The sequence below is a fragment of the Aromatoleum anaerobium genome (genome assembly GCF_012910705.2).
Taxonomy (GTDB): domain Bacteria; phylum Pseudomonadota; class Gammaproteobacteria; order Burkholderiales; family Rhodocyclaceae; genus Aromatoleum; species Aromatoleum anaerobium.
Genome location: NZ_WTVG02000039.1, coordinates 1 through 54954, shown reverse-complemented (window position 1 = coordinate 54954; position 54954 = coordinate 1). Strand labels below are relative to the sequence as shown.

Here is a 54954-nt window from a genome sequence, read left to right as displayed (position 1 = left end):
AGTGGCGCGCGTTGTTGCGGACAATCTCGAGCTGGCGGGTCTGTTCGGAATTGAGCTCGCCCGGCAGCTTCATCAGCAGCGTGCCGGTGAAGCCGATCACGGCATTGAGCGGCGTGCGCAGCTCATGGCTCATGCTGGCAAGGAAGCGGTCCTTTGCGCGGTTGGCGGCGAGCAGTTCGAGATTCTTTTCCTGCAGCGCCTGCTCGAAACCCCTGCGCTCGCTGACGTCGCGGATCGCACTCATCACCACCGGCGTTTCCTCGGTTTTCAGCGGGCTCAGGCTGATCTCGACGGGAAATTCCGTTCCGTTTTTGCGCAAGCCGTACAGTTCCAGCCCCGCGCCCATCGCCCGGGTGCGGGGCGCCGAAAAATAATGCGACCGGTGGCCCTTGTGCGCGTTGCGGAAACGCAGCGGCAGGAGGTCCTCGACCGGACGCGCGCGCAGTTCATCGCGGTCGTAGCCGAAAAGCCGCTCGGCCTGCCGGTTCGCGATCAGAATGTGACCGGTGGGATTGACGATGACGATGCCGTCGGGCATCGAATCGAGCAGTTCCCGGAACTTCGATTCGAGCGACTTGCTGTCGCGCTGCACTTTCAGCTGCGTGACGTCTTTCTCCGAAAACAGCAGGTACAGTTCGTCCGGCGCCCCCTGCCCGACCTTGCCTGAAATCACGACGTACATCAGCGTGCCGTCGTTGCGCCGGCGCAAGGCCTCGAAAGTGCCGCGCCCGCGTTCAGTCGTTTCGGCGATGAAATGGTCCTGCTCCGCTTCGCTGCCCGGCACCGTCACGAGCTCGTGGACCCTCGTGCCGACGGCCTCCGTGCGCGAATAGCCGAACATCCGCTCGGCGCCGTCGTTCCACTCCAGCACCGTGCCGGCATGATCGAGCATCATCAGCGCATCGGGGTCATCCGCGATCCATCTGTAATCGACCTGGTCGGGCATTGCTCCCTCCGGAAAGTGGCACGCCGGCCGCGCGTGGACCGTGCTGGAAAGCGAACCGCGGCCGCAGTGCACAGCTTATTCAATAACCGGTAGAAACGGGACGCCGGACCCGTAACAAATCACCGTCCCCGCCGACGAGGCGATGCGATGCGATGCGAGCGATAGTCAGCCTTCGAGCTCGCGGGCGCGGTCGATCGCCTCCTCGATGCGATCGACCGCGATCACCCGCATGTCGCCCAGCGGTTGCCGCGGAGCGTTCGCCTTGGGGATGATCGCGGTGGTGAAGCCGAGCTTCGCCGCTTCCCGGAGCCGCTCCTGGCCGCGCGGCGCCGGACGGATTTCGCCCGCCAGCCCGACCTCGCCGAATACCACCAGCTCGCGCGGCAGCGGGCGGTTGCGCAACGACGACACGATCGCCAGCAATACCGCGAGATCCGCGGCAGGCTCGGCGATTTTCACCCCCCCGACGGCATTGACGAACACGTCCTGGTCGAAGCACACGACCCCGGCGTGCCGGTGCAGCACGGCGAGGAGCATCGCCAGCCGGTTCTGTTCGAGCCCCACCGACAGCCGTCGCGGATTCGGGCTGTGCGCGCCGTCGACGAGCGCCTGGATCTCGACGAGCAGCGGACGCGTGCCTTCCTGCGTGACCAGCACGCAGCTGCCCGACACCTGCTGGCTGTGCTGCGACAGGAAAAGCGCCGAGGGATTGCTGACGCCGCGCAGCCCGCGCTCGGTCATCGCGAACACGCCCAGTTCATTGACCGCGCCGAAGCGGTTCTTGAACGCGCGCACCAGGCGGAAGCTCGAATGGGTATCGCCTTCGAAGTACAGCACGGTGTCGACCATGTGCTCGAGCACGCGCGGGCCGGCAAGGGTGCCGTCCTTCGTCACGTGGCCGACCATGATCATGCAGGTGCCGCTCTGCTTTGCGTGGCGGGTCAACTGCGCGGCGCATTCGCGCACCTGTGCGACCGAGCCGGGCGCCGACTGCAGCACTTCGGAATACACCGTCTGGATCGAGTCGATCACCACGATGCGCGGGCGTTCGTCGCGGAGCATCGCCAGGATCCGTTCCAGGTTGATCTCCGCCAGCAGTTGCAGCCCGGCGGGGTCGAGCTGCAGGCGCTGCGCGCGCAGCGCCACCTGTTCGCCCGACTCCTCGCCGCTGACGTAGATCGCCTTGTGCCGGGCAGCCAGCACCGACAGCGCCTGCAGCAGCAGCGTCGACTTGCCGATGCCGGGGTCGCCGCCGATCAGCACGACGCCGCCCGCCACCAGCCCGCCGCCCAGCACCCGGTCGAACTCGTCGATCCCAGTGGGGGTGCGCGGCTCTTCGCGCGGTTCGAGATCGGCCAGCGTCTGCAGTTGCGCAGTGCTGCCGGCCAGCGCCGCGAAACGGCTGCCCCCGCCAGCTTCGGCCACGGTTTCGACGAGCGTGTTCCACGCCTTGCACTGCGGGCACTGTCCCTGCCAGCGCGGCGCCTGCGCGCCGCATTCGGTGCAGCTGAAGACCGTCTTCGCTTTCGCCATCACTCGCGTCCGGGCAAGGCTCCGGCCATCGCGGAGAGCTCTGCGACGGCGTGTTCCGCAAACGTCGTGATGAGGCTCGAGCGGAACTTGTCCTTCGGGATGATCACTTCGAGCGGCGTGTACTGCTTCGGTTCAAGCGGCACGGAAATCAGCCGCCCTTCCCCGATGTCGCGCTGGATCGCGGCGAACGACGCGATTGCAAAGCCGACGCCTTCGGCAGCCAGATATTTGACGGTCGCAAGGCTGCCGAGCTCGGCGCAGATATTGACTTCGTCGAGGCCGATTCCGGCCGCGGCGAAGAACTGCTCGGCCAGTTCGCGGATCGCGTTGCCCGGATCCCGCGTAATGAAAGCATGGTCGAGCAGATCGTGCGCGGTGAGCCGCGTCTTCGACGCGAGCGGGTGTCCGGGGCGGCAGATCACGAACAATTCGTCGCGCGCGGCGGTAAAGCGCTCGATCGCCGGCTGTTCCGACACGATCTCGATCAGCCCGAGGTCGAGCTCCCGCGCCGCGACCCGGTCCTCCGTGAGCTGCGAATTGCCCACCACGACCCGTGGAATCACGCGCGGATATTTATGCTTGAAGCGCTCGAGCAGCTTCGGCAGCCAGTACGCGGCGATCGTCGTGCTGGTGCCGATGCTCAGCGTTCCCCCCAGTTCGTCGGTCAGCTCCGACACGCGCGACTCGAGTTCCTCGGACAGGTCGAGGATCCGGTCGGCATAGGCGAGCACGACTTCGCCGGCCGTCGTAAGGGTGACCTTGCCGTGCCCGCGCTCCAGCAGGCGGGTGTTGAAATGTTCCTCGAGCTGCTTGATCTGGAACGTGACCGCCGGCTGGGTCATGAAAAGATGCTCGGCTGCGCGGGTAAATGAACCGTGCTTGGCCACCGCGCTGAATACCTGCAGCCTGCGATCTGCCATCCCGCCTCTCCATAAATCGTGTTTATATGCTGTATTAAACCACATGCCGCGCCTACGGTGGGGGACCTACCCGGTTCCAGCCGAGCGCCGAACAGGGCGGGCCTTGTTTCGAATCAAAACAATTCAGCCCTGCCGTGATATAAACCGCCCTTTACTCACGTGACGGCGCCTCCCTCCGATGCCGCTCGGCTTCTACATCATCATGGCAGCGCAGTTTTTTTCCGCGCTGGCCGACAATGCCTTGCTGATCGTTGCAATCGCGCTTCTCCGTGAGATGGCAGCCCCGGAACAATTCGAGCCGCTGCTGAAACTGTTCTTCACGGTTTCCTATGTCGCCCTCGCCGCGTTTGTCGGCGCCTTCGCGGATTCGATGCCGAAGTGGCGCGTGATGCTGATCAGCAACACGATCAAGATCGGCGGGTGCCTGATGCTGTTCCTGGGTGCGCATCCGCTGCTCGCGTACGCGGTGATCGGTCTGGGCGCGGCGGCCTACTCGCCGGCGAAGTACGGCATCCTTACCGAATATCTCCCGCACCGGCTGCTAGTCGTGGCCAACGGCTGGATCGAAGGCCTGACCGTCGGCGCGATCATCCTCGGCACCGTGCTCGGCGGCCTCCTCATTCGCCCCGATGCATCGGCCTGGCTCGCGAGCCTGAACCTGCCGCTGGTCAACGGCACATTCAGCGCCACGATCGCGGTGATCGGCCTGTTCTACGTGGCGGGCGGAATCTTCAATTTCTATATTCCCGACACCGGCGTCGACCACAAGCCGCTCAAGAACAATCCGGTCTACCTGATCCATGATTTCAACCATTGCCTGAAGCTCCTGTGGCGCGACAAGCTCGGCCAGATCTCGCTCGCGGTCACGACGCTGTTCTGGGGCGCCGGGGCGACGCTCCAGTTCATCGTCATCAAGTGGGCCGAACATAACCTGGGGTTCAATCTCTCGCAGGCCTCGATGCTGCAGGGCGTGGTCGCGATCGGGGTGGCGCTGGGGGCGGTGATGGCGGCGAAGATGATCAGCCTGCGTCGTTCCGTCAGCGTGATTCCGCTGGGAATCGCGATGGGAATCGTGGTGATGGCGATGGTCACCGTCACCCACGCGACGCTCGCGATGCTGCTGATGGTGCTCGTCGGCGCCCTCGCCGGATTTTTCGTCGTGCCGATGAATGCGCTGCTGCAGCACCGCGGTCATATCCTGATGGGCGCCGGGCACTCGATTGCGGTGCAGAACTTCAACGAGAACCTGTCGATCCTGGTGATGACCGGCCTTTATGCGCTGCTGATCATGTCGGGCCTGTCGATCCACATCGTCATCGTGATGTTCGGGCTGTTCGTCGCGGGAATGATGCTGCTGGTCAAGTGCCATCATGAACGGAACCAGCGCGAATTCGATTCAGTCGCGCTGCTAGACGAACACAAGCACTGAGCAAGACCTCCGCGCCTGTCTTTCGTCACGCCGGCGTCGTTTTTTCCATCAGTTCGCGGGCAAAGCACAGGTCTTCCCAGACTTTCGCCTTGTCCCGTTGATTGCGCAGCAGGTAGGCCGGGTGGTAGGTCACGACCACCGGTGTCCCGCGATACCTGAAAACCTGTCCACGTGCCGCGCCGATTGCCACATCGACGCCGAGCAGCGCGCGCGCCGCCGGACGACCCAGCGCAACCAGCAGGCGCGGCTGCACCAGTGCGATCTGCCTGGCGAGATAGGGTGCGCAGGCCTCGATCTCGTCGTTTCCCGGGGTGCGGTTGTGCGGCGGCCGGCACTTGACCGCGTTCGCGATATATACCCCTTCGCCCCGCTTCAATCCGATCGCCGCCAGCATCGCGTCGAGGAGCTTGCCGGCAACGCCGACGAACGGTTCGCCGCGCAGGTCTTCTTCCGCCCCGGGCCCCTCGCCGACGAACATCCAGTCCGCCAGCCGATCGCCGACACCCGGCACCGCCTGGCGACGCCGCTCGCACAGGCGGCATGCCGTGCACGCACGGATGTCGGCCTCGAGCGCTTCCCAGTCCAGGGTTTCGATCCGCCCGGCGCGCTCGTCCATGGAATCGGCCGACTGCGCGACCGCAACAGGCGCCGGCTGCGGCACAGGGGCCGGCTGCGGCTGATGCGAGGCCTGTCGTTCCCGCATGGAGACCTCGCCGGCTTTCGTCGCGGATGGACGCGCCGCAGCCGGTTCTTCCGGCACGGCTTCCGGTTCGTCCGCCTGCCGCGCCTGCGACCTTCCGCGCAGTCGCCACAGCGGCGCCAGGCCCATCTCGCGCAGTACCGCATCGCGACGCTCGTTCATAGTTCGAGCCGCATCACGATCGCGTCCTCGCGACCGCCTTCGCGCAGCGCGTAGTAGCCCTTGCGCCGTCCGATCGGCTGAAAGCCGTGCGAGCGATACAGCGCGAGAGCCGCCGAATTCGAGGGGCGCACTTCGAGAAAGAACTGCGACGCACCACATCGCCGCGCTTCGGCAAAAAGATGCCGCAGGAGGGCTGTGCCGAGCCTCGCGCCCTGGAACTCGCGCGCCACGCTGATGTTGAGCAGGTGCGCTTCGTCCAGCACCATCAACATGACGGCATACGCAGCGGGGGACCCGCCAACGCGCATCACCCATGCGCTGTGGCCGGCCGCCAGCGAATCAACGAAGTTTCCGCGGGACCACGGGAAAGCATGAAGTGCGGCTTCGTGGTCGACGACCCAGTCGAGGTCGCGATCGGTCATCGGGGAAAAATCGGACGCCACGGCGTTCAAGCGCGTCCTCCGCGTGCGAGACGTTCGGCCGTCGTGAGCGCGACCTTGTCGCGCACGTACAGGGGGGCGGCGTATTCGGGCGCCAGCAGCCGGCCTTCGCGGATCTCGTGGACCGCGAGCCGGGCAATATCCGCAGCCTGGGGAACCGCCGCCGAATTGCAGCCCCGCAAGCGGGCGATGACCGACGCCGGAATGCCTGCTTCATGCACGCGCAGCGCCGAGCCGACGCCGAACCACCGTTCGTCAAGCGGCAAAGCCAGGTGCTGCGGCGGTGAACAGGCGGGAGCCTGCACTTCGATCGCCCGTTTGCCCTCCACCCGGTATGCCGCCGAATACACTTCGCCCATGCGCGCATCGGTCGCGACGAAAACCGTGCTCCCTTCGCCCTGCAACGCCAGCGCCGCGAGGCTGCATATCGGCACCACACCGATCCCGGCTCCCATCCCGAGACCCTGCGCGACCCCGCACGCCAGCCTCAGCCCGGTGAAGGCGCCGGGTCCCGCGCCGAATGCGATCGCATCGAGTGTGGCGATCGGGAATCCGGCCTCCCCGAGCAGGGCCCGAAGCGTCGGCAGCAGGTACTCCGAATGATTGGCATGCCCTTCGAGGCGGCGTTCGACGATGTCGTCGTCGACCAGCAGGGCGACGCTCGCGTGTTCACACGAGGTCTCGATGGCGAGGATTTTCATAGGCCGGCATTTTACCGGCAGCGGCGGCCGACAAGTGAAATGAGCGTCGACGGAAAGTGTCTATCGGGCGGCAGCCCTTCGGCTCTCATAGACGCCACGCATCGCCTCGCGTAATTCCCGGTTCAACGCCTCGCGTTCATTCTGGGACAAGGGCGGCCGCTCACGCTCTGCGCCGGGGAGGTCCGCGCCGCTGATCAATGCGCGTCTGAGTTCGGCCCGGCGCAGATCCTTCGGGCTTTGCAGGGTGGCCAGCGGCTCCTCCGCGAGCACCCCGGGCACGGCTTGTGCGAATACCGGATCCCACGCGCCGAACGCCACGGTCATGGCCAGGATCGACAGTGCTGGTCCACGCCCCCACGCGTGCAGGTGAACCGAAGCCCCAGCCCGACAACCGGATGTCGCGGGATCTGATGCCAATCTCGGATGTGTCATGATGATGATCTCCAGCCTCTTCACGGGGGGCGACTTTTGCGTACCCGAAAAATACTAGGAATTACCCGTGCCGTGGGAGATGTCCGTGCGCGTTTCGGACCATGCTGTAACGGGGTGTTGCCTATTCCACACCACCTTACGAAGCGTTACTCCGGTACCCGGCATGGGCTGCCGAAGCGCTAGCATGCCAAATGTTCAAAGGATAGGATGCGACTTATGAACGCTAAAATCCGATATAGAGTGTTACTCGTCGACGACGACGCGCGGCTGCGCGATTTGTTGTCGAGATACCTGCAGGAGCAGGGTTTTACGGTCAAGGCGGTGGTCGACGCGCCGTCGATGGACCGGGCGCTGCATCGCGAGCATTTCGACCTGATGGTGCTCGACCTGATGCTTCCGGGCGAGGACGGCCTGGCGATCTGCCGGCGCCTGCGTGCCGATGAAAACGCCATGCCGATCATCATGCTCACGGCAAAGGGAGACGATGTCGATCGGATCATCGGGCTCGAAATGGGTGCCGACGACTACCTTGCCAAGCCCTTCAACCCGCGTGAACTGGTGGCCCGCATCCACGCGGTCATGCGCCGCCAGCCGCCGAGCCTGCCCGGTGCGCCGACGAGCGAGGATGAAATCGTCAGCTTCGGGCGTGTGCGCGTCAATCTCGGCGTGCGCTCGCTGACGCGTGACGACGACGAGATCGCACTCACGACGGGCGAATTCTCGCTGTTGAAGGTACTCCTCCAGCATCCGCGGCAACCCCTGTCGCGCGACAAGCTGATGGAACTCGCGCGCGGGCGGGAGTACGGCGTTTTCGATCGGGCGATCGACGTGCAGGTGAGCCGGCTGCGCAAGCTCGTCGAGGACGATCCGGCGAAACCTCGTTACATCCAGACGGTCTGGGGTTTCGGCTATGTATTCGTTCCCGATGATACAAAAGCTGCAAGCGAGAGCTGAACATCATTCGCGTCCGGCCGGGTGGACCGGCATTCGTGAGGCCATCAGCCAGGCGGTGAACGATCTTCCGCCGCGCACGCTGCTGTGGCAGACCTTTCTGCTTATTGCCCTCCTGCTGACGCTCGCGCTGGTGGCTTGGTCGCAGATCTTTCGCCATTTCGAGGAGCCGGTGCGCGCACGCGATCTTGCGCAGATGGCGACGAGCGTCGTGAACCTGACCCGCACCGCGCTGATCAACGCGGACGTCGAGCGCCGCACCGAATTGCTCATCGACCTGGCGGCGCTCGAGGGGATCCGGATCTACCCGGCCGAACCTTCCGACGAACTCCTTCCGCTGCCCGACAACCGCGCCATGCATCTGCTGACCGAAGAGATTCGCCGCCAGCTCGGCGCTCACACGCGGTTTGCCTCGCGGTGGAAAACGCTCGACGGTTTCTGGATCAGCTTCAGGCTCCACCCCGAAGACAAGGAAGATTTCTGGGTCATGCTTCCGTCCGAGCGGCTGCAACAGACCGAGGCGATCGAGTGGCTGACGTGGGGAGGCGGTGCGCTCCTCGTCGCGCTGCTGGGCGCCTACCTGATCGTTTCCCGGATCAGCGTCCCACTGCGCAACCTCGCCCGCTCGGCGCGCGTCGTCGGCAGCGGTCGCACGCCGCCGCACTTGCCCGAAACAGGCCCGCAGGAAATTGCCGCGGTGGCGAAAGCCTTCAACCAGATGGCAGGGGATCTCGCCCGCACGGACGCAGATCGCGCGCTGATTCTCGCCGGCGTCTCCCACGATCTGCGTACGCCGCTGGCACGCCTGCGGCTCGGCGTCGAAATGTCGGGGGCGCCGGAAACCGAGATCGCCGCAATGGTGGCCGACGTCGAGGAGATGGACCGGATCATCGGCCAGTTCCTGGATTTCGGGCGCGGAGAACCGCAAGAGCCGATGGAGGCGCTCGACCTGCCGGGCCTCGTGCGGGACCTCGTGGAACCTTATCGGTTGCGCGGCATCGATATACGCGCGGACCTGCCCGAGAAGCTGGTCCTGCCCGCCCGAAGCCTGTCTCTGCGGCGGGCGATCGCCAACCTCATCGACAACGCCATCCGCTATGCGGGCGAGAACCATCCCATAGATATCAAAGTGAACAGCACCGAGGGAGAGGCGACGATCGAAGTCGCGGATCGCGGGCCGGGCATTCCGGAGAGCGAAATCGAGAGGATGCGCCACCCCTTCACGCGGCTCGAGAACGCGCGCTCGAACACCAAGGGCGCCGGCCTCGGCCTCGCGATCATCGAACGCATCATCCGCTCGCACAACGGGCGACTGGACCTGGGGCGCCGCCTCGGCGGCGGGTTGCTCGCGGTCCTGCATCTTCCGCTGGAAAAACGCCGTCTCGGCACGAGGATGCGCGGGCCCGAGCCGGATGACACTCCGGCATGAGCCCCCGCGTCCGGTCGTCGCTATCGGTACCAGCTGTCGCCGCGGCACTGCCGTCCTGCCCGGCGATCGGCGTTGATCGGCCAGGAGTCCATCAACCCAAAGCTCAGCCGGGTACAACGGACAAGTGGCTATAATCCTGCCGCATGAAAATTCTCTTCGATCTGCTCCCGGTCATCCTCTTCTTCGTCGCCTACAAGATCGCCGGCGCGAACCAGTCCTTCGCGCACGAGCTCGCGTCGCGCTGGCTCGGCGACGGCATTGTCGTCACGCAGGCCCCGATCCTGCTGGCAACCGCGGTCGCGATCCTGGCTACGGTCGCCCAGATCGCCTGGGTATGGATGCGGCACCGCAAGGTCGACACGATGTTGTGGATCAGCCTGGCCATCATCGTGGTGTTCGGGGGTGCGACGCTGTTTTTCCACAACCCCACCTTCATCAAGTGGAAGCCGACCGCGCTGTACTGGCTGTTCGGCGGGACCTTGACGGTATCGGCCGTGATGTTCCACCGCAACCTGATCCGGAAGATGCTCGAAGCCCAGGTTCGGCTGCCGGATCCCGTCTGGGGACGCCTCAACCTCGCATGGGCCGGGTTTTTCATCCTCATGGGCTTTCTCAATCTGTACGTTGCATACAACTTTTCCGAAGAAACCTGGGTCAATTTCAAACTTTTCGGCGGCATGGGCCTGATGCTGCTGTTCGTTTTTGGCCAGGGCTTCTATCTGTCCCGACATATCCAGGAGGAAACCACCTGATGCTTTACGTACTTCTCGGCGAAGACGCGCCGGGTTCGCTTGAGGCGCGCATGAGCGCCCGTCCGGCCCATCTGGCCCGGCTGGAGGGATTGCGCGACGAAGGACGCCTGCTGATGGCAGGCCCGATGCCGGCGATAGACTCCCCGGATCCCGGCCCGGCCGGTTTCTTCGGCAGCCTCGTCGTCGCCGAGTTCGCCTCGCAGGGCGAGGCCGAGCGCTGGCTGGCCGACGATCCCTACGTGAAACAGGGCGTGTTCGCGCGGATCACCGTGAAACCCTTCAAGAAGGTGCTGCCTTGACCACGATTGACCAAATCCGCGAACGCCTTGCGGTGCTCGATCCGGTGTCGATCGAGATCGACGATGACAGCGCGTTGCACGCCGGCCATGCGGGAGCGAGAAGTGGCGGCGGCCATTATCGTCTGACCATCGTCGCCGAGTGTTTCAAGGGCAAGAACACTGTTGCCCGTCACCGCCTTGTCTATGACGCGCTCGGCGATCTGATGCGCACGCGCGTGCACGCGCTCGCCGTCCGCGCCCTGACGGCCGATGAAGCATGAATTCAACCCACCCGGAAGGAACCTTGATGAAACGTTTTCCCAGCCGCCTCGCCCTCGGTCTCACGGCCGCCCTGTTGGTCCACGCAGCGGGCGCGGCTACCCCGGTTGCGACTGTAAACGGCGCCCCGATCCCTTCGTCCCGCATGGACGTCATGATCAATGAGCAGCGTGCGCAAGGCGCCCCCGACGGCGCGGAACTGCGCGAGGCCGCTCGCGAGCAGCTCGTCCGCCTCGAAGTGCTTGCACAGGAAGCGGCAAAGAAAGGCATCGACAAGAAGCCGGAAATCCAGGCTCAGATGGACCTCGCCCGCCAGGGTGTGCTGATCCGCGCGTACATGCAGGACTTCGTCAAGACCAATCCCGCCACCGATGCCGATCTCCGCAAGGAATACGAAAGCATCAAGGGCCAGATGGGTTCGAAGGAATACAAGCCGCGTCACATCCTCGTCGAAACCGAAGAGGAAGCGAAAGCGATCATCGGCAAGCTGCGCGCCGGCGAGAAGTTCGAGGCGCTCGCCAAGGCGTCGAAGGATCCCGGCTCGAAGGACAAGGGTGGCGAACTGGGCTGGAGCAACCCGGGGATGTTCGTCAAGCCGTTCTCGGAAGCGATGGTCAAACTCGAGAAGGGTCAATACAGTGCGACGCCGGTGAAGAGCGATTTCGGCTATCACGTGATCCAGCTCGACGACGTCCGCGACCTGAAAGCTCCTGCGTTCGAGGAGGTCAAGCCGCAACTCGAACAGCGTCTGCAGCAGAAGAAAATCGAGAAGCACGTCGCCGACCTGAGGGCCAAGGCGAAGGTCGAGTAACCGCGACCCGGCGTGACAAGGGCCGGTCTCTGCGCAGGCAGGTCGGCCCTTTCGTTTCAAGGCGGGCGCGGCACAGCCGGCGCCGCCATCAAGTCACGTTCAGAAGTGCGCTTCGTCGAGAGCCAGCGCGCCAGCGGCCCCGTTCACCACGGCGTACGCCAGCGCCGGAGCGAGCGATAGGACGTGGTCGGCGTAAAAACGCGCCGTCACGATCTTCGTCCGGTAGAACACATCGTCCGACCCGGCCGTGATTCGGGCCTGCGAGGCCAGCGCCGCGCGCGCCATTTGCCATCCGCCCCCGACGATGCCGAGCAGCTTCAGGAACGGCACCGAGCCGACCGAAGCCGCCTTGATGTCGTTGTTGTACGTCGCGAGGATGTAGTCCACCGCCGCCTCGACCGCCGCGATGCCGGCGTCGAGCGATTTGCGGATCGCCGCAAACGCTTCGCCCTGCTGGTCGGCAAGTTGCGTCTGGACGGCACGCATGTCGCTGATCAATGCTCTGATCGTCAAGCCGTTCTCACGCGCGATCTTCCGCCCGATCAGGTCGTTCGCCTGGATTGCCGTCGTGCCTTCGTAGATCGTCGTGATCCGTGCGTCGCGCAGATGCTGTGCCGCCCCGGCCTCTTCGATGAAGCCCATGCCGCCGTGCACCTGCACGCCCGTCGATGCGATGTCGATCGAATTCTCGGTGCACCATCCCTTGACGACCGGAATCATCAGGTCGACGAAAGCCTGCTTCTGTGCGCGCACCGCAGCGTCGGGGTGCCGATGCGCGAGGTCGGTCGCCGCACCGACGACATAGGCGAGCGCCCGCATCGCCTCGGTCTGCGATTTCATCGACATCAGCATGCGGCGCACGTCGGGGTGATGGATGATCGACACCTTCGGTCCGCCGCGCACCCCCGCTTCGGTGCCCTGCACACGATCCTTCGCGTAGGCCAGGGCATGCTGGTAGGCGCGCTCGGACAACGCCAGGCCTTCCATGCCGACTGCAAAGCGCGCCTCGTTCATCATGATGAACATGTATTCGAGGCCGCGGTTCGCCTCGCCGACCAAGGTGCCGATGGCACCGCCGTTGTCGCCGAACGCGAGCACGCAGGTCGGGCTCGCGTGGATGCCGAGCTTGTGCTCGATCGAGACGCACTGCACGTCGTTGCGCGCGCCGGGCGTGCCGTCGGCATTGAGCAGGAACTTCGGCACGACAAAGAGCGAAATCCCCTTCACGCCTTCGGGTGCGTCGGGAAGGCGCGCAAGCACCAGGTGAACGATGTTGTCGGTCAGGTCGTGCTCACCATAGGTGATGAAGATCTTCTGCCCGAAGAGGCGGTACGTGCCGTCGCCCTGGGGTTCGGCGCGCGTGCGCACCGCTGCCAGATCGGAACCCGCCTGCGGCTCGGTGAGGTTCATCGTGCCGGTCCACTCGCCGCTGATCATCTTCGGCAGGTAAGCGGTCTTCTGCTCGTCGCTGCCGCGCAGCGCGATCGCCTCGATCGCACCGTTGGTCAGCATCGGGCACAGCGAGAAGGCCATGTTCGCCGCCTTCCACATTTCCATGACGGCAGTCGAGAGCAGCTTCGGCAACCCCTGGCCGCCGTATTCCGGATCGCCTGCGACCGCAGTCCACCCGGCCTCCGAGAACTGGCGATAGGCCTCTCTCCAGCCGGGCGCCGTCGTGACCTTGCCATGATCCCACTTCGCACCCTCCTGGTCTCCAATCCGGTTCAGGGGCGCCAGAACGCCGCTGGCGAACTTGTTCGCTTCGTCCAGGATCGCATCGACCAGGTCGCTCGACACCTCTTCGCAGCCAGGAAGCTTTGCGACTTCTTGCAGTCCGGCCAGTTCGTGCATGACGAACTGCATGTCGCGAACAGGTGCAGTGTATTGGCTCATTTTTCTAACTCTCCAGTACTTTGTTGTAATTTGCGGCTCTTGCTGCCGCATCGGGTTACTTGTCGATCAGATAGCGGCGGTCATCGAACGCCACCACCCAGTCGGGCCGGTACACCACCATCAGCGTGATCGCCGCCCCGCTCATCCAGGCCTCCGCAAAACCGAGCAACAGGAGGTAAGGAAGATAATCGCTGGCCAGAAACGCAAATGAATAGGCACTGCCCGCTACCATCGCCGCGGCTGCAAGGACTCCCTGCAGCATCGCCGTGACCGCAGAGCCGATGAATGCCACGACGAAGATGAACACGAACAAATGCGCCGGCAGGCGACGTTCCACCGTGCGCAGCCACAGTTGCGCGGCGAGCACCGGCGCAACGCCCATCAGCAGGAAATTGAGCGGCCAGGCTTGCCACTCGAGGGCCCCGTTCAGGGTAATCCCGGCCAGCGCCAGCCCCAGCGCGACGATCGCGAGCCGGGGACCCAGCGCGAGGGTGGCAACCATTGCGCCGAGCAAATGGAGATTCAGGCCGGGCTTGACGCCGGCCCTCAGGCTCCACAACAGGATCAGGCTTACGACGAAGCCGAGCAGCAGGTTTAGCTGCGCCGGCGCTGCGAGGTGTTTCCATCGGATCGTCGTGGCGAGGTGATGGAACACGAACAGCGAAAGGGTGAGCGAAATCCAGTGCCAGGAGGCGGGGAACAGCGAGACAGGGAGGTCCAATCTCGCTGCTCCCCGTGCGGGTCCGGGCCCGGTTTCGCTCGCGCGGCGTCAGCCTACCGCGTTGGTCAGCTCGGGGACGATCTCGAACAGATCGCCGACAAGCCCGTAGTCGGCGACCTGGAAGATCGGCGCCTCGGGATCCTTGTTGATCGCGACGATGACCTTCGAGTCCTTCATGCCCGCCAGGTGCTGGATCGCGCCCGAGACGCCGACCGCGATGTAGAGCTGCGGCGCGACGATCTTGCCGGTCTGGCCGACCTGGTAGTCGTTCGGGGCGAAACCGGCGTCGACCGCGGCGCGCGAGGCGCCGAGCGCGGCGCCGAGCTTGTCGGCGAGCGGCTCGAGCAGCTTGTGGTAGTTCTCGCCGCTGCCCAGACCCCGGCCGCCGGAGACGATGATCTTCGCCGCACCCAGTTCGGGGCGCGCGCTCTTCGTGAGCTCGCGCCCGACGAGCTTCGCCACACCCAGGTCGGGCCCCGCGACGAGTGCTTCGACCGCGGCGCCGCCCTCATTTGCCACTGCCGCCGCTTCGAAGGCGGTCGTGCGCACCGTCAGCACTTTCACGCGATCGGCGCTCTTGACGGTCGCCAGCGCGTTGCCGGCGTAGATCGGGCGCTGGAAAGTGTCGGCCGCTTCGATCGCGACGACGTCGGAGATTTGCGCGACGTCGAGGAGTGCCGCCACGCGCGGGGTCACGTTCTTGCCGTACGAGGTGCCGGGCGCGACAAGGTGCGAGTAGTCGCCGGCCTTATCGGCGATGAGAGCGACGACGAGCGCCGCGACGTTCTCGGCGGTCTGCGCGTCGTAGTGCGCGGCATCGGCGACGCGCACCTTGGCCACGCCAGCGAGCTTCGCGGCTTCTGCCGCGGCCGCGGCGCAGTTCGCGCCCGCGACGAGGACATGCACTTCGCCTCCGGCCGCCTTGCCGAGCTCGGTGGCCGCGGCCACGGCGTTCAGGGTCGCGGCCTTCAGGCTCGCATTGTCGTGTTCAGCAATAACCAGAATCGCCATGTTCAGATCACCTTCGCTTCGTTCTTGAGCTTGTCGACGAGCTGCGCGACGTCGGCGACGCGCACGCCGGCGCTCCGCTTCGCCGGTTCGACGACTTTCAGCGTCGCCAGGCGCGGTGCGACATCGACGCCGAGTTCGGCGGGCTTGACCGTGTCGAGCGGCTTCTTCTTCGCTTTCATGATGTTCGGCAGCGTCGCATAGCGCGGCTCGTTCAGGCGCAGGTCGGTCGAGACGACCGCCGGCAGCTTGATTTCGAGGGTTTCGAGGCCGCCGTCGATCTCGCGCGTGACGGTCGCAGCACCATCGGCAACGACGAGCTTCGACGCGAAGGTAGCTTGCGGCCAGCTCATCAAGGCGGCCAGCATCTGGCCGGTCTGGTTCGAGTCGTCGTCGATCGCCTGCTTGCCGCAGATCACCAGCTGCGGGGCTTCCTTGTCGCACAGCGCCTTCAAGAGCTTTGCGACGGCGAGCGGCTGCAGTTCAGCGTCGGTCTCGACGAGGATGCCGCGGTCCGCACCGATCGCCATCGCCGCGCGCAGCGTCTCCTGGCACGCGGCGACGCCGCAACTCACCGCCACCACTTCGGTCGCAATACCGGCTTCCTTCAGCCGCACCGCTTCTTCGATTGCAATCTCGTCGAACGGATTCATCGACATCTTCACGTTGGCGATATCCACGCCGGTGCCGTCGCTCTTGACACGCACCTTGACGTTGTAATCGACCACGCGCTTAACGGGTACCAGGATCTTCAATGCCGCGCTCCTTAATCTATCTGGTCAGTGTTTTTATGGGTCCGGGCATTATGTCACTGCCCGAAATCGAATGACACCTTGACCGCCGCTCAAAAAAATCGTTCCATACGCATCGGTATGGATGCGTACGGTAGCGTATGGTCCAGGATTCGTCAATACTATCCCGTATGGAAAACGTCGTGAACAAACCCCGGGTTCAACTCGACCGCGATGCATGGGTCGTTGCCGCCACCGACGTGCTCGCCGAGGAAGGCATCGCCGGTCTGCGCGTCGAGGTGCTGGCCAAGCGCCTGAAAGTCACGAAAGGAAGCTTCTACTGGCATTTCCAGGATCGGCGCGACCTGTTGATGGCCGTGTTGCAGACCTGGCGCGACGGCCGGATCCGCGACATCGTCAAGCAGACCCGAGCGGACCCCGGGCGCGAGCTGGAGCAGATTTACTACGTCATCGACATCTACAGCACAAGCCGCAGCCGCCGCGGCGCGATGATCGAACTGGCGGTGCGGGACTGGGCGCGGCGCGATCCGGAAGCCGCGGCGATCGTCGCCGAAGTCGACGACATCCGCCTGCGCTGCGCGCGCGACCTGTTTCTCGCGTGCGGCGTGCCGATGGAAGAAGCGTCGAGCCGCTGCATGCTGCTCTATGCCTACGTATTCGGTATTTCGCTGATGATCTATGACAAGTTCGACAGCGACGTGGCGCGCGTCAAGCGCGACATCGCCGATCTCATCGCCCAGTCCGCAAACATGACGAAAAGGCAGTCGGCCTAAAGCCTTCCGGCAAACACCGAAACTGCGTTGCGGCCCGTTGCTGCAATCACCTCGCCGACCGGAATCCCCCTCAGGTCGGCGAGAATCCGGGCATAACGCAGCAGGTTATACGGTTCGTTGCGCCGCCCCTGCGCCCAAGCGGGGGACATGTCCGGCGCGTCCGTTTCGAGAACGACCGCGTCCAGGGGCAAGGTCGCCGCGAGTGCACGGATGCGCCGTGAGCCGTCGAAACTCATCGCCCCACCGAAACCCAGCTTGAAGCCCATCGCGATGAACGCGTCGGCCTGCTGCCGGCTGCCATTGAAGGCATGCGCGATGCCACCGCGCACCCCCCCGTGTCGCAAGTGCTTGAGGATTGCGTCGACCGCGCGTCGCACATGCAGGATCACCGGCAACTCGAAGCGGCGTGCGAGCTTCAGTTGCGCGACGTAGAACTGCTCCTGCCGGTCCCTGTTGCGCTCGTCGCCGGCAACGAGGAAATCGAGTCCGATCTCGCCCACGGCGATGGCGTCGCCCTTGCTCAGACGATCCTCGAGAATCGCCAGATCGTCAGGCCCTGCAGCGTCGACGTATAGCGGATGGATGCCACACGCATACCGGATGTCGGGATGCGCCGCGGCGAGCGCCGCGACGCGATCGAAGTTCGCGACCTCGACGCCCGGGACGACGAAACGCGCTATGCCGGCCGACCGGGCCGACGCGAGCACGGCCTCGCGGTCGTGCTCGAATTCCTCGGCATCGAGGTGGATATGGGTGTCCACAAGCATCGGGGTGTCGACAGGCACCGGCACGCCCGTCGTCCGGGCGGGCTCAGCGCCCGCGCCACTGCGGCTTGCGCTTGGCAACGAAGGCATCGATGCCCTCCGCAGCGTCCTCGGTCATCATGTTGCAGGCCATCGTCTCGGCAGCCATCTGGTAAGCGGCCTCCATTCCCATCTCGAGCTGGCGGTAGAACATCTGCTTGCCCATCTGCACCGCGACGGGCGACTTTGCGCAGATCGACGCGGTGAGTTTCGCGATCTCGTCGTCGAGTTGCTCGAGCGGCACGACGCGATTGACCAGCCCGCGGCGCTGCGCTTCATGCGCATCGATGAAATCGCCGGTGACCAGCATCTCGAACGCCTCCTTGCGCCCCATATTGCGCGACAAACCCACGCTGGGTGTCGCGCAGAACAGGCCGACGTTGATGCCAGACACGGCGAACCGCGCGACGTCGGCGGCCACCGCGAGGTCGCACATCGACACCAGCTGGCACCCGGCTGCGGTCGCGATGCCGTGCACCCGCGCGATCACTGGCTGCGGCATCTCGGTCAGCTTCACCATGAACCGGCCGCACAGGCGAAACAGCGCCTGCTGGAACTCGAGCGCGGGGTTGCCGCGCATCTCCTTGAGGTCGTGGCCGGCGCAAAATGCCTTGCCTTCGCCGGACAGGACGACCACGCGCACGCTGGCGTCTGCTGCAATGGCGTCGATCTCGGCGATCAGCGCTTCGAGCATCGCCTGCGACAGCGAATTGAACTGGCCGGGCCGGTTCAGTGCAAGGTACGCCACGCCGCCTTCATCGCGGCGCAGCAGCAGGGTTTCGGCATCGGATTGCGGGACTGCGCTCATTTCTGTTCCTCCCCGTGGGTCTATTCGAAGGACTGGGTCGATTTCGCCTGCTCACGCAGCACGAACTTCTGGATCTTGCCGGTCGAAGTTTTCGGCAACGGCCCGAAGATGACTTTCTTCGGCGACTTGAAGCCGGCGAGATGCTCGCGGCAGTGCGTGATCAGCTCCGCTTCGGTCACCGTCGCCCCGTCGCGCAGCTCGACGAAAGCTGCCGGCACTTCACCCCACTTCGGATCGGGCAGCGCGACGACCGCCGCTGCCATCACCGCCGGATGCTTGTACAGCGCATCCTCGACTTCGATCGACGAGATGTTCTCGCCGCCGGAGATGATCACGTCCTTCGAGCGATCCTTGATCTTGACGTAGCCGTCGGCCTGCATCACCGCCAGGTCGCCGGTGTGATACCAGCCGCCGCGAAACGACTCCTCGGTCGCGTCGGGGTTCTTCAGGTAACCCTTCATCACGAGGTTGCCGCGGAACATGATCTCGCCCATCGTCTGGTTGTCCCAGGGCACCGGCTCCATCGTCTGCGGATCGAGCACCGTGATGCCCTCCTGCGCGTGATAGCGCACGCCCTGGCGCCCGTTCAGCGCGACCTGCTCGGCCAGTGGGAGATCCTTCCACTCGTCGTGCTTCGCGCAGACCGCAGCGGGACCGTAGGTTTCGGTGAGGCCGTACACGTGGGTCAGGTCGATGCCGATCTTCGCCATGCCTTCGATCACCGCGGCAGGCGGCGGCGCGGCCGCGACGAGGCCGTACACCTTGTGGTCGATGCCTTCGCGCCAGGATTCAGGCGCATTTGCGAGCAGCGAATGGACGATCGGCGCGCCGCAGTAATGCGTGACGCCGTGCTCGCGGATCGCCTCGAAGATCAGACGCGCATCAACCCGGCGCAGGCACACGTTGGTGCCGGCGTTGGCCGCCATCGTCCACGCGAAGCACCAGCCGTTGCAGTGGAACATCGGCAGCGTCCACAGATACACCGAATGCGACGGCATGCCCCAGCTGACGATGTTGCTCATCGCGTTGAGGTACGCGCCGCGGTGATGATAGACGACGCCTTTCGGATTGCCGGTGGTGCCGGACGTGTAGTTCAGCGAGATCGCGTGCCATTCGTCGGCGGGTTGCTCGAAGGCGAAGTCCGGGCTGCCCGTCTCGAGCAGCGCCTCGTATTCGAGCGTGCCGACGCGCTCCCCCGGCCCGCTGTATTCCGGATCGTCGACGTCGATGACGATCAGGTCCGGCCGGTTCGCGAGTTCGATCGCCTTCGCCACGACCCGGGCGAACTCGCGGTCCGTGATCAGCACCTTCGCTTCGGCATGGTTGAGCATGAACGCGACGGCTTCGGGCTCGAGGCGTGTGTTGATCGTGTTGAGTACCGCACCCGTCGCCGGCACGCCGAAATGGCATTCGAACATTTCCGGAGTGTTGTTGAGGACGACCGCGACGGTATCGCTCTTCCCGACGCCCAGCTGCTTCAGCGCCGATGCCAGACGACGGCTGCGCGTATAGCTTTCCAGCCACGTGTACCGGCGTGCGCCATGAATGACGGCGATCCGGTCCGGATAAATGTAGGCGCTGCGCTCGATGAACGTCAGCGGCGTGAGCGGGACGTAATTGGCGGCATTCTTCTCCAGACCAATATCGTAGGGTGACGATTCGCGTTCGGTCATTTCTGCTCCGCTGTCATGATTATTGCAGTGAGGTGGACGCTGGCCGCTAGCGCCTGCAGCGTCCTGAAGTATTCAATCCCTGTGCCCTTTCAGGGTCAAGGCTCGCCAGCCAGATCGAAACGTCATGCGCCAGCCGCTGCACGGCCCGCCGGAAGGCGATCACGCCGCCGGCCGCATCCGGGGTTGGCGCTGGTTCGCTGACGACGAGCGTGCGATGCGACAATTCGGCGTCGCTGCGCGGGACGAGGAGCGCAGCACGGGCGACAATCTTCGCGTGGCTGCTTTGTTCACTGTCGAACACCTGCACGAATTCGTCCAGCTCGACATGCAATCGACATTCGCCGTCGGCGCTCCGGTTCGCCGTCAGGGCGCGGTCGAGTGCAACGCGCAGCATTTCGGCCGGCTCCGCGACCCAGCGCGTCTCGGAATACGCTTCCCGCTGCGCCGGTTGTCGATAATCGATCCGGTACTGCATCGCGCCGGTCGACAACCATGACGGCGCACGCACTTCGACGCGCGCCGGCGGGAATTCCAGCGCCGGCTCGACCGGCTCCGCGAGCCCCAGGTCGAAAAAAGTGAAGCGCTCGGCCGGCACGCCGAGGTTGCCGCATCCTCCCAGGGCCGCCGCGAGCGCCAGCACGAGCAGACCCGATCGTCCTGCCTTCATAGACATCAACATTGCGCAGTTTCCTGTCCGGTCATTTCCGTTCCGGTTCGAACCCGTCCTCGCCGGGGCCCGGAGGGCGGCGCGAGCGGCCGCTCAACAGCATCTGCGGCGACGCCTGGACCTCTTCGATCAGGCTTCCGAGCCGGCGCGAGGTTCCGGTCAGCTCTTTCAGCAGCGCATTGAGCTGGGGCAGCGTGTTGTCGATCAGCCCTTCGCCGGTCGCGGCCGTCGCCGCGTCGAGGTTCTCCGCTGTCGACTGCAGGCGCGCCATCAGCGCGCGCATTTCGGCGACCGCCGGCACGACGTCGCCGCTTGCCTGCTCGAGGTTCGCGAGTGTCGCGGCGAATTTCTTCAGATTGTCCTGGTTCAGTGCGGAGCGGATCGCCTCGAGCGTTGCGGGCGCGTCGGCAAAGGTGCGGTCGATCCCGGCCGCGGCCGAATCCAGACGCTGCAATGTGTTGCGCAGCCGTCCGAGGTTGTCGTCGCTGAGGAATTGCGCGAGCTGGTCGGCGATCATCGTCACCCGCCTCATCGCATCCAGCGTGCTGTCGGTCAGCTGCTCCATCAGGCCCGGCTCCAGCACCAGCCGGGGCGGGTCGCCGGTCAACGGCACCGGGTTCTCGCCGCTGTCGTCGAGCTGCACGTACGCGATCCCCGTCACGCCCTGGTAGCCCAGGCGCGCACGCGTGCCGCGGGTGATCGGCAGATCCTCGCGGATGCGGATATCAACGAGGATCTTTGAGGAGTCCTGTGGATCGATCCGGATATCGGTCACCTTGCCAGCCGGCATGCCGCGATAGCGCACCTGCCCTTCGACGTTCAGGCCGGTGACGCTGCCGCGCGATTCGAGAACGTAATCCCGTGTCGGCTGCCGCCCGTCGGAGAACCACCACAGCGCGAGGACCAGTGCAGCACCGAGCAGCAGCGCGAACACTCCGGCGGCGAGCGCGTGAGCGCGGTTTTCCATCAGGTTTTCCCCCTGCTCCGTGCGATTGCGCGCCTGCCGAATTCGCCACGGAAAAAGCTCGCGACGAAAGGATGATCAAGTTCCATCGTTTTCTCCTGTGAGGCGTAGCTGAGAATGCGCCGTTCCGCGAGGATCGCCACCTTCGACGACAGTGCCGCCAGGGTGTCGATGTCGTGCGTCACCAGCACCACCGTCAGCTCAAGCTGGGCCTGCAGCGAGCGGACGAGTTCGACGAACGCCGCGCTCCGGTCCGGATCGAGCCCGGCGGTAGGCTCGTCGAGCAGCAGCAATTCGGGTTCCAGCGCCAGCGCACGGGCGAGCGCGACGCGCTTCACCATGCCGCCCGACAGTTCGGCGGGCATCAATAGCGCGGTCGACGGTTCGAGCTCGACCATCGCGAGCTTCAACGCAACCAGATCGCGGATCTCCTTCGGCGTCACGACATGCAGTTCGCGCAGCGGAAACCCGATGTTCTCGGCGACGTTCAACGCCGAGAACAGCGCCCCGTGCTGGAACAGCACGCCGAAGCGCCGCCGCCGCGCCCGCTGCTCGCGAAGGCTGCCCGAGAACAGCGGCTCGCCGAACAGCGAAACCTCTCCGCGCGCCGGGCGTGTCAGCCCGATCATGTGCCGCAGCAGCGTCGTCTTGCCGCTGCCGGACCCGCCGACGAGGGCCACGACTTCGCCGCGGGCCACTGACAGGTCGATTCCGTCGTGCACGAGATTGCTCCCGAAGCGGGTGACGATGCCGCGCAGCTCGATGACCGGTGCGTCGCTCATCCGGGCACTCCGATCGAACGCGTCGCAATCGCGAACACCGCGTCGATGAGGATCACGACGGTGATCGCCGAGACCACCGACGCGGTCGTGTTGGTCGACAGGCTCTCCGTATTCGGCCGCACGCGCAGGCCGAAGTGACAGGCCACGAGCGCGATGGACAAGCCGAAAACCGCGCCCTTCGCGAGTCCGATGTAGAGGTTCGCAACGGGTACGACGCGCGGCAGCGTGTCAAGGAAAAAACCGAAGCCGAGATCGAGTTGCACCCATGCCGACACCATGCCGCCGAACAGCGCGACGGCCGAGGTCCATAGCACGAGCAAGGGCATCGCCACCGTCAGCGCGACCACTTTCGGCAAGACCAGGCGCACCGTGCGCGAAATGCCCATCGCCGACAGCGCATCGAGCTCCTCGGTCACGCGCATCACGCCGAGCTGGGCGGTCATCGCCGACCCCGAACGCCCGGCCACCAGCACCGAAACGAGGACCGGCCCGAGTTCGCGGACAATGCCGAGGCCGAGGATGTTGACGATGTAGATGTCCGCGCCGAAAGCCCGCAGTTGCAGCGCCGAAAGGTAGGACAACACCACGCCGATCAGAAAGCCGACGAGCGCTGCGACCGGCGTGGCCTTGGCGCCGACTTTGTAGAAATTTGCCGAAATCTCGCGCAGCGGCCAGTCGCCCGGGTGGCGCAGCAGATACGCGATGTCCAGGCACAGCTGTCCCGCCAGCCGCACGAATCCGGCGAGATGATTGGCAAAACCCAGGAGCGCCGCGCCGAGCACGACGATGGCGTCGGTCAGCGTGAAGGCCCGCGCTTCGGGCAAGGGCTCGGCGGCCGTCGCCGCGATGCGGCCGATCACCGCGCGCAGCTCGTCGTCGGCGCTCAGATCTTCGGGCCACTGTTCGCGCCACGCGTGCCACAACAGCGTCGCGCCGAAGCTGTCGAGGCGCGTTACGCCGTCGAGTTTCCAGCTGGCGCCCTGCCCGGCACGGGCAAGCAGGCGGCGGAATTCGTCGGCGCGCGGTGCGAGCGCGCGCAGCGTCCAGTCACCCTCCAGCCGGCACTCGGGCCTCGCACCACTTCCGGCCGACAGCCCGCAGCTTGCGGTGGGCGCGCGCACGATCCGGCGTCAGGCGACCAGCGCCCGGCCGGGCGGCGTGCGCAGCACGAGGCTGCGTCCGACCGACAGCCACTGCCGCTGCTCTTCCTCGATCGCAGCCGCGGTCAGCGGCAGCTTCTGCAGCCAGCCGTCGCGAGCGGTGACGATGAAGCCGCGCCCGTCGCGTTCGATGTCGATCGGCGGGATGCCGCGTCCGTCGCGGGCGCGATGGACGATCACCGCGAGGCGCAGGCACACGATCAGCAGCCAGTCGCGGCTTTCGGGATCGATCGCCGCCACCCGCTCCAGTTTTCCGCGATGCGCCAGCACGATCCGCGCCAGGCGGCCCTGATCCATTCGCGAGAAGCCCGGCATGTCGGCATTGGCGAGGATATAGGCGCTGTGCTTGTGGTAGCTGGAGTGCGCGACCGAAACCCCGACTTCGTGGAGCATCGCCGCCCAGCGCAGGAAGCGGCGGTCCGGGTGGTCGCTTTCGGCAGCTTCGGGAACCAGGCGCGACAGCAGGTGGGAAGCAGTGTCGGCAACGCTGGCACCCTGCTTGCGATCCGTTCCATAACGAGTCACGAACGCGTTGACGGTCGCATCGCGCAAGTCGTGGTGGTGGTAGCGGCCGAGCAGATCGTAGAGCACGCCCAGACGCAACGCCCCTTCCGAAAACACCATGTGCTCGAGGTCGAACTCCTTGAACACCGCCGACATGATCGAGAGCCCGCCGAGCAGCACCGGCAGGCGATCGCCCTTGAGGCCCGCCAGATCGGCGCGATCGATGCTGCCGGCCCGCAGCATCGCCGCTTTCAGCCGCTCCAGTCCGTCGCGCGTGATCCCGCTTTCCGAGAATCCGTTCTGCTCGAGAATCTCGACGAGCGCCTTGGCCGATCCGCTCGACCCGACGGCCACTTCCCATCCGGTCTCGCGGTACGAATGGGCGATCGCCTGGAGCTCGCGCCGGGCCGCCAGTTCGGCTTCCCGCAAGCCGCGCTTGTCGATCCGCCCGCCCGGAAAGTACTGCAGGCTGAAGCTCACGCAGCCCATGTAGAGGGACTCGAGATGGATCGGCTCGAAGCTCTTGCCGATGATGAATTCGGTCGACCCGCCGCCGATATCGACGACGAGCTGCTGGCGGTGCGGGTCGGGCAGCGTATGCGCGACCCCGACGTAGATCAGGCGTGCTTCTTCGCGCCCCGCGATCACCTCGATCGGCACCCCGAGCGCCGCTTCGGCACGAAGGAGGAACTCGGGCGAGTTCTTCGCCACTCGCAGCGTGTTGGTCGCCACCGCCCGTACCGCGTCGGGCGGAAAACCGCGCAGACGCTCGTTGAAGCGTTGCAGCGCGATCAGACCGCGCTGCTGGGCCGCGACATCGAGCAGCTTGTCTGCCGACAGGCCGGCGGCGAGGCGGACCGCTTCCTTGAGTCCGTCGAGCGGATAGATCTGATCATTGACGATCCGGCCCACCTGGAGCCGGAAACTGTTGGAACCGAGGTCGATCGCTGCGATCAGTTCTTGCATCATCGTGTAGGCACGCAATCGCGCAGGTCGAAGTGGCCGACATTCTACCACCCGGCCCCGCGGCACAAGCTGCGCCCGATGCGGGCGAGGGTTCCGCGTGAATTCGCGATTGTCATGGCTGCCGGCGCACGTTCATGCATTTGCAACACATTTGTCACATAATCGCGGCAGGCACACCCCCAGCCATAATGAGACCCATGCACAGGCCCCCACTAAGCCAGCTTTTCCCCACCGAGCATTTCATCAATCGGGAGCTGTCTCTTCTCCAGTTCCAGCGCCGGGTGCTGGCCCAGGCGGCCGATCACACCGTTCCGCTGCTCGAGCGCTTGCGCTTCCTGTGCATCGTCTCGAGCAATCTCGACGAATTCTTCGAAATCCGGGTGTCCGGCATCAAGGAACAGATCCGCCTCGGCAGCCGTACCGCGGGCAATGACGGCCTGCTGCCGACCGAGTTGCTCGACCGCGTCAGCCTCGAGGTCCACAGCATCATCGCCCAGCAGTACGAACTGCTCAACGAAGACATCCTGCCGGCGCTCGAAGCCGAAAGCATCGTGTTCCCGCGCCGGCACCTGTGGACCGACGCCCAGCGCGCGTGGGTGCGCGATTATTTCCTGCGCGAAGTGATTCCGGTACTCACTCCGATCGGCCTCGATCCGGCGCATCCGTTTCCGCGCGTGCTCAACAAGAGCCTGAATTTCGCCGTCGAACTCGAAGGGCTCGACGCCTTCGGCCGCGATTCCGGCACGGCGATCGTCCAGGCGCCGCGCGCGTTACCGCGGGTGATCCGGCTGCCGCGCGAAATCTGCGAGCACGAATACACCTTCGTCTTCCTGTCGTCGGTCCTGCATGCGCATGTCGGCGAGCTGTTCTCCGGGATGCGCGTGCTGGGCTGCTATCAGTTCCGCGTCACGCGCAACTCCGACCTGTTCGTCGACGAAGAAGAAGTCAAGGACCTGCGCGTATCGCTGAAAGGCGAACTGCAGCAGCGTCACTTCGGCGACGCCGTGCGGCTGGAGATTGCCGACAACTGCTCGGAAAAAATGGCGGCGTTCCTGCTGCAGCACTTCCGGCTCGGCCCCAAGGATCTCTACAGCATGCCGGGCATCGTCAACCTGGTGCGCCTGATGCAGGTGACGGACTGGGTGAACCGTCCCGACCTGAATTACCCGCCTTTCCTGCCGGGCCTGCCGAAAACGCTCGAAAAAGGCCGCGAGATCTTCGACGCGATCCGCAAGCAGGACGTGCTGCTGCACCACCCGTTCCAGAGCTTCACGCCGGTGATCGACCTGCTGCGGGCAGCGGCCGACGACCCGCAGGTGCTGGCGATCAAGATGACGGTGTATCGCACCGGGACCGATTCCGTGCTGATGGAACATCTCGTGCGCGCCGCGCAGAAAGGCAAGGAAGTAACCGTCGTGCTCGAACTGATGGCACGCTTCGACGAAGAGGCGAACATCAACTGGGCAAATCGCCTTGAAGAAGTCGGTGCTCACGTCGTCTACGGCGTGTTTGGCTACAAGACCCACGCAAAACTGCTGATGCTGGTCCGCCGGGAAGAAGACGGGCTGCGCCGCTACGTGCACATGGGCACCGGCAATTACCATCCACGCACGACACGCTTCTACACCGACTTCGGCCTGCTCACGTGCAACGAGGAGATCGGCCAGGACGTCGCCGAAGTCTTCAAGCAGCTTACCGGGCTGGGCAAGGCGAGCACGCTGAAGCATCTGTGGCAGGCGCCGTTCGCGCTGCAGTCGAACGTCGTCGCCGCGATCAACGCCGAGGCAGAACTCGCGCGGGCGGGTCGCCGCGCCCACATCATGGTGAAGATGAACGCGCTGCTCGAACCGGAAACGATCGAGGCGCTCTATGCCGCCTCGCAGGCCGGCGTCGACATCGACCTGATCGTGCGCGGGCCGTGCGCGCTGCGGCCGGGCGTCGCCGGGCTGTCTGAGAATATCCGCGTGCGCTCGGTCATCGGCCGCTTCCTCGAACATCATCGGATTTTCTATTTCCGCGCCGATGGCGAAGACCAGGTTTACCTGTCGAGTGCCGACTGGATGGACCGCAATTTCTTCGGTCGCATCGAGATCGCGTTTCCGGTGCTCGACCAGCGCCTGAAACGGCGCGTGATCAAGGAAGGCCTGCGCGCCTACCTCGGCGACAACTGCCAGGCCTGGGAGATGCTCGAAGACGGGCGCTATCGCCGCAAGACGCCGCGCGGCGTGCGCCGGGCCGCGCAGATGATCCTGCTCACGGAACTGTCGGCGAGCCGCTGAGGGGCTGGCGGCAGCCGACTGGGGCTCGAGAATCCTGCCCAGCCCGTCAGCGGGCGGGCCCCGCCGGCACCGGGACTACTTGCGTTGTGCGTCGATGACGTCGCGCACTTCGCGGATCAGCGTGATGGCGCGCTGCACCTGCGCGACACCGCCGACCTCCATCGTGAAGCGCATGTATGCGACTCCCTTCTTTGTCAGCGTATTGACCGCGATGACGTTGAGTTTTTCGCGCGACAACACTTCGGAGATGTCGCGCAGCAAACCCTGCCGGTCGGCCGCCTGGACGGCGATATCGACGGGAAACACCGACTGGCGGTTGTTGTACGCCTGCTCGCCCCAGTCGGCCTTGATCACCCGCTCCGGATGGCTGCCCGCGAGGCGCTGGAAATCGCGGCAGTCGACGCGGTGGATCGAGATGCCACGGCTGCGCGTGACGAACCCTTCGATCGCGTCCGGCGGCGCCGGCTTGCAGCAGCGTCCGAGCGAAGTCAGGAGCTTCCCGACCCCGACGATCAGGATCTTGTCGCTCGAATCACCGGCGCGGCTCTGGCCGATCACCATGCCGGAATCGGCCGCCTCCGGCGCGGGCTCCCCGGTGTCGCGCAGCGCGAGATGGACCGCGCGCGGCCCCACTTCGCCGCGGCCGGCCGCGACGAACATCGACTCGGCGTTCTTGAAGCCGAGCTTGCCCGCAATCTCGTCGATGTTGGCCTGGGATTGCCCCTCGCGCTGCATTTCCTTCGTGATGACACTGCGCCCGCGCGCGAGCAGCTCGTTCTCTTCGAGCTGATTGAAGTACTGCTTGATCTTGGTGCGCGCGCGGCCCGTCGCGACATAGCCCTGCGTGGCGTTGAGCCAGTCGCGCGACGGACCGCCCTCCTTCGCCGCGGTGATCTCCACCGTCTGGCCGTTCTCGAGCCGCGTGTTGAGCGGCACCAGGTGCCCGTCGACCTTGGCGCCGCGACAGTGGTGGCCGAGGTCGGTGTGCAGGCGGTACGCGAAATCGATCGGCGTCGCACCGCGCGGCAGATCGACGACCTTGCCCTGCGGCGTCAGCACGTAGATCGCGTCGTCGAGCGAGGCGCGCTTGAACTTCTCGACCCAGTCGGCCGAATCTGCGATCTCGTCGCGCCACGACAGCAGGCTGCGCAGCAGCGCGATTTTCTCATCGTAATCGCCGCCGTGCCCCTTGCCTTCCTTGTAGCGCCAGTGTGCCGCGACCCCGAGTTCAGCATGCTTGTGCATGTCGTGCGTGCGGATCTGCACTTCGACTGCCCGGCCATCGCCGGCGAGCACCGCGGTGTGCAGCGACTGATAGTTGTTGCCCTTCGGCTTGGTGATGTAGTCGTCGAACTCCTGGCCGATCGGCTGCCAGAGCTGGTTCACGATGCCCAGGACCGTGTAGCAGTCGCGCACGTTGTCGACCAGCACCCGCAGCGCGCGGATGTCGTACACCTGCGAGAAGTCGAGCCGCTTCGCGCGCATCTTGTTGTAGATGCTGTAGATATGCTTCGGCCGCCCATAAACCTCGGCCTTGATGCCGACCGCGGCGATCTCGCGCTTGAGCCGTTCGATCGCTTCCTGGATGAAGCTCTCGCGCTCGACGCGACGCTCGTCGAGCATCTTCGCGATGCGTTTGTACGTCTCCGGCTCGAGGAAGCGGAACGACAGGTCTTCCAGCTCCCACTTCAGCTGCCACACGCCGAGCCGGTTCGCCAGCGGCGCATAGATGTCGAGGCTCTCGCGCGCGACGTCGGTGCGGACTTCGCCTTTCTGTTCGGTGAAATAACGCAGCGTCTGCGTGCGGGACGCAAGCCGCAGCAGCACGACGCGGATGTCCTCGACCATCGCCAGCAGCATCTTGCGCAGCACTTCGGTCTGCGCGCGGATCTCCGGCGCCGTCGCGGTCGTCGTCATGCGCGTGAGCAGGCGCAGGCCGTTGAGCTTGCGCAGCCCCTCGACGAGGCGCGCAACCCCTTCGCCGAAGCGCGCCGTCACCGTCTCGATCGGGTCCTCGACGTAGTCGCCGACGGCGAACAGCAATGCGGCCACGCGCGTTTCGGCGTCGAGCCGCAGCGACGCGGCGATCAGCGCCGTCCCCATCGCGTGGGTCCACACCGACTCGCCGGTGCCGAGGACGTGGTTTTCGTAGATGCCCTCGGCCAGTTCGAGGGCTTTTTCGATCAATGCGCGATCGTCGGCGCCCAGACCGTCGGCGAGCAGCTCGACCGGCGGAACGGCATCGTTCTGTGAAATGGCATGCGTGACGGAGACCATGGGCGGATTATCCCATATCGGCTCTCATCTTCGCCCGGCTGCAGACGATTCCGCGCTGTGCCATCATCACCGGCCTGCCACGGTGACAAAATCAATGAAAAAGCGCTTCGCCAGCCCCTATCTGCTCCTGACGCTGACCTCGCTGTTCTGGGCGGGCAACATGGTGATTGGCCGTGGCCTGCGCGAAGCCGTGCCGCCGATGACGCTCGCCTTCTGGCGCTGGACGATCGCATTCGCGCTGACGCTGCCGTTCGCGCTGCCCCATCTGCGCGCGCAATGGCCCCGCCTCAAGGCGCACTGGCGCGCGATCGTCGTCCTCGGCTTCATCGGCGTCGGCTGCTACAACACCTTCGCGTACATCGCGCTGCAATACACGACCGCAACCAGCGCGACGCTGCTCAATTCCTTCACGCCGGTGGCGACGATCGCGCTGGCGTTCGTGCTGCTCGGCAAGCGGCTGACGGGCCTCGAAGCGGCCGGCGTCGTCGTGTCGCTCGTCGGCGTGATGATCATCGTCGCGCGCGGCAGCCTGGCGACACTGCTCGGCTTCAGCCTCAACACCGGCGACCTGTGGATGCTGCTCGCGGTGCTGACCTGGGGCCTCTACACGGTCGGCCTGCAATGGCGGCCCGCCGGCATCGATCCGATGCTGATGCTCGCCGCCTTCACCGCCGTCGGCGTTGCGGGGCTCGCGCCGCTGTACGCGTGGGAAATCGCGAGTGGGAGGCTCATCGATCCGTCACCGGCAGCGCTCGCGGGCATTCTCTACACCGGCATCTTCCCCGGCTTTCTCGGCTACGTGTTCTTCAACGCCGGCGTTGCGGCGGTCGGTCCGAGCCGGGCATCCCTGTTCATCCACCTGATGCCGGTGTTCACGGCGCTGCTCGCGGCGATCTTTCTCGGCGAACGCCCGCAGCCCTTCCACTTCGCCGGAATCGCGCTGGTTTTCGCCGGTATTTTCCTGACGACGCGCAAACCGGCCGGCTGAACGCGATGCTGAATTTCCTGCGCAAATGGCGAAAGGCACGCCGGCTCGCCACGATACGGGTGCCGGACGCGTTATGGAGCGGCGTCGAGAAGAAGCTGCCGTTTCTCGACTATCTCGAACCGGCCGACCGCGAGCGCCTGCGGCAGCTCGCGCGCGAATTCCTCGCGGAAAAGCAGTTCCACGGCGCCCACGGCATGGCACTCACCGACCAGATCATGCTTGCGATCGCCCTCCAGGCCTGCCTGCCGATCCTGCGCGTCGGCCTCGACGCCTATCGCGGCTGGGTCGGTGTCGTCGTCTACCCCGGAGACTTCGTGATTCCGCGACATGAAACGGACGACGCCGGGGTCGTGCACGAATACGACGACGAAGTCCTCGGAGAAGCGTGGGAAGGCGGCCCGGTGCTGGTGTCGTGGCATCGGGAAGGTGAAGGGCCGGAAGGCGTAAACGTCGTCATCCACGAGTTCGCGCACAAGCTGGACATGCAGAACGGCGACGTCGATGGCTTGCCGCGGCTGCCGCAGGGCATGAGCAGAGCGGCCTGGGCGAGGGTGTTTACCGACGCCTACCAGCATTTTTGCGCACAGGTCGATGCCGGCGAGGAAACACTCCTCGACCCATACGGCGCGGAGAGTCCGGGCGAGTTTTTCGCGGTCACCTCCGAAGCGTTCTTCGAGATCCCCTGCCTTCTCGAACAGGAACTTCCCCGCGTGTACGAGCAGCTGTCGCGCTTCTACGGGCTGGAGCTCGCCGCCGGCGAGCGCCGCTTCCGCGACGAGCGGCGACGCCATTGCGGCGTCCAGCCACGCACCGCCGGAAATACTCAAGATGCTGAATGAATAAATCCTTGGGATAGCAGCCTTCAGAGCGGGCGTCATTGGCGGACCCGGAGTCATCGGTTGACGTTCACGGCAAAATGAGTTTGCCACGTATGGGGCGCCCGTCTAAGCTGCAAGAGCCACAACCGGCAGACCACCCGATCTATCTCTCGGAGGACGATTCATGGTTATAACCTGGATACTGGTTGCCAATGCCAGCCTGGCGAAGCTCTATGCAAACCTCGGTCCGAACAAGGGACTCACACTGGTGAAGGAACTGATCCATCCGGAAAGCCGACAGAAGAATTCCGAACTTGTGACCGACCGTTCCGGCAGCATGGCGTCGGTAGGCAACGGGCAAGGTTCGAGGCAGCCGCAAACCATCCCCAAAACCCACGAAGCAAAGGTGTTCGCGCAACAGCTTGCGCAGGAACTGTACCTTGGGCGGGCCAAGAATGAGTTCAGCCGCGCAATCGTCTTCGCGCCGCCCGCCTTCATGGGCATGCTCAATTCGGTGCTCGACACACCGACAGCGCAGCTGATCACCGATCGTTTCGAAAAGGACTACACGAAGGAACCCGAGCCCGTATTGCGCGAGCGACTAGGCTCGTGCCTGTTCCTTTGAATTCCTGACTCGGAAGCCTGATTCTTCGAACGTCTCTGTTCATGAGACGATGAGGTCGCAGCATGCGCGACCTCGAAGAGCCGCGGGGCGCCCAGCGCCCCGCATTCATTTGGCTCAAGGGTGGCGCTCAATGCCGCCAGTAATGCTCGCCGAACCGGATGTGCTTCGCCTCTTCCATCATCCTCATGAAATCCTCTCCGCTCATCTGGATCAGCTTCTCGTGATCGCCGCCCTCGAAGTAGATCTCCGGCTGCTCGGCCAAGGTGTCGTCCACGACCATCCGCATGCCATACGCGCTGCCGACGGGCGGAACCGCGCCCGGTTCGCAATCGGCAAACAGGGCAGACAGTTCGTCCTCGGACGCCAGACGCAAGTTGCGCTGCATCGCCTTGCTGAGCCAGCCAAGCTGCACATGCTGGGTGGACGGCAACACGGCCATCAGGAAGCCGTCATCGTCTTCGAGCACGACCGATTTCGCCAGGCAATTGCCGGGTACCCGTGCCAGCTGGGCGGTTTCCATGCTGTTGTGGGAATGCGGATGCGTCAGGACGTCGTACCGCAAGCCGTGTTCGCTCATGTACTCCTGGAGTTTTGATGCGATTGCCATGATGGTCCTCCTCGATCAGGATCCGGGCAGTTGGTCCACCCGCCCCCTTGACCTTTCATTCTGATATTTCATTTTAGGACGCAACACGGCATCCTGCACTGCAGGCACGCCGGCCATGCGGTTGCCGGGCGGAGTCGTGCCGCAGGATCGGGATGCACAAGACGTTTGCAGGTCTCCAAAGCGTGGGAGGTACGGAAATGGCTCTTTGTTTCTACTACGGCGCCGGCTCGCCTTATGCTTGGCGCGTCTGGCTGGCGCTCGAACACAAGCACCTGCGGTACGAACTCAAGGCGTTGTCGTTCGATGCCGGAGACCTGAAAAAACCCGAGTACACGGCGATCAACCCGCGCCAGAAAGTGCCGGCAATCGTCGATGACGGCCTCGCTCTTTATGAATCGGCGGCGATCCTCGAATACCTGGACGAACGCTACGACGAAACGCCGCTGCTGTTTCCGGGCGACATCCGGCAACGGGCGCTGATCCGCCGCATGGTTCGCGAAGCCGACCAGTATCTGGCGAATGCGCTAGAAGAACTCGTCGCAAACGTGCTCTATACGCCGAAAGCGGAATGGCAACAGGAAACGATCGCGCGCTCGCGCGACGCCTTCACGCGCGAACTCGGCCTGTGGGAAACGATGATCGCGGACGACTCGCTCGCGGGCGAACTTTCCGCGGCCGACTTCACGCTCTACCCGTTGATCGCGCTGGCGCTGCGCATCGAGAAGAGGAAGCCGGACGTGGAAATCGGCGCACGGATCGGCCCGCGGCTTGCAGCGTGGATGAAGCGGGTCGAGGCGCTGCCCTACTTCGCTCGCACCTGGCCGGCCCACTGGACCTGACGCGGTCGCGGGAGCCTCGTCAGCCGCTTTTCCCGGCGCACCGGCTGTCTGCGCCTTGGCCGCCGCCCTTCCCCGCTCGCCATTCCCTGAGCGTCCGATAATGCGCGCCGGCGCTGCTCTGCACAGACTCGACGAGCACGAAGCCGTCGACAGGCCAGTCGATCGGTTCCACACAGCGCGCGCAAACCTGCGTATGCGCCTTGCGCAGCAGCGTCACGTGCGGCGCGAACGGGCGCCGCTCGACGGCAAAACCGGCGGCTTCAAGCGCGTCGTTGAGTCGCTCGACGAGTCCGGCCAGCGGCGCGGGACAGCTCTGCGCGCCGGCCCAGACGATGCGGTTGTGGCGCCAGCCACCGAGGCAGTCCAGCCGCAGCGTGAACGGGGTCGCCTCGACGCAATTCCCGACCGCGATCAGGTCGGCGAGGCGCTGCGGCGACACGTCGCCGATGAACGCGAGCGTCAGGTGCAGCGTCTCGCATCGCGTCCGGCGCCCGGTGCATTCCGCGTGCGCCTCGGCGCCGAGTTCATGCAGGCGCTTCGCAACGCGGGCGTCCGGCCACAGCGCGAAGAATACGCGCGAAGGTTTTCCCGTCGCAGCGGGATCAGGTTTCATCGCCCTGTCGCACCAGCAGCGCGACGACCTGGGCCGCGATGCCCTCGCCGCGGCCGGTGAAACCAAGCTTTTCGGTCGTCTTGCCCTTGATATTGACCGCCGCCGGGTCGATGCCCAGGTCAGCGGCGATGTTCGCGACCATCGCCGGCGCATGAGGAAGGATCCGGGGCGCTCGGCAGATCACCGTCGCGTCGACGTTCACGACGCCGAAACCCGCGGCCCGTACGGCCGCAAACGCTTCGCGCAGCAGCACGCGGCTGTCGGCACCCGCGTGCGCCGCGTCGGTGTCGGGAAAGAGTCGCCCGATGTCGCCGAGGCCGGCGGCGCCGAGCAGCGCGTCGGTCAGCGCGTGCAGCAGGACGTCGGCGTCCGAATGCCCGAGCAGGCCGCGCTCGAACGGAATGTGCACGCCGCCGACGATCAGCGCCCGCCCCGGCACCAGCGCATGCACGTCGAACCCCTGGCCGATACGGAACGGAGTTTTCATTTCAGCCTTCCCGGTTCGAGAGGATCCACTCGGCCAGGTGCAGGTCGAGCGGATAAGTGACTTTCAGGTTCGTCGCGTCGCCCTCGACGAGTCGCGGATGCAGGCCCGCGGCCTCGATCGCGCTGGCCTCGTCCGTGACGTGCGTCGCAGCTTCCAGCGCGCGGCGCAGCATCACATGGCGGAACATCTGCGGCGTCTGCGCCTGCCACAGGTTTTCGCGCGGCACGGTGGCGAGAACCTGCCGGTGCTCGCCGGCGCGCTTCAGCGTATCGGCGACCGGCACGGCGAGCAGGCCGCCGACCTCGTCGCGCGCGAGTTCCCGGATCAGCTTCTCGATGTGCCACGGCGCAAGGCAGGGGCGCGCGGCGTCGTGCACCAGCACCCAGTCCGATGGCTCGACCTCATGGGCGGCCGCGCGCAGCCCTGCGAGCACGCTGTCGGCCCGCGTCGCGCCGCCGCAAAAAAGCGGCACCAGCTTCGGGCCGAGCGAGGACCAGTCGTGACGACGCCACTCGGCGTCGTCGACCGAAAGCACGACGAACACTTTGTCGATCGCCGGCGCGGCACACAACACGGCAAGCGAATGGAAAATCAGCGGCTTGCCGAGCAGCGGAAGATACTGCTTCGGCCGGGACGCTGCCATGCGGCTGCCGTTGCCGGCCGCCGGGACGATTGCGAAATGACGAGGCTGAAAGTTCTGCATGGCGCGGATTCTACCCGCGCGACGCCGGCTCCCGCCAAGACAACCCCTCGCCCGGCGCCGGCGCCACTGTTATTTCTGCGACAACCGCTTCACGCCGGCGACGAAGCGCGACAACGTGTCCGAAAGCACGCCGCGCGGGATGATCGCCTCGATCAACTGGAAACGTCCCCGCGTCGCCAGCGCATGGTCGAGCGCCGCCTTCAGTTCCGCGCGCGTGCCGACCCGCACCCCGTCGCCGCCGAGCCCGTCCGCCATCGCCGCGAAGCCCCAGTCGTCGAGGTTGTTGAACGCCGATTCCGGCTGGAAAGTGCGCAGCATCTCCCAGGAGGAATTGTTGAACACGATCACGATCGGATCCCAGCCGTAGCGGCGGCAGTTGCCGAGTTCCCAGCCGGTCATCTGGAACGCGCCGTCCCCGACGAGGATCAGCGGCCGCTCACCGGATGCCGCCTGCAGCCCGAGACCGGCAGGGACGCCGAATCCCATCGTCGCGTAGTAGCCCGGCGCGACGAGCGCGGTCGGCTCGATGTCCATCGCGGTGAACAGGCAGTCTCCGACGTCGGCCGCGATCGGCATCCGGCCGTGGGCGTCCATCAGGTCGTTGATCGCCAGCGCGATGTCGTTCGGGGTGATCGACGCGTCGTCGGCCTGCAGCCCGCGCGGGTAGTGTGGCGGATCGAAACGCACCGCGGGGGCAGGCCCGTCGAGGCGCTCGAGCAGGGCGTCGACCAGCGCCGCGAGCGGCACCTCCGGATACGTGTGGTAGCCGAGCGTGACACGACGGTCGAGCGCCTGGATCGTCTTGCGCAGGTCGATCTGCTTCGACGACACGCCGAAGTTCGTGTCCGAGATGATGACGCCGAGCAGCAGCAGCGCATCCGACTGCTCGACGAGATCGGTCACTTGCTGCTGTCCGGCGACGCCGAGGTAGGTGCCCACGAGCGGCGCATCCGTTCCGGCGAGCAGCCCGCGGCCGAGGATGCTGGTCACGACCGGCACTCCGAGCCGTCGCGCGAGCTCCGCCGCCTTGGCTTCAAGCCCGAAGCGGCGCACTTCGACCCCCACCATCAGCACCGGCGACGTGGCGCCGCGCAGGCGCACGAGAATCTCGTCCACGCATGCCGATAACACTTCACGGTCCGGCGCGGGAGGCACGAGCGGGATCACCGGCTCGCACGGCACGCCGACCATGTCGCGCGGCAGCTCGATGTAGACCGGCCGCGATTCGCGCAGGCAGCTCGCCAGCACGCGCGCGATTTCGCGCGGAGCGCTGCGCGCATCGGTCAGGCGCGCCTGGTCGCAGGTGATCTCGCGATAGATCTCGAACTGCGAGTCCAGCGTCTTGGCCTGATGATGAAGCAGCAGCCCGGAACGCGACTCGCCCGCGCCGGGCGCACCGGAAATGACGACGACAGGCGATTTTTCCGCATACGCACCGGCGACCGGGTTCACCATGTTCAGCGCACCCGCGCCGTAGGTCACCGCAGCGACGCCCAGGCAGCAGCGATAGCGCGCCGTCGCATCCGCCGCGAATCCCACGCCCGGCTCGTGGCTGAGCGTGTGCAGCGGCAGGATGCCGGACTCTTCGATGACCTTGAAGAACGGCAGCGCGAAGTCGCCGGGAATGCCGAATATCTCGCGTGCGCCGTGATCGCGCAGCGCGGTTAGCAGGGCCTGGGACAGGTTCATGACAGTCATCCATATCGGGTTGGAGACGTCAGAATACGCGCGCTTGCCGAGCAGGGAATTTCGTTTTTTTGGGCTTTTGCGCAACTTCGTGTCGCGCCAAACCTGACGCCCTCAGCTGAACCGCTTGCTCCAGTAATTCGCGACGTCCAGCATCCGGTTCGCGTAGCCCCATTCGTTGTCGAACCACAGCAGCAGGTTCGCGAGGCGCGAGCCGTTGATGCGCGTCTGGCTGCCGTCGACGATGACCGAGTGCGGGTTGTGGCTGAAGTCGATCGATGCGTGCGGATCGACGGAATAGGCGATCAGGCCCGGCTGCGCCGCCGCGGCTTCCGAGAGAAGCAGGTTGATTTCCCGGGATGTCGCGTCGCAGCCGAGTTCGACGACGACGTCGATCGCCGAGACGTTGAGGATCGGCACGCGGATCGCCTTGGCCTGCACCCGTCCCGCCAGTTGCGGCAGGAAGCGCTCGACGCCCTGGGCGAGTCCCGTTCCGACCGGGATCATCGACTGCATGGCCGAACGCGTGCGCCGCAGATCCGAATGGTGATAACCATCGATGAGCGGCTGGTCGTTCATCACCGAATGCAGCGTCGTCAGGAAAACATGGCCGATGCCGAACGCGCGGTGCAACTGGTCGAGGACGGGTACGACCGCGTTCGTCGTGCACGAGGCGTTGGACACGATGCGCTGATGGCTGCCGAGCTCGCCGTGGTTGATGCCATACACGACCGTGAGATCGACGTCCTGCGCGCTGCGTCCGGGCTGCGAGATCAGCAGCCGTTCGCACCCCGCTTCGAGGAAGCGATCGAAATCATGGCGTTGCGTGTAGCAACCCGAGCATTCGATCAGCAGGTCGACGCCGATCCCCTTCCAGTCGACCTCCTCGGGCACAGAGGCATGCGTGACGCCGATCTCGCGCCCGTCGACGATCAGGCAATCGGCTCCGGTCCCGATTTTTCCCGGGAAAACGCCGTGCGTGGAATCGAAGCGTGACAGGTAGGCAATGGTCGCGAGGTCGGCCGGCTCGTTGATCGACACGATCTGCAGCGTGTTCTTCAGCGGCGACTCATACAGCGCGCGCAGGAAACAACGCCCGATCCGGCCATAACCGTTGATTGCGATACGCAGCGAGTTGCTCATTTCGCGTCTCTCGCCTGCCAAAAAAATGAATCCACTCATGCTCCATTATGTCTGCTGAATTACGGCGAATCGACGAGGCCGGTGCGCGAACCGCCAGAATACACGTAACGATTCGACCACGGCATTGGCGCGGACCTCTGCCGCACGGCGCACCGTTTCACCGCCCGCACGAATCGAATAGATTAACGAACCAGTCGGCATGCAATATCACGAAGACCTTCAAGAACAATCGGGAGTAACGGCATGCCTTTCGCGAAGCCTTTTGACGCGGCACAGATTCAGGCTTTCCTGATCGCAATCGGGATCGGGCTGCTGATCGGCCTCGAGCGCGAGCGCGTCGCTTCGGCCCGCGCCGGCCTGCGCACGTTCGGACTGGTCGGCCTGCTCGGCGCGCTGATCGGCATGCTCGGCGAGCATTTCGACAGCGTCGCGCCTTTCGTGTTCGGCCTCGCGATCGTCGGGGTGATGATCATCGCAGCCTACCTTCGCCATCCCGACGCGACCGATCCGGGCACCACGTCGGTCGCGGCCCTGCTGCTGTGCTACTGCCTCGGCACGGCGGTGTGGCTCGGCCACGCGACGATCGCGGTGATGCTCGCAGTGGCGACGACGATCCTGCTGTATTTCAAGGCCGAGCTGCGCGGCATGGCCACCCGGCTCGAATCGAAAGACTGGATCTCGATCATCCAGTTCAGCGTGCTCTCGCTCGTGATCCTGCCGATCCTCCCGGACCGCCCGATCGATCCCCAGGGCGCAGTCAGCCCCCGCCAGGTGTGGTGGATGGTGGTGCTGATATCGGGACTCAGCTTTGCCGGCTACGCGATCCTCCGGCTTGTCGGCGCGCGCTATGGAGCGGCGCTGGTCGGCATCGCCGGCGGCCTCGCGTCGAGCACCGCGACGACGCTGATCCATGCCCGCGACAGTCGCGTCACGCCGGCCTCGGCCCCGGTGGCGGCGCTGGTGATCATCCTCGCCAACGTCGTCATGATGATCCGGATCGCGCTGATCGCCGCAGTCGTCGCACCCGGGCTCCTCGCCAAGCTCGCGATCGTGGTCCTGCCGGGGCTGGTGCTCGGCATGGGAACGCTGATCTGGTACTGGCGGATTCCGGCCGGCAGCGAGGCGGTGCTCCCGCAGACGCGCAACCCCACCGAGCTGCGCGCGGCGCTCGGCTTCGGTGTGCTGTACGCGGTCATCCTGTTCGTTTCGGCGTGGCTGTCCGACATCGTCGGCACCCACGGCTTGTACGCGCTCGCCGCCGTGTCGGGCCTCGCCGACATGGACGCGATCGCGTTGTCGAGCATGCGCCTGTTTTCCCTCGAGAGACTCGCTGCCGACGCGGCCGTGATCGCGATCGGCGTGGCGATGATGGCCAATCTCGGCTTCAAGACGGTGCTCGCCGTCGTCCTCGGCGGACGGGAGCTGGGCAAGAGGATTTTCCGTGGCATGAGTGCCATCGGCCTCGGCCTCGCAGCCGGCACCGCCTGGCACGCGCTATCCGGCAGCGGCCTATAATTGCAGCAGGTTCCTGTGCTCGCACCCAACGAGGAATTCCATGGCCACTGCTTCGATTCGGCCGGCCGCGGTTGCCGGCTACTTCTATCCGGACGATCCGCACGCATTGCGCGCGCAGATCGGAGAAATGCTGGCGGCCGCGGTGCCGCTCGAAACGGTGCCCGCACCGAAAGCCCTGATCGTGCCGCACGCGGGCTACGTCTATTCGGGGCCGGTCGCGGCGTCCGCGTACGCGAATCTGGCCGGGTTGCGCGACGTGGTGCGGCGCGTCGTGCTCCTGGGCCCGGCGCATCGCATGGCGGTCCGGGCATTCGCCCTGCCGGCCGCGCAATTCTTCTCGACGCCGCTCGGGCAGATCCCGATGAGCCGCGGCGACTGCGAAGCGCTCCAGGCACGGCCCGACGTCGTCGTCGACGATCGCCCGCACGCCGCCGAACATAGTCTCGAAGTCCAGCTGCCTTTCCTGCAGACGGTGCTCGACGCCTTCGAACTGGTTCCGCTGCTCGTCGGGAACGCCAGCACCGAAGCGGTAGCGGAGATCATCGAAACACTGTGGGGCGGCCCCGAGACGCTGATCGTGATCAGCTCCGACCTGTCGCATTACCACCCGTACGGCCAGGCACAGAGCTGCGACCGCGCCACGGTCGGCCAGATCCTGAAGCTTCGCACGGGAATCGACCACGAGCAGGCGTGCGGGGCGACGCCGGTCAACGGATTGCTGCGCGCCGCGGCACGACACGGCCTGGAGCCGCACCTGCTCGACCTGCGCAACTCGGGCGATACCGCCGGCGACCGTTCCCGCGTCGTCGGCTACGCCAGCATCGCATTCTCGGAGTCTCGCACCCATGCCCACGCTGCCCGACACTGAGCTTGGCCTGACGCTGCTCGCCCACGCGCGCCGCGCGCTCGAACGCCACCTCGGGCTCACCGCCGCGCCGTTCGCGGAGGACGAGCGCCTCGCGCAACGCGCTGCCACCTTCGTGACCCTCAAGCTCTACGACGAGTTGCGCGGCTGCATCGGCAGCCTGCGCCCGCAACGCGCCCTCGGCGAAGACGTCGCCCTCAACGCCGTTGCCGCAGCGACGCGGGACACGCGCTTCCTCCCGCTTGCGGCTCGCGAATTGAACGACATCCGGATCGAAGTGTCTCTGCTATCGGAACCGCAGTTCCTCGAGTTCGCCGACGAAGTCGATCTGTTGCGCCAATTGCGCCCCGGCATCGACGGCCTGATTCTTTCCGGCAGCTGCCGCAGCGCGACTTTTCTGCCGCAGGTGTGGGAACAGCTGGCGGAACCGCGCGAGTTCGTCGCAGCGCTTAAACGCAAAGCCGGGCTGGCGCCGGATCACCCCATCGGCACCCTTCTGGCCGCGACCTACACCGTATGCAAGTGGCGTGAGTGATCCGGTCGGTCCGGGCGCGGCTCGAGGCTCGGCGGCAGACTTTCACCTCTTGATGTCGCGCTTGGCCGCCCCGGCCGGTCGCGGCGGTGAGGACACGGATGAACCATCCAGGACGCCATTGGCACAAGCTCGACGACGATCGCATCCAGTGCGACGTATGCCCGCGCTACTGCAAACTCCATGAAGGCCAGCGCGGCGCGTGCTTCGTGCGCATGCGCGAGTCCGACGCCATCGTATTGACCACCTACGGTCGCAGCTCCGGCTTCTGCATCGACCCGATCGAGAAGAAGCCACTCAATCACTTCTATCCCGGCACCAGCGTGTTTTCGTTCGGCACCGCGGGCTGCAACCTCGCGTGCAAGTTCTGCCAGAACTGGGACATCTCGAAGTCGCGCGACATGGACCGGCTGATGGACCAGGCGTCCCCCGACGAGATCGCCCGGACCGCGGCCGAGTGGGGTTGCCGCAGCATCGCCTTCACGTACAACGACCCGGTGATCTTCGCCGAATACGCCGTGGACGTCGCCGATGCGGCGCACGCGCTCGGCCTCAAGACCGTGGCCGTCACGGCCGGCTACGTCACCGAAGTCGCGCGCGGCGACCTTTTCTCGCACATGGACGCGGCCAACGTCGACCTCAAGGGTTTCACCGACGAGTTCTACGTCAAGCTGTGCGGCGCGCACCTGCAGCCGGTGCTCGACACCTTGAAATGGCTCGTCCATGAAACCGACGTGTGGGTCGAGATCACGACGCTGCTGATCCCCGGCGAGAACGATTCGGACGAGGAACTGCTCGCGCTCTCGAACTGGGTGGCGAAGGAACTCGGGACCGAAGTGCCGCTGCATTTCACCGCCTTCCACCCGGATTTCAAGCTCACCGACACGCCGCCAACACCGCCCGCGACGCTGACGCGCGCGCGACGCATTGCGCTCGCGCAGGGCCTGCGGCACGTCTATACCGGCAACGTGCATGACGTCGATGGCGGCGCGACGCGCTGCACCGGATGCGGCAAGGCAGTCATCGAGCGCGACTGGTACGAGATTCTCGGCTATGCGCTCGACGACAGCGGCGCATGCCTGGCCTGCGGGACGCCCCTGGCCGGCCGCTTCGCGCGTTTCGAGCAACCGTTCGGCTCGCGCCGGATTCCGGTCCCGATCCACCGCGTGGCCTGATAGCCGATGTTGCCGCGATACCCGCACCGTGCCATGCTCGCCGCCTGCGCTCCGGCGTATTGACAGCCGTATTGACAGCCGTATTGACAGCATTCCCAGGCCCGAAGTGAAGCTGCGCCACACCACCATCAGCATTCCCGCCGAGCGCGTCTGGCTCGACGGCGAGCTGTCGCATGCGCCGACCGTGCGGGGCCTGGCGGTGATTCTTCGCCCGTCGGGAAGCACGCCGACCCAGTCGTGCGAAACGAAAGTCGCCGCTGCGCTGCAGGACGCCGGTTTCGCGACGCTGATCATCAACCTGCTGACGCGCTACGAAGAGACACGGGACGCCGATGCGCGTTTCAATGTCCCGAAGCTGGCAAACCGCGTCCTCGCCGTGGCCGACTGGATCGGCCACCAGCCACCGCTCACCGGCCTCGCGATCGGGCTGGTCGCCTCCGGCACCGGCAGCGGCGCGGCGATCCGGGCGGCATGGAAAGGCCCCGGACGCTTCGCGGCGATCGTGTGCCGCGCCGGCCGCCCGGACCTTGCCGGCGCAACCCCGCTCGGCACGCTGGCGGTCCCCTTGCGCATGATTATCGGCAGCGAAGACCTCCACCTCGCCATGATCCTGCGCGCCTGGGAGCACATCCGCGCCCCGCGCGACTGGAAACTCGTCGACGGTGCCGGCGAAGACTTTACCGAACCGGGCGCACTCGACCGTTTCGCGCTGCTCGCGGCGGAGTGGTTGCGCACGAAGTTGCCGCCGCCCGTTGCCGATGGGCTCGGGTGATCCGGCCAGTCGGACAAGCCCGCTCCGTCCCATCCCCTATAATTCCGCCCTTACCCGTCTCTTTCGCGGTCTCGCCGCGCCCCCGTCCGATGTCCCGACCGCTCGACCCCCTGCTGCCCCAGCTCACGGCGCTTTCCCTTCCGAAGCCCGGCATGCGGCTCGATCTGCCCGCGCTCGCCGGTTCGTCCGACGCGCTGGCGATCGCCCAACTCGCGACGCGCGGCCCCTGCCTGCTGCTGGTGACCGCGAACCCGCTCGACGCCCAGCGCCTGCAGGACGAGATCGCGTGGTTCGCGCCCGCGCTGCGCACGCACCTGCTGCCGGACTGGGAAACGCTGCCCTACGACAGCTTCTCGCCGCACCAGGACCTGATCTCGGAACGCCTGTCGACGCTCTATGCGGTGAGCCGCGGCGAGGCCGACGTCGTGCTCGTGCCCGCTTCGACCGCGCTGTACCGCATGGCCCCGCCGGCCTTTCTCGCCGCCTACACGTTCTTCCTGAAGCAGGGCGCGAAGCTCGACGTCGACCAGTTGCGCAACCAGATGGCGGTCGCCGGCTACACGCACGTGACGCAGGTCGTCAGCCCGGGCGAGTTCTCGGTGCGCGGCGGGCTGATCGACCTGTTCCCGATGGGCGCGCCGCTGCCGTTTCGCATCGACCTCTTCGACGACGAGGTCGAGAGCATCAAGACCTTCGACCCGGACACGCAGCGCACCGTCTACCCGGTGGCGGAGATCCGCATGCTCCCGGCGCGCGAGTTCCCGATGGACGACGCCGGCCGCACGCGCTTTCGCAGCCGCTTCCGCGAAGCGTTCGAAGGCGACCCGTCGCGCGTGTCGCTGTACAAGGATGTGTCGAACGGCATCGCACCGGCCGGCATCGAGTACTACCTGCCGCTGTTCTTCGACGAGACGGCGACGCTGTTCGACTACCTGCCGGCCGACGCGGCAGTCGTGCTGCACCGCGATGTGCCGGCCGCGATCGACGAATTCTGGCGTGACACGCGCTCGCGCCACGATTTCCTCAAAGGTGACCGCACCCGCCCGGCGCTGCCGCCCGAAGCGTTGTTCCTCGGCCAGGAAAGCTTCTTCGCCGCGCTGAAGGACCGCCCGCGAATCCAGGTTTCAGCCGCCGACGCCGTCGGTGACGTGCCGCCGGCCGCCACTCCCCTCCCCGACGTTTCCGTCGAACGCAAGGCGACCGACCCGCTGCATCGCCTGAAGGAGCTCCTCGCGGGCGACTGGGCGCGCAGCGGCGGCCGCGTCTTCGTGCTCGCCGACGCACCGGGACGGCGTGAGACGATCTCCGAGTTCTTCGGCGAATACGGCCTCCGGCCGGCAGCCAGCGCGGATTTCGCCGGCTTCCTCGTCTCCGGCGAACCGCTCGCGCTCGGCGTCGGGCCGCTCGCGAGCGGCTTCGTGCTGCCGGGCGCGAAGATCGCGATCGTCACCGAGTCCGAGCTTTACGCGACGACTGCCCGCACGCGCGGGCGACGCGACGCGCGCAAGGCGGCGACGATGGAAGGGTGGCTGCGCGACCTGTCCGAACTCAAGCCAGGCGACCCGGTCGTGCATGTGTCGCACGGCATCGGCCGCTATCTCGGCCTGATCCACATGGACCTGGGTGAGGGTGAGACCGAGTTCCTGCATCTCGAATACGCCAACGGCGACAAGCTCTACGTGCCGGTGTCGCAGCTGCACGTCATCACCCGCTACGCCGGCGCCGACCCGGAAGCGGTCGACCTGCACCGCCTCGGCTCCGGCCAGTGGGAAAAGGCGAAGAAGAAGGCGGCGCTGCAGGTGCGCGACACCGCGGCCGAACTCCTCGCGCTGTACGCGCAGCGCGCCGCCCGCCCCGGCCACCGCTTCGACTTCAAACAGCACGACCTCGACGCGTTCGCCGAAGGCTTCGGTTTCGAGACGACGCCCGACCAGCAGGCGGCGATCGATGCCGTCGTCGCCGACATGAAATCCGGCCAGCCGATGGACCGGCTGGTGTGCGGCGACGTCGGTTTCGGCAAGACCGAAGTCGCGCTGCGCGCCGCGTTCGTCGCGGTCGCCGACGGCAAGCAGGTGGTCGTGCTGACGCCGACGACGCTGCTCGCCGAACAGCACTACCAGACTTTCTCCGACCGCTTCGCCGACTTTGCAATCCGCATCGCCGAACTGTCGCGCTTCAAGAGCGCCAAGGAGCAGGCCGACGCACTGAAACAGCTCGCCGAAGGCAAGGTCGACATCATCATCGGCACGCACCGCCTGCTGCAGAAGGACGTGCAGTTCAAGCGCCTCGGCCTCGTCATCATCGACGAGGAACACCGCTTCGGCGTGCGCCAGAAAGAGATGCTGAAAGCATTGCGCAGCGAGATCGACATCCTGACGCTGACCGCGACGCCGATCCCGCGCACGCTCGGCCTCGCGCTCGAAGGCCTGCGCGAGTTCTCGGTGATCGCGACCGCGCCGCAAAAGCGGCTCGCGATCAAGACTTTCGTCCACCGCACGAGCCGCGGCATCATCCGCGAGGCGGTGCTGCGCGAATTCAAGCGCGGCGGCCAGGTGTATTTCCTGCACAACGAGGTCGACACGATCGAGAACTTCCGCGACGACCTCGCCGAACTGCTGCCCGAAGCGCGCATCGTCATCGGCCACGGCCAGCTGCCGGAACGCGAGCTCGAACGCGTGATGCGCACCTTCACGCAGCAGCGCGCGAACCTGCTGCTGTGCACGACGATCATCGAGACCGGCATCGACATCCCGACCGCCAACACGATCATCATCAACCGCGCCGACCGCTTCGGCCTCGCCCAGCTGCACCAGCTGCGCGGGCGCGTCGGCCGCAGCCACCACCAGGCCTACGCGTATCTGCTGACCGACGCCCACGCCAAGCCGACCGCGCTCGCGCAGAAGCGGCTCGAGGCGATCACGCTGATGGAAGAGCTCGGCTCCGGCTTCTACCTCGCGATGCACGACCTCGAAATCCGCGGCGCCGGCGAAGTGCTCGGCGAGAACCAGTCCGGCGAGATCCAGCAGGTCGGCTTCAGCCTGTACACCGAAATGCTCAAGCGCGCAGTGCGCGACCTGCAGGCCGGCAAGGAGCCGGACCTGACGCAGCCGCTCGACGTCGTCTCCGAGATCAACCTGCACACCCCGGCGCTGTTGCCGAACGACTACTGCCCCGACGTGCAGGAGCGCCTCACGCTCTACAAGCGCCTCGCGAACTGCGAATCCGACGGCGACCTGCGCAACCTGCAGGAAGAACTCATCGACCGCTTCGGCGAACTGCCGCCGCAGACCCAGGCGCTGATCGAAACCCACCGCCTGCGCCTGCTCGTCAAACCGTTCGGCGTCGCCAAGCTCGACGCAAGCGACGCGCAAATCAGCGTCCAGTTCGGCTCCGACGCGCCGATCGACCCGGCAAAAGTCATCTTCCTGATCCAGAAGGACCGCAACACCAAGATGTCCGGTCCGGATCGGCTGATCCGCAAGGCCAGCTTGCCGAATCTCAAGCAGCGCGTGCAGGGGGTGAAGGAATTGCTGGAGGCGGTGAAGGCGTAGAATGACCTCCGGTTCTATAGCCTCAAGCCCTCCCGTGAGCCCTCGCGAGGAACGACAATGTTGACCGACGAATCGATCTCTAAGGCCGTGCGGAGGCTGGTAGCGGCGGCTCATGCGCCAACGCGGGTCATCGTCTTCGGTTCCTACGCTCGCGGCGACGCGACAGAGGAATCCGACCTCGACCTTATGGTGATCGAGCGCGAAATCCCCGACGCCACCGCAGAGTATATGTGTCTTCGCGACGCCCTCGGCAGCCTCGGCGTCGGCGTGGACCTCATGCTTCTGACCGAACCGGAATTCGCGCAGCGCAAGGATTGGTGGAGCACTCCGGTGTATTGGGCGGCGCGCGAAGGCCGGGTGCTTTATGAATCCGCACACTGAACAGGCGAATGAAATCTTTCGCGCAGCGGTGCGCGATCGAACGACCTTCCTGATACTGCGCAAGTCGGCCGAGTCGCCCCACGAGTCGATGCTGTTCCACGCGCAACAGGCGGCGGAAAAGTTCATCAAGGCAGTTCTCGTGCAACGGGGCGTGTTTTTCCGTCGCACCCACGATCTGCTCGAACTCGCCGCGCTCTCCGGGCAGAATCAGATTGATCTGCCTGTGTCACGCGACCTGCTCACGCGCCTGACCCCCTACGCCGTCGAGTTTCGTTATCTCGGCGTGCACGCTCCGAACGTTACGGCCGAAGAAGCCGAGTCAGCTGTCGTAGCTCTCGAACACTGGGCGGCCGCTTGTCTTCAGTGAGAGCGAAGACGTGCCACGAGTGAATTGAGCGTGCGCCATGGCGCTCCGCAGTTCGGGTCCATGCAGCAGGGACACGATCAGGTTCAGCGGATCGTCGGCCGCCGCGATTAGGCGCTGCACCTCGGCACGCAACAGCACCGACGGCAGACGCGCTGGCCGCTTCGCACGCGTCACCTCGTCGAGCCACGGCAGCGGCTGCTCGAGCACCTCGCGGTACAGAAACAGGATCGCCGACAGCGCCTGCCCCTGCGTCGCCGCGCTCACGTCGCGCTCGACCGCGAGCGACGTCAAAAACGCCTCGACCTCGCGCCTGCCCATGTCGGCGGGATGGCGCCGCCCCTGATGAATGATGTATCGTCTGATCCATCCCAGATACGCCTTTTCGGTACGCACGCTGTAATGCTTCAACCGTAGGCGCTCGCGCACGAGATCGAGCAGCCGCGGCGCCCCGGGTGCGACGGGCGAGGGGGACGGAGAGAGGGAGGACGGATTCTCCACGATATCGGACACCATGACATATGGGAGCCAGAATGCTACCTTGCAAAACAGCGGCTTGTCAGCGGCCGGCGGGATATCCGCAGTGTCCGATAGCACTTTTATCCCGACACTTGGTGTCGACCATACGTTGGGCGCAGGGAGTGCGAAACATGGCAACTCAAGATACGGTTTCACTATTTGCAATGCTGCTGGCACTCGCGAGCTTAACGGGTTGCGCTACTAATCCGGATGTCGGAAGCCTTACAGGCGATCAACGCGCTCGGGTTGCTTCGATGGAGGTTGTGCGTGGACCGACTACACGCCCCCATACAGTTCTCGCTGCCGTTAAGGGGCTTTCGTGCCATCGCAATGCTTATCAGCGCCAACAACTCACTGAGGCCGAGGCAATAGAGGGCGTGAAATTACGAGCAGCCTCGCTTGATGCAGATGCAGTCGTCAACGTGGTCTGTCAAATTAACTCAGGGGCTGATTGGATAAATAATTGCTGGTCGTCCATAGTTTGTGTCGGTGACGCCGTTCAATACAAGGATTGATGGTGATTTCTATTGAAACGCTGTCCGAAATGGTCGCCTCGTGGGCCGCAACAGAGCCTGTTGTAGAGAAGGCTTACTTGTTTGGAAGTCGCGTGAGGGGCGACAACCGACACGATAGCGACCTCGATGTCGCCATTGAAATAACCACAAGGCGGGGTGACTCCGGCTCTCTTGCCACTTGGATCGCCGAGGCAGCACAACTTCGCTGCTCCATTTCGTTGCGTATTCCGTTTGCAGTTGACCTTCAGTGGTACGGCGGCCCCATTGAGACGCCAGTCGTTCATGCTGGCTTGATTGTCGGAAGTCGCATTGTGTATGAACGGCCGGCCCAACAGGGCGCTGCAGGGGACGCGCCGCAAGCGGCGCGTCCCTGAGCTATCACGTTGGGCGTCATAAGGAGGCCTCCGTGCCTATCAGCGTGTCTCGGGTTAAGCAACTGTGGCCTTGGCTGGTCGAAGCCCGCTTCGCTTGGCTGGCCCTCGGTGTAATTTCGGCCGCCTTGATTGTGTCTCTTCGGCCACACACGCCTGAACCCGTGATCCGGCTCACAGGGCTCGTTCTCCAACTCCTTGGCATTGCCACGGTGATTTGGGGAATTTCCGAAACCCGAGCGTTGTTTGGGCATCCGTCTTTTGCAGCGAAGGCAAAGTCATGGGTCGAGCGTTTTCCTCTCCGGCGAAGAAACGTTGTCATTGCCGCTGGCGCTGCCTCTCTTTCTGCCGCTACCTGCAAAGCCAGAGGGTACGCTACGCAGGGAGCAGGCCAGAATCCGACGATTGATACCCGCCTCGACGCTCTGGAAAGAAACATCTCTCTCATTCACGAGCGCATCAGCAGCACCGAAAAGGAGATGGACGAAAAGTTCCGGAAAACAGCTGAAGCGCTGAAGAATGAAGAGCGGGCACGGCAAGCAGAAGACAACGCGATTCGTGCAAAGCTTGAGGCCACAGGGACCGGCGGAGTCCACATCTCAGCTATAGGAGCATCATGGCTTTTCGTCGGGGTGGTCCTGAGCACTGCCGGGGTCGAAATCGCAGGGTTGCTTAAATGACGCCCAACGATCAACTCGGACTGGCAATTCCGCTGCGCTCCATTGCCACCCGGTTATGCGGAACGTTATGCCCCAGACATTACGTTGCAGAGTGAGTCTTGAGCCAGTCGCGTAGCGCCGCATTCATGCGTGTCTGCCAGCCGGGGCCAGCGGCACGGAAGGCGGCGAGGACGTCTCGGTCGAAACGAATCGTAGTCGACTCTTTGTCACTTCCAGTGGGTCGCCCACGTTGCTTACGGTACGCCTCGATTCCGGCCTGCATTTCTTCACGTGTCAGCGGCCGTTCGTCCTCGTTCTTGCCGTCCCAGACATACGGCGTCCCGGCTCGTACTTTCGCCAAGTCGGTCTTGCTTTCGCCGCCTTTGCGAGTGGCGTGCATCTCATTGGTTGCCATTGAAGTCCTCTTCGAGCCAGCCATGGTAAGCGCTCCTTTCCTCTTCACTCGCCGGTCGGAAACTGACAATCCGCAGGGCATCTTCGCGAACCGTATGCACCACCGTCAGCACTGCCAGCACATCAACACATACGCGAACGACTGTATCCGCTGTTCGTTGCTTCGCACACTCTCCACGTCGAGGCGATACTCATTCGACAGCTGCGCTGTCTGCCTGCTTCTCCACCTCCGTCGTTAGATTTCGGTGAGGGCGGATCGGAGGCCCAAGTGCTCAACAAACGGCTCAAAATCCCTGTCGCTGTACAGCAAATCCAGCCCGCTTTCTATGCATCGGGTCGCAATCACGGTATCAATCGTTTTTCGCACCGTTACTCCCAGCGCTCGCAGCGAACGAAAGTTCCTGGCTGCTTGAATGGCAATTTCTTGCCCTCCCAGGGCAACCACGATCAGCGAAGCCATGAGTGCTCTGGCTTTATTGAAGTCGCGCTCGCTCGTGAAGCCCTGCAGCACCTCGGTCAGAATCAAGTCCCCTGTGGCAATGGGTTCTACCCCAAGCAGCGAGTCCAGTTTTTCCGTTTGGGGCGTAACGGTTCCCCGGAAATAATCGATCCAAACGCTAGAATCGACCAAAATCACTTGTCCGTCCTCATCGCGTCAAGATCTCCCTGCCAGTTGAGCTTTCCGCGAAACCGGCGAATCTCTTCCTGCTGTCGAAGGCGAAGCAGCGTCCGAAGGCCAAGCTCCACCGCTTCACGCTTGGTTTTCAATCCTGTTACGCGAAGTGTCTCGTTCATCAGCTTGTCGTCAATCACGATGTTGGTACGCATGATGTGTATCATTTAATTCATATATACACATCGTAGTCTTTGGCGGCTCTCTCGGCAACCTCGCACGACAGTGCCAAGATCGACAGCGTGCAAACGTGCGTGCAGTTGCCAGTGCCGGGCATCGCCCCGTTTTCGCTTCGGATTGCGGGGAAACGGCGATTGCTCCGCGTGCGGTCCTTGCGATTCCAGAAGCGCCGAGTAGTATTCAAGTTGCACCTGCTGGCATGTGCATCACTCGGCGCGCCGCGCGCTCCAGGGTCCAAACGGCATAAGGAGTAGAGAACCATGAATCTGATGCAATATCCGATGATGCTCTTTTCAACCCATCGCGGCTGGGACGATGTGCAGCGCAGGCACCCGAGTCAGGGGAAGCTGTTCCTGATGCTCGTGTTGCCGTTGTCGATCCTTCCGCCGGTGATGATTTTGCAGGCGGCGTCGGGCGTCGGCGCTACCGTTTTTCCGGGCGTACCGTTCGGCGCCTGGATGCTTGGTGCGCTGCTGTTCTTCATCGCGGAGCAGATCAGCGTTCCGCTGATGGCCGGAGTGATCCGCAGGGCCTGCACCGCCAAGGGAGCAAGCGGCGATCTGGGCGGCGCGTATGCGGTGGCGGGGATCGCACCGGTGCCGCTGTGGCTTTCATCGCTCGCGCTGCTCGCCGGTCAAGTCTGGGTTGTCGTCCTTATCGCGTTCGCGGCGCTTCTCGCGTCGGGTGTCCTGATCCACCACGGCGTTGAACGGCTGCTCGGCGTCGAGGAGGACGTGAATGCCAGCGACGTCGCGGTCCAGGTCATCAGCCTCGGCGTGCTCGCGTGGGGCGCTCTGGTGCTGGTCGCGGCCGCGCCGCTGCTCCTGTCGTAGGGGAGCCTGCCGAGTTCGATGCCTGCCCGGCCGCCGCGGCCGTGGCCGCGGCGGGCTTGGCCGAGCCCGCCGCCAGCCGTGGAAACGGCCGGCCCATTCAAGCAGTTTCTGCGGCGCGTGGGCGCGTTTCCACTCGCCGGCAGCGTACTTGTTGGCCTCGGCCAGCGTCGGGTAAATGTGGATCGTGCCGAGGATCTTGTTGAGGCCGAGCCCGTGGCGCATTGCGAACACATACTCCGCAATCAGGTCGCCCGCGTGCTCGCCGACGATCGTCACCCCGAGGATCCTGTCCTTGCCCGGCACGGTGAGGCCCAGCGCCAAGGCCAGCGCGTCCGTCGTGAGGCGAGTATCGATGCGATCGCTCATCGCCCAGCCGACCAAGCGGCGGCTGAACAGGTCCAACACCAGCGCCACATACAACCAGCCCCTCGTCGGTCGCAACGTAGGTGATGTCGGCGACCCACTTCTGGTTCGGCGCGCTCGCGTTGAAGTCGCGTTCGAGCAGGTTCGGCGCCACCGGCAGGCAGTGGCGCGAATCGGTCGTGCGCACGAAGCGGCGCCGGCGCCGCGCCTGCAAACCCTCGCGCAGCATCAGCCGGCGCACCCGCTTGTGATTGACCGCGTAACCGGCTTCGCGCAGATCGCGCGTCAGTCGCGATCCAGGCGTACTTCACCGCGACTCCCTCGCGAGGTACGCCGCCGCCCGCTTTAAAATTTCGTTGCCCACCCGCAGCCGTACCACCTCGCTGCGCAGGCGGCTCAGCTCGGCGTGGGCCTCATCGACCTGCACCGCTGCCGCGCGCTTGACGAGCGGTTTGCCGCGGCGCGCCTGGCGCACCCAGTTGCCCAACGTCTTCGACGAAATGTCCAGACTGCGCGCCACCTCGCTTGAGCTGCGTCCGGCATCGATCACCTGCCGCACCGCGGCCTCGCGAAACTGCGCTGTATAGACCCGCTTCGGAATTGTCGCTTTCATCTCACGTTCCTCCATGAAGCCTTAGAACCGCACTTCATGGCGTCCATCAAACGGGGACAGCTTCAGGAGCGGCCTGCCCCGATACGCCGGTCTCATGATTTTCTGCAGGACCTTTCCCCATCCTTGGCGATGCGGAAATACTGGCGGACCCGTACAGTCGACCCCCAACGCCCCGGACAATCGACCCCTGACAGGACACCGACCGATGAATCGCCCTTCAACGCCCAACGACAACGCTCCCCGTCCCCGCCTGCGTCGCGTCGCGCTGGCGCTGCTCGCCGGCCTCGCCGGCGTCGGCTCGGCGCCGGTTTTCGCTGCCGACGCGGCGCCGGTACTGAATCCGGTCGTCGTCACCGGCAGCCGCGTCGAGGCCGAGAGCTTCGACCTGCCGTTTTCCGTCGATGTCGTCGACATGGCCAGGGTCCGGGCAGGAAACCTCGGCGTCAACGCCTCCGAAGCACTGGCCGGCATTCCCGGACTCGTCGTGCAGAACCGCCAGAACTACGCCCAGGACCTGCAGATCTCGATCCGCGGCTTCGGCGCCCGCTCCGCTTTCGGCGTGCGCGGCGTGAAGCTCATCGCCGACGGCATCCCGGCGAGCAATCCCGACGGCCAGGGTCAGGCCGCGACCTTCAACCTCGACGTCGCGGAGCGCATCGAAGTGCTGCGCGGCCCGTTCTCGACGATCTACGGCAACCACGCGGGCGGCGTCATCCAGCTCTTTTCGCGCGACCCGAAAGGCACGCCGAGCGTGCGCGGCGGTGCGCTTGCCGGCTCCTGGGGCACGACGCGGATCGGAGTGGGCAGCGAAGGCGAGAAGGACGGCATCGGCTACCTGCTCGATGCGTCGCGCTTCGACACCGACGGCTATCGCGACCACAGCGCGGCGACTCGCGAGCAGGCGTTCGCGAAGCTGAACTTCGCGCCGGACGCCGACAGCCGGCTGACGCTGACGGCGAGCGGCCTGCGCCAGCCCGATACCGAGGACCCGCTGGGCCTGACGTGGGCGACTTACCGGCGCGACCCGCGCGCCGCCGAATCGGTCGCCGAAACATTCGACACGCGCAAGAGCATCGACCACCTGCAAGGCGGCGCGACTTACGAGCGGCGCTTCGGCGACGACCGCCTGCAGCTTGTCGCCTATGCCGGGCAGCGCAGCGTCACGCAGTACCAGTCGATCCCGGCCGGCCCGCAGGCCAACCCGCGGCATTCCGGCGGCGTCATCGATTTCGACCGCGACTTCCACGGCGTCGGCGCACGCTGGATCGGCCAGCGCGAGCTCGGACCGGGCAAGCTGACGTTCACCGCGGGCATCGACGTCGACCGCTCCGAGGATGACCGCCAGGGCTTCGAGAACTTCATCGGCACGACCCTCGGGGTCAAAGGCCGGCTGCGCCGCGACGAGACAGACACCGTCACGAGCATCGATCCGTACGTGCAGACCGCCTGGGAACAGGGGGCGTGGCAATGGACCGCGGGGCTGCGCCAAAGCCGCGTGAAATTCGACGTCGATGACAACTACCTCGCGAACGGCGACGACAGCGGCGCGCTTACCTTCCGCGAGACGACCCCGGCGCTCGGCGTCGTCTACAAGCTGAGCCCGGCGCTCAACCTTTACGGCAGCGTCGCGCGTGGCTTCGAGACCCCGACGATGACCGAACTCGCGTATTCGGGTGCGGGCGGCACCGCGGGTTTCAATTTCGGCCTCGAGCCCGCAACCAGCACGCAGCTCGAATTGGGCGTGAAGGCTTTCGTCGGCGACAACACGCGGCTCAACGCCGCGATCTTCCAGGTGCGCACCGACGACGAACTGGTCGTCGAGAGCAGTTCCGGCGGACGCACTGTGTTCAAGAACGCCGGCACGACGCTGCGCCGGGGCGTCGAGCTCGCGGCCGACAGCGAATTCTCGCCGAACTGGCGCGGCCGGCTGAGCGTGACGCGGCTGCAGGCGATCTACGACGAAACCTTCGTGACCGGCAGCGGCACGGCGGCGAAGACAATTGCTGACGGCAGGCGCCTGCCCGGCATTCCTGCCCTGTCGGCTTACGCCGAACTCGAATGGATCCCCGTCGGCGGGATCGCCGCGGCACTCGAGGCGCTCTATCGCAGCAAGGTGTACGTCGAGGACACTAACACCGAGCGTGCTGCGCCGGGCCACGCCCTGGTGAACCTGCGCCTCACCGCGGAACAGAAATCCGGCCCGTGGACGTTCAACGAGATGCTGCGGCTCGACAACCTGTTCGACCGCGAGCACGTCGCCTCGGTGATCGTGGGCGACGGCAACGGCCGGTTCTACGAACCCGGCCCGGAGCGCAGCTGGTACGCCGGCGTGCGGGCGAGCTATCGATTCTGAATGC

General features: G+C 65.3%; 58 protein-coding genes and 1 pseudogene (1 of these 59 only partly in view). 27 read left to right on the top strand and 32 right to left on the bottom strand.

Features of this window, described 5'->3' with window-relative positions:
• The 3 genes from GO606_RS12405 to GO606_RS12395 form a co-directional block, all read right to left on the bottom strand.
• Positions 1–946, bottom strand: the 5' portion of a protein-coding gene (locus GO606_RS12405) for a PAS domain-containing sensor histidine kinase (RefSeq protein ID WP_169117118.1). The gene continues 533 nt to the left of window position 1, outside the view; the window shows 946 of its 1479 coding nt (coding positions 1–946); the start codon lies at positions 944–946; its stop codon lies off the left edge, out of view.
• Positions 947–1111: 165 nt separating this feature from the next.
• Entirely contained in the window at positions 1112–2479 is a 1368-nt protein-coding gene (gene radA / locus GO606_RS12400; RefSeq protein ID WP_169117117.1) for a DNA repair protein RadA, read from the bottom strand.
• Positions 2479–3399, bottom strand: a complete 921-nt coding sequence (locus GO606_RS12395; RefSeq protein WP_169117116.1) for a LysR family transcriptional regulator — start codon at positions 3397–3399, stop codon at positions 2479–2481. Before GO606_RS12395 ends, radA begins: the two co-directional genes overlap by 1 nt.
• A 178-nt stretch (positions 3400–3577) precedes the next feature.
• On the opposite strand from GO606_RS12395, the gene lplT reads away from it, so the two are divergent.
• Positions 3578–4828, top strand: a complete 1251-nt coding sequence (lplT, locus tag GO606_RS12390; protein ID WP_169117115.1) for a lysophospholipid transporter LplT — start codon at positions 3578–3580, stop codon at positions 4826–4828.
• Positions 4829–4853: 25 nt separating this feature from the next.
• Here lplT and GO606_RS12385 read toward each other — a convergent pair whose 3' ends face one another.
• From GO606_RS12385 to GO606_RS12370, 4 genes are read right to left on the bottom strand one after another with little or no spacing between them, the layout of a single operon-like run.
• Positions 4854–5690 carry a uracil-DNA glycosylase gene (locus tag GO606_RS12385; protein ID WP_169117114.1) on the bottom strand — a complete coding sequence of 279 codons (837 nt, stop codon included), beginning with the start codon at positions 5688–5690 and terminating at the stop codon, positions 4854–4856.
• Positions 5687–6142, bottom strand: a complete 456-nt coding sequence (rimI, locus tag GO606_RS12380) for a ribosomal protein S18-alanine N-acetyltransferase (protein ID WP_246979534.1) — start codon at positions 6140–6142, stop codon at positions 5687–5689. The genes GO606_RS12385 and rimI overlap by 4 nt, the downstream gene beginning before the upstream one ends.
• Positions 6139–6831, bottom strand: coding sequence for a tRNA (adenosine(37)-N6)-threonylcarbamoyltransferase complex dimerization subunit type 1 TsaB (gene tsaB / locus GO606_RS12375; protein WP_169117113.1), 693 nt, complete (start codon positions 6829–6831; stop codon positions 6139–6141). The genes rimI and tsaB overlap by 4 nt, the downstream gene beginning before the upstream one ends.
• A 60-nt stretch (positions 6832–6891) precedes the next feature.
• On the bottom strand, positions 6892–7155 hold the full coding sequence (locus GO606_RS12370) for a hypothetical protein (protein WP_169117112.1): 264 nt from the start codon (positions 7153–7155) through the stop codon (positions 6892–6894).
• Between the two features lie 348 nt (positions 7156–7503).
• On the opposite strand from GO606_RS12370, the gene ompR reads away from it, so the two are divergent.
• From ompR to GO606_RS12340, 6 genes are all read left to right on the top strand, one after another.
• Positions 7504–8217: an osmolarity response regulator transcription factor OmpR gene (gene ompR, locus GO606_RS12365; RefSeq protein ID WP_281503920.1), complete on the top strand. Its 714-nt coding sequence runs from the start codon at positions 7504–7506 to the stop codon at positions 8215–8217.
• Positions 8174–9643, top strand: coding sequence for an ATP-binding protein (locus tag GO606_RS12360; RefSeq protein WP_246979529.1), 1470 nt, complete (start codon positions 8174–8176; stop codon positions 9641–9643). Before ompR ends, GO606_RS12360 begins: the two co-directional genes overlap by 44 nt.
• A 143-nt stretch (positions 9644–9786) precedes the next feature.
• On the top strand, positions 9787–10395 hold the full coding sequence (locus tag GO606_RS12355) for a septation protein A (RefSeq protein WP_169117111.1): 609 nt from the start codon (positions 9787–9789) through the stop codon (positions 10393–10395).
• Entirely contained in the window at positions 10395–10694 is a 300-nt protein-coding gene (locus GO606_RS12350; RefSeq protein WP_169117110.1) for a YciI family protein, read from the top strand. Before GO606_RS12355 ends, GO606_RS12350 begins: the two co-directional genes overlap by 1 nt.
• Positions 10691–10954 (top strand): BolA family protein, encoded by a 264-nt coding sequence (locus GO606_RS12345; protein ID WP_169117109.1) that lies wholly within the window; start codon positions 10691–10693, stop codon positions 10952–10954. The genes GO606_RS12350 and GO606_RS12345 overlap by 4 nt, the downstream gene beginning before the upstream one ends.
• A 26-nt stretch (positions 10955–10980) precedes the next feature.
• On the top strand, positions 10981–11763 hold the full coding sequence (locus tag GO606_RS12340; RefSeq protein WP_169117108.1) for a peptidylprolyl isomerase: 783 nt from the start codon (positions 10981–10983) through the stop codon (positions 11761–11763).
• Positions 11764–11862: 99 nt separating this feature from the next.
• Here GO606_RS12340 and GO606_RS12335 read toward each other — a convergent pair whose 3' ends face one another.
• Genes GO606_RS12335 through GO606_RS12320 form a run of 4 tightly spaced genes read right to left on the bottom strand, consistent with a single transcriptional unit; the run spans position 11863 to position 16140 of the window.
• Positions 11863–13656 (bottom strand): acyl-CoA dehydrogenase, encoded by a 1794-nt coding sequence (locus GO606_RS12335; protein ID WP_169117107.1) that lies wholly within the window; start codon positions 13654–13656, stop codon positions 11863–11865.
• Positions 13657–13711: 55 nt separating this feature from the next.
• On the bottom strand, positions 13712–14377 hold the full coding sequence (locus GO606_RS12330; RefSeq protein WP_169117106.1) for an energy-coupling factor ABC transporter permease: 666 nt from the start codon (positions 14375–14377) through the stop codon (positions 13712–13714).
• Between the two features lie 48 nt (positions 14378–14425).
• The gene (locus tag GO606_RS12325; RefSeq protein ID WP_169117105.1) at positions 14426–15388 is read right to left on the bottom strand and encodes an electron transfer flavoprotein subunit alpha/FixB family protein; all 963 of its coding nucleotides are present in this window, start codon (positions 15386–15388) and stop codon (positions 14426–14428) included.
• Positions 15389–15390: 2 nt separating this feature from the next.
• Entirely contained in the window at positions 15391–16140 is a 750-nt protein-coding gene (locus tag GO606_RS12320; RefSeq protein WP_169117104.1) for an electron transfer flavoprotein subunit beta/FixA family protein, read from the bottom strand.
• Between the two features lie 167 nt (positions 16141–16307).
• Between GO606_RS12320 and GO606_RS12315 the strand changes: the two genes are divergently transcribed.
• The gene (locus GO606_RS12315) at positions 16308–16910 is read left to right on the top strand and encodes a TetR/AcrR family transcriptional regulator (RefSeq protein ID WP_169117103.1); all 603 of its coding nucleotides are present in this window, start codon (positions 16308–16310) and stop codon (positions 16908–16910) included.
• Here the strand turns inward: GO606_RS12315 and GO606_RS12310 are convergent.
• Genes GO606_RS12310 through ppx form a run of 8 tightly spaced genes read right to left on the bottom strand, consistent with a single transcriptional unit; the run spans position 16907 to position 25240 of the window.
• On the bottom strand, positions 16907–17677 hold the full coding sequence (locus GO606_RS12310; protein WP_169117102.1) for a TatD family hydrolase: 771 nt from the start codon (positions 17675–17677) through the stop codon (positions 16907–16909). The genes GO606_RS12315 and GO606_RS12310 overlap by 4 nt on opposite strands.
• Before the next feature lie 43 nt (positions 17678–17720).
• On the bottom strand, positions 17721–18521 hold the full coding sequence (locus tag GO606_RS12305; protein WP_169117101.1) for an enoyl-CoA hydratase: 801 nt from the start codon (positions 18519–18521) through the stop codon (positions 17721–17723).
• 20 nt (positions 18522–18541) lie between these two features.
• Positions 18542–20194: an acyl-CoA synthetase gene (locus GO606_RS12300; protein WP_169117100.1), complete on the bottom strand. Its 1653-nt coding sequence runs from the start codon at positions 20192–20194 to the stop codon at positions 18542–18544.
• Positions 20195–20240: 46 nt separating this feature from the next.
• Complete coding sequence (locus GO606_RS12295) at positions 20241–20873, bottom strand: ABC-type transport auxiliary lipoprotein family protein (protein WP_169117099.1); 633 nt, start codon at positions 20871–20873, stop codon at positions 20241–20243.
• A 19-nt stretch (positions 20874–20892) separates the two neighbouring features.
• The gene (locus tag GO606_RS12290; RefSeq protein ID WP_169117098.1) at positions 20893–21828 is read right to left on the bottom strand and encodes an MlaD family protein; all 936 of its coding nucleotides are present in this window, start codon (positions 21826–21828) and stop codon (positions 20893–20895) included.
• Positions 21828–22607, bottom strand: a complete 780-nt coding sequence (locus GO606_RS12285; RefSeq protein WP_169117097.1) for an ABC transporter ATP-binding protein — start codon at positions 22605–22607, stop codon at positions 21828–21830. Before GO606_RS12285 ends, GO606_RS12290 begins: the two co-directional genes overlap by 1 nt.
• Positions 22604–23728 carry an MlaE family ABC transporter permease gene (locus GO606_RS12280; protein WP_169117096.1) on the bottom strand — a complete coding sequence of 375 codons (1125 nt, stop codon included), beginning with the start codon at positions 23726–23728 and terminating at the stop codon, positions 22604–22606. The genes GO606_RS12285 and GO606_RS12280 overlap by 4 nt, the downstream gene beginning before the upstream one ends.
• 9 nt (positions 23729–23737) lie before the next feature.
• Positions 23738–25240, bottom strand: a complete 1503-nt coding sequence (gene ppx, locus GO606_RS12275; RefSeq protein ID WP_169117095.1) for an exopolyphosphatase — start codon at positions 25238–25240, stop codon at positions 23738–23740.
• A gap of 194 nt (positions 25241–25434) precedes the next feature.
• Here ppx and ppk1 point away from each other — a divergent pair, with 194 nt between their 5' ends.
• Complete coding sequence (gene ppk1 / locus GO606_RS12270; protein ID WP_169117094.1) at positions 25435–27516, top strand: polyphosphate kinase 1; 2082 nt, start codon at positions 25435–25437, stop codon at positions 27514–27516.
• 75 nt (positions 27517–27591) lie between these two features.
• Here ppk1 and GO606_RS12265 read toward each other — a convergent pair whose 3' ends face one another.
• Positions 27592–29793, bottom strand: coding sequence for a RelA/SpoT family protein (locus tag GO606_RS12265; RefSeq protein ID WP_169117093.1), 2202 nt, complete (start codon positions 29791–29793; stop codon positions 27592–27594).
• A 94-nt stretch (positions 29794–29887) separates the two neighbouring features.
• Between GO606_RS12265 and GO606_RS12260 the strand changes: the two genes are divergently transcribed.
• From GO606_RS12260 to GO606_RS12250, 3 genes are all read left to right on the top strand, one after another.
• On the top strand, positions 29888–30781 hold the full coding sequence (locus GO606_RS12260; protein WP_169117092.1) for a DMT family transporter: 894 nt from the start codon (positions 29888–29890) through the stop codon (positions 30779–30781).
• 5 nt (positions 30782–30786) lie between these two features.
• A complete protein-coding gene (locus GO606_RS12255; protein ID WP_169117091.1) occupies positions 30787–31620 on the top strand; it encodes a M90 family metallopeptidase in 834 nt (277 codons plus the stop codon).
• Positions 31621–31783: 163 nt separating this feature from the next.
• Positions 31784–32224: a host attachment protein gene (locus tag GO606_RS12250; RefSeq protein WP_169117090.1), complete on the top strand. Its 441-nt coding sequence runs from the start codon at positions 31784–31786 to the stop codon at positions 32222–32224.
• A gap of 127 nt (positions 32225–32351) precedes the next feature.
• On the opposite strand, the gene GO606_RS12245 is transcribed toward GO606_RS12250, so the two are convergent.
• Entirely contained in the window at positions 32352–32831 is a 480-nt protein-coding gene (locus GO606_RS12245; RefSeq protein ID WP_169117089.1) for an aminoacyl-tRNA deacylase, read from the bottom strand.
• A gap of 197 nt (positions 32832–33028) precedes the next feature.
• Here GO606_RS12245 and GO606_RS12240 point away from each other — a divergent pair, with 197 nt between their 5' ends.
• Positions 33029–33670, top strand: coding sequence for a glutathione S-transferase family protein (locus tag GO606_RS12240; protein ID WP_169117088.1), 642 nt, complete (start codon positions 33029–33031; stop codon positions 33668–33670).
• A 19-nt stretch (positions 33671–33689) separates the two neighbouring features.
• On the opposite strand, the gene thpR is transcribed toward GO606_RS12240, so the two are convergent.
• From thpR to GO606_RS12215, 5 genes are all read right to left on the bottom strand, one after another.
• Entirely contained in the window at positions 33690–34283 is a 594-nt protein-coding gene (gene thpR / locus GO606_RS12235; RefSeq protein WP_169117087.1) for an RNA 2',3'-cyclic phosphodiesterase, read from the bottom strand.
• Positions 34273–34770: a 2-C-methyl-D-erythritol 2,4-cyclodiphosphate synthase gene (ispF, locus tag GO606_RS12230; protein WP_169117086.1), complete on the bottom strand. Its 498-nt coding sequence runs from the start codon at positions 34768–34770 to the stop codon at positions 34273–34275. Before ispF ends, thpR begins: the two co-directional genes overlap by 11 nt.
• Before the next feature lies 1 nt (position 34771).
• Entirely contained in the window at positions 34772–35473 is a 702-nt protein-coding gene (ispD, locus tag GO606_RS12225; RefSeq protein WP_211166472.1) for a 2-C-methyl-D-erythritol 4-phosphate cytidylyltransferase, read from the bottom strand.
• Positions 35474–35542: 69 nt separating this feature from the next.
• Complete coding sequence (gene ipdC / locus GO606_RS12220; protein ID WP_169117085.1) at positions 35543–37162, bottom strand: indolepyruvate/phenylpyruvate decarboxylase; 1620 nt, start codon at positions 37160–37162, stop codon at positions 35543–35545.
• Positions 37163–37273: 111 nt separating this feature from the next.
• Positions 37274–38302: a type I glyceraldehyde-3-phosphate dehydrogenase gene (locus GO606_RS12215; RefSeq protein ID WP_169117084.1), complete on the bottom strand. Its 1029-nt coding sequence runs from the start codon at positions 38300–38302 to the stop codon at positions 37274–37276.
• A gap of 243 nt (positions 38303–38545) precedes the next feature.
• On the opposite strand from GO606_RS12215, the gene GO606_RS12210 reads away from it, so the two are divergent.
• The 8 genes from GO606_RS12210 to GO606_RS12175 all read left to right on the top strand — a co-directional run bounded on the left by GO606_RS12210 (position 38546) and on the right by GO606_RS12175 (position 47460).
• Positions 38546–39817: an MgtC/SapB family protein gene (locus GO606_RS12210; RefSeq protein ID WP_169117083.1), complete on the top strand. Its 1272-nt coding sequence runs from the start codon at positions 38546–38548 to the stop codon at positions 39815–39817.
• Positions 39818–39857: 40 nt separating this feature from the next.
• Entirely contained in the window at positions 39858–40685 is an 828-nt protein-coding gene (amrB, locus tag GO606_RS12205) for an AmmeMemoRadiSam system protein B (protein ID WP_169117082.1), read from the top strand.
• A complete protein-coding gene (gene amrA / locus GO606_RS12200; RefSeq protein ID WP_211166471.1) occupies positions 40663–41217 on the top strand; it encodes an AmmeMemoRadiSam system protein A in 555 nt (184 codons plus the stop codon). The genes amrB and amrA overlap by 23 nt, the downstream gene beginning before the upstream one ends.
• A gap of 98 nt (positions 41218–41315) precedes the next feature.
• Entirely contained in the window at positions 41316–42389 is a 1074-nt protein-coding gene (gene amrS, locus GO606_RS12195) for an AmmeMemoRadiSam system radical SAM enzyme (RefSeq protein ID WP_169117081.1), read from the top strand.
• Positions 42390–42495: 106 nt separating this feature from the next.
• Entirely contained in the window at positions 42496–43161 is a 666-nt protein-coding gene (locus GO606_RS12190; RefSeq protein WP_169117080.1) for a dienelactone hydrolase family protein, read from the top strand.
• Between the two features lie 89 nt (positions 43162–43250).
• A complete protein-coding gene (gene mfd / locus GO606_RS12185) occupies positions 43251–46712 on the top strand; it encodes a transcription-repair coupling factor (protein ID WP_169117079.1) in 3462 nt (1153 codons plus the stop codon).
• A 57-nt stretch (positions 46713–46769) separates the two neighbouring features.
• Positions 46770–47093, top strand: coding sequence for a nucleotidyltransferase domain-containing protein (locus tag GO606_RS12180; RefSeq protein ID WP_169117078.1), 324 nt, complete (start codon positions 46770–46772; stop codon positions 47091–47093).
• Positions 47077–47460: a HEPN domain-containing protein gene (locus tag GO606_RS12175; protein WP_169117077.1), complete on the top strand. Its 384-nt coding sequence runs from the start codon at positions 47077–47079 to the stop codon at positions 47458–47460. The genes GO606_RS12180 and GO606_RS12175 overlap by 17 nt, the downstream gene beginning before the upstream one ends.
• On the opposite strand, the gene GO606_RS12170 is transcribed toward GO606_RS12175, so the two are convergent.
• Positions 47413–47973: a phage integrase N-terminal SAM-like domain-containing protein gene (locus GO606_RS12170; protein WP_169117076.1), complete on the bottom strand. Its 561-nt coding sequence runs from the start codon at positions 47971–47973 to the stop codon at positions 47413–47415. The two genes, GO606_RS12175 and GO606_RS12170, sit on opposite strands and share 48 nt — an antisense overlap.
• A gap of 134 nt (positions 47974–48107) precedes the next feature.
• On the opposite strand from GO606_RS12170, the gene rcsF reads away from it, so the two are divergent.
• From rcsF to GO606_RS12160, 3 genes are read left to right on the top strand one after another with little or no spacing between them, the layout of a single operon-like run.
• Positions 48108–48491 (top strand): Rcs stress response system protein RcsF, encoded by a 384-nt coding sequence (gene rcsF, locus GO606_RS12165; RefSeq protein ID WP_169117075.1) that lies wholly within the window; start codon positions 48108–48110, stop codon positions 48489–48491.
• The gene (locus tag GO606_RS22130) at positions 48491–48865 is read left to right on the top strand and encodes a nucleotidyltransferase family protein (protein WP_169117074.1); all 375 of its coding nucleotides are present in this window, start codon (positions 48491–48493) and stop codon (positions 48863–48865) included. Before rcsF ends, GO606_RS22130 begins: the two co-directional genes overlap by 1 nt.
• Before the next feature lie 32 nt (positions 48866–48897).
• Positions 48898–49542 carry a hypothetical protein gene (locus tag GO606_RS12160; RefSeq protein WP_169117073.1) on the top strand — a complete coding sequence of 215 codons (645 nt, stop codon included), beginning with the start codon at positions 48898–48900 and terminating at the stop codon, positions 49540–49542.
• A gap of 79 nt (positions 49543–49621) precedes the next feature.
• Here the strand turns inward: GO606_RS12160 and GO606_RS12155 are convergent, their stop codons facing one another.
• The 3 genes from GO606_RS12155 to GO606_RS12145 all read right to left on the bottom strand — a co-directional run bounded on the left by GO606_RS12155 (position 49622) and on the right by GO606_RS12145 (position 50763).
• Positions 49622–49960: a BrnA antitoxin family protein gene (locus GO606_RS12155; RefSeq protein WP_169117072.1), complete on the bottom strand. Its 339-nt coding sequence runs from the start codon at positions 49958–49960 to the stop codon at positions 49622–49624.
• Positions 49961–50170: 210 nt separating this feature from the next.
• The gene (gene vapC / locus GO606_RS12150) at positions 50171–50572 is read right to left on the bottom strand and encodes a type II toxin-antitoxin system VapC family toxin (RefSeq protein ID WP_169117071.1); all 402 of its coding nucleotides are present in this window, start codon (positions 50570–50572) and stop codon (positions 50171–50173) included.
• A complete protein-coding gene (locus GO606_RS12145) occupies positions 50569–50763 on the bottom strand; it encodes a type II toxin-antitoxin system VapB family antitoxin (protein WP_169117070.1) in 195 nt (64 codons plus the stop codon). Before GO606_RS12145 ends, vapC begins: the two co-directional genes overlap by 4 nt.
• Before the next feature lie 285 nt (positions 50764–51048).
• Here GO606_RS12145 and GO606_RS12140 point away from each other — a divergent pair, with 285 nt between their 5' ends.
• Positions 51049–51621 (top strand): YIP1 family protein, encoded by a 573-nt coding sequence (locus GO606_RS12140; RefSeq protein WP_169117069.1) that lies wholly within the window; start codon positions 51049–51051, stop codon positions 51619–51621.
• 153 nt (positions 51622–51774) lie between these two features.
• Here the strand turns inward: GO606_RS12140 and GO606_RS12135 are convergent.
• Positions 51775–51987, bottom strand: a pseudogene (locus GO606_RS12135) (hypothetical protein); the annotation flags it as partial.
• An 83-nt stretch (positions 51988–52070) separates the two neighbouring features.
• Here GO606_RS12135 and GO606_RS12130 point away from each other — a divergent pair.
• On the top strand, positions 52071–52235 hold the full coding sequence (locus tag GO606_RS12130; RefSeq protein WP_246979527.1) for a hypothetical protein: 165 nt from the start codon (positions 52071–52073) through the stop codon (positions 52233–52235).
• 56 nt (positions 52236–52291) lie between these two features.
• Here GO606_RS12130 and GO606_RS12125 read toward each other — a convergent pair whose 3' ends face one another.
• Positions 52292–52597, bottom strand: a complete 306-nt coding sequence (locus tag GO606_RS12125; RefSeq protein ID WP_169117068.1) for a transposase — start codon at positions 52595–52597, stop codon at positions 52292–52294.
• Between the two features lie 205 nt (positions 52598–52802).
• Here GO606_RS12125 and GO606_RS12120 point away from each other — a divergent pair, with 205 nt between their 5' ends.
• Entirely contained in the window at positions 52803–54950 is a 2148-nt protein-coding gene (locus GO606_RS12120; RefSeq protein WP_169117067.1) for a TonB-dependent receptor family protein, read from the top strand.
• The last annotated feature ends 4 nt before the right edge of the window (positions 54951–54954 follow it).

Bases quoted from the DNA above. Each gene is read 5' to 3' on its own strand.
- rcsF (WP_169117075.1), top strand. From the start codon at position 48,108: ATGGCAACTCAAGATACGGTTTCACTATTTGCAATGCTGCTGGCACTC.
- GO606_RS12370 (WP_169117112.1), bottom strand. From the start codon at position 7,155: ATGACCGTGGCGTTCGGCGCGTGGGATCCGGTATTCGCACAAGCCGTG.
- GO606_RS12385 (WP_169117114.1), bottom strand. From the start codon at position 5,690: ATGAACGAGCGTCGCGATGCGGTACTGCGCGAGATGGGCCTGGCGCCG.
- amrS (WP_169117081.1), top strand. From the start codon at position 41,316: ATGAACCATCCAGGACGCCATTGGCACAAGCTCGACGACGATCGCATC.
- GO606_RS12215 (WP_169117084.1), bottom strand. From the start codon at position 38,302: ATGAGCAACTCGCTGCGTATCGCAATCAACGGTTATGGCCGGATCGGG.
- GO606_RS12210 (WP_169117083.1), top strand. From the start codon at position 38,546: ATGCCTTTCGCGAAGCCTTTTGACGCGGCACAGATTCAGGCTTTCCTG.
- GO606_RS12140 (WP_169117069.1), top strand. From the start codon at position 51,049: ATGAATCTGATGCAATATCCGATGATGCTCTTTTCAACCCATCGCGGC.
- GO606_RS12265 (WP_169117093.1), bottom strand. From the start codon at position 29,793: ATGGTCTCCGTCACGCATGCCATTTCACAGAACGATGCCGTTCCGCCG.
- ppx (WP_169117095.1), bottom strand. From the start codon at position 25,240: ATGATGCAAGAACTGATCGCAGCGATCGACCTCGGTTCCAACAGTTTC.
- GO606_RS12240 (WP_169117088.1), top strand. From the start codon at position 33,029: ATGGCTCTTTGTTTCTACTACGGCGCCGGCTCGCCTTATGCTTGGCGC.
- GO606_RS12290 (WP_169117098.1), bottom strand. From the start codon at position 21,828: ATGGAAAACCGCGCTCACGCGCTCGCCGCCGGAGTGTTCGCGCTGCTG.
- GO606_RS12315 (WP_169117103.1), top strand. From the start codon at position 16,308: ATGGAAAACGTCGTGAACAAACCCCGGGTTCAACTCGACCGCGATGCA.
- GO606_RS12180 (WP_169117078.1), top strand. From the start codon at position 46,770: ATGTTGACCGACGAATCGATCTCTAAGGCCGTGCGGAGGCTGGTAGCG.
- GO606_RS12305 (WP_169117101.1), bottom strand. From the start codon at position 18,521: ATGAGCGCAGTCCCGCAATCCGATGCCGAAACCCTGCTGCTGCGCCGC.
- GO606_RS22130 (WP_169117074.1), top strand. From the start codon at position 48,491: ATGGTGATTTCTATTGAAACGCTGTCCGAAATGGTCGCCTCGTGGGCC.
- ppk1 (WP_169117094.1), top strand. From the start codon at position 25,435: ATGCACAGGCCCCCACTAAGCCAGCTTTTCCCCACCGAGCATTTCATC.
- GO606_RS12355 (WP_169117111.1), top strand. From the start codon at position 9,787: ATGAAAATTCTCTTCGATCTGCTCCCGGTCATCCTCTTCTTCGTCGCC.
- GO606_RS12145 (WP_169117070.1), bottom strand. From the start codon at position 50,763: ATGCGTACCAACATCGTGATTGACGACAAGCTGATGAACGAGACACTT.
- GO606_RS12250 (WP_169117090.1), top strand. From the start codon at position 31,784: ATGGTTATAACCTGGATACTGGTTGCCAATGCCAGCCTGGCGAAGCTC.
- GO606_RS12170 (WP_169117076.1), bottom strand. From the start codon at position 47,973: ATGGTGTCCGATATCGTGGAGAATCCGTCCTCCCTCTCTCCGTCCCCC.
- radA (WP_169117117.1), bottom strand. From the start codon at position 2,479: ATGGCGAAAGCGAAGACGGTCTTCAGCTGCACCGAATGCGGCGCGCAG.
- GO606_RS12285 (WP_169117097.1), bottom strand. From the start codon at position 22,607: ATGAGCGACGCACCGGTCATCGAGCTGCGCGGCATCGTCACCCGCTTC.
- GO606_RS12325 (WP_169117105.1), bottom strand. From the start codon at position 15,388: ATGGCGATTCTGGTTATTGCTGAACACGACAATGCGAGCCTGAAGGCC.
- tsaB (WP_169117113.1), bottom strand. From the start codon at position 6,831: ATGAAAATCCTCGCCATCGAGACCTCGTGTGAACACGCGAGCGTCGCC.
- ispD (WP_211166472.1), bottom strand. From the start codon at position 35,473: ATGCAGAACTTTCAGCCTCGTCATTTCGCAATCGTCCCGGCGGCCGGC.
- GO606_RS12255 (WP_169117091.1), top strand. From the start codon at position 30,787: ATGCTGAATTTCCTGCGCAAATGGCGAAAGGCACGCCGGCTCGCCACG.
- GO606_RS12295 (WP_169117099.1), bottom strand. From the start codon at position 20,873: ATGTTGATGTCTATGAAGGCAGGACGATCGGGTCTGCTCGTGCTGGCG.
- amrB (WP_169117082.1), top strand. From the start codon at position 39,858: ATGGCCACTGCTTCGATTCGGCCGGCCGCGGTTGCCGGCTACTTCTAT.
- GO606_RS12340 (WP_169117108.1), top strand. From the start codon at position 10,981: ATGAAACGTTTTCCCAGCCGCCTCGCCCTCGGTCTCACGGCCGCCCTG.
- GO606_RS12245 (WP_169117089.1), bottom strand. From the start codon at position 32,831: ATGGCAATCGCATCAAAACTCCAGGAGTACATGAGCGAACACGGCTTG.
- GO606_RS12155 (WP_169117072.1), bottom strand. From the start codon at position 49,960: ATGGCTGGCTCGAAGAGGACTTCAATGGCAACCAATGAGATGCACGCC.
- ipdC (WP_169117085.1), bottom strand. From the start codon at position 37,162: ATGAACCTGTCCCAGGCCCTGCTAACCGCGCTGCGCGATCACGGCGCA.
- GO606_RS12130 (WP_246979527.1), top strand. From the start codon at position 52,071: ATGTCGGCGACCCACTTCTGGTTCGGCGCGCTCGCGTTGAAGTCGCGT.
- thpR (WP_169117087.1), bottom strand. From the start codon at position 34,283: ATGAAACCTGATCCCGCTGCGACGGGAAAACCTTCGCGCGTATTCTTC.
- GO606_RS12395 (WP_169117116.1), bottom strand. From the start codon at position 3,399: ATGGCAGATCGCAGGCTGCAGGTATTCAGCGCGGTGGCCAAGCACGGT.
- GO606_RS12120 (WP_169117067.1), top strand. From the start codon at position 52,803: ATGAATCGCCCTTCAACGCCCAACGACAACGCTCCCCGTCCCCGCCTG.
- ispF (WP_169117086.1), bottom strand. From the start codon at position 34,770: ATGAAAACTCCGTTCCGTATCGGCCAGGGGTTCGACGTGCATGCGCTG.
- GO606_RS12335 (WP_169117107.1), bottom strand. From the start codon at position 13,656: ATGAGCCAATACACTGCACCTGTTCGCGACATGCAGTTCGTCATGCAC.
- GO606_RS12300 (WP_169117100.1), bottom strand. From the start codon at position 20,194: ATGACCGAACGCGAATCGTCACCCTACGATATTGGTCTGGAGAAGAAT.
- amrA (WP_211166471.1), top strand. From the start codon at position 40,663: ATGCCCACGCTGCCCGACACTGAGCTTGGCCTGACGCTGCTCGCCCAC.
- GO606_RS12310 (WP_169117102.1), bottom strand. From the start codon at position 17,677: ATGCTTGTGGACACCCATATCCACCTCGATGCCGAGGAATTCGAGCAC.
- GO606_RS12175 (WP_169117077.1), top strand. From the start codon at position 47,077: ATGAATCCGCACACTGAACAGGCGAATGAAATCTTTCGCGCAGCGGTG.
- GO606_RS12350 (WP_169117110.1), top strand. From the start codon at position 10,395: ATGCTTTACGTACTTCTCGGCGAAGACGCGCCGGGTTCGCTTGAGGCG.
- GO606_RS12125 (WP_169117068.1), bottom strand. From the start codon at position 52,597: ATGAAAGCGACAATTCCGAAGCGGGTCTATACAGCGCAGTTTCGCGAG.
- mfd (WP_169117079.1), top strand. From the start codon at position 43,251: ATGTCCCGACCGCTCGACCCCCTGCTGCCCCAGCTCACGGCGCTTTCC.
- lplT (WP_169117115.1), top strand. From the start codon at position 3,578: ATGCCGCTCGGCTTCTACATCATCATGGCAGCGCAGTTTTTTTCCGCG.
- GO606_RS12260 (WP_169117092.1), top strand. From the start codon at position 29,888: ATGAAAAAGCGCTTCGCCAGCCCCTATCTGCTCCTGACGCTGACCTCG.
- GO606_RS12360 (WP_246979529.1), top strand. From the start codon at position 8,174: ATGTATTCGTTCCCGATGATACAAAAGCTGCAAGCGAGAGCTGAACAT.